Source organism: Acidimicrobiales bacterium (genome assembly GCA_016794585.1).
Taxonomy (GTDB): Bacteria; Actinomycetota; Acidimicrobiia; order Acidimicrobiales; family DATDAH01; genus JAEUJM01.
The window spans coordinates 112,460-170,130 of record JAEUJM010000018.1 but is presented as its reverse complement, the minus strand read 5'-3'; the positions used below and the strand labels follow the sequence as shown (position 1 = coordinate 170,130).

The 57,671-nt window shown below is 73.2% G+C and carries 51 protein-coding genes (2 of these 51 running past the window's edge); 29 read left to right on the top strand and 22 right to left on the bottom strand.

What is annotated here, in order from left to right; genetic code table 11:
- Positions 1–824 carry the 3' portion of a hypothetical protein gene (locus JNK12_10840; protein MBL8776423.1) on the top strand. The gene continues 274 nt to the left of window position 1, outside the view, so only the last 824 of its 1,098 coding nucleotides appear in the window; its start codon lies beyond the left edge, outside the window; the stop codon is at positions 822–824.
- A 7-nt stretch (positions 825–831) separates the two neighbouring features.
- On the opposite strand, the gene JNK12_10835 is transcribed toward JNK12_10840, so the two are convergent.
- From JNK12_10835 to JNK12_10825, 3 genes are read right to left on the bottom strand one after another with little or no spacing between them, the layout of a single operon-like run.
- Entirely contained in the window at positions 832–1,650 is an 819-nt protein-coding gene (locus JNK12_10835; GenBank protein MBL8776422.1) for an ABC transporter permease subunit, read from the bottom strand.
- Positions 1,647–2,570, bottom strand: a complete 924-nt coding sequence (locus JNK12_10830) for an ABC transporter ATP-binding protein (GenBank protein MBL8776421.1) — start codon at positions 2,568–2,570, stop codon at positions 1,647–1,649. The genes JNK12_10835 and JNK12_10830 overlap by 4 nt, the downstream gene beginning before the upstream one ends.
- A 41-nt stretch (positions 2,571–2,611) precedes the next feature.
- Positions 2,612–3,910, bottom strand: a complete 1,299-nt coding sequence (locus JNK12_10825; protein ID MBL8776420.1) for a 4-hydroxybutyrate CoA-transferase — start codon at positions 3,908–3,910, stop codon at positions 2,612–2,614.
- Positions 3,911–4,100: 190 nt separating this feature from the next.
- Between JNK12_10825 and JNK12_10820 the strand changes: the two genes are divergently transcribed.
- Positions 4,101–5,735, top strand: a complete 1,635-nt coding sequence (locus tag JNK12_10820) for a right-handed parallel beta-helix repeat-containing protein (GenBank protein ID MBL8776419.1) — start codon at positions 4,101–4,103, stop codon at positions 5,733–5,735.
- 107 nt (positions 5,736–5,842) lie between these two features.
- Here JNK12_10820 and JNK12_10815 read toward each other — a convergent pair whose 3' ends face one another.
- A complete protein-coding gene (locus tag JNK12_10815; protein MBL8776418.1) occupies positions 5,843–6,970 on the bottom strand; it encodes a cytochrome P450 in 1,128 nt (375 codons plus the stop codon).
- Positions 6,971–7,287: 317 nt separating this feature from the next.
- Here JNK12_10815 and JNK12_10810 point away from each other — a divergent pair, with 317 nt between their 5' ends.
- Both JNK12_10810 and JNK12_10805 read left to right on the top strand, forming a co-directional pair.
- Positions 7,288–9,528, top strand: coding sequence for an S-layer homology domain-containing protein (locus JNK12_10810; protein MBL8776417.1), 2,241 nt, complete (start codon positions 7,288–7,290; stop codon positions 9,526–9,528).
- A 105-nt stretch (positions 9,529–9,633) separates the two neighbouring features.
- A complete protein-coding gene (locus JNK12_10805) occupies positions 9,634–10,344 on the top strand; it encodes a maleylpyruvate isomerase family mycothiol-dependent enzyme (protein MBL8776416.1) in 711 nt (236 codons plus the stop codon).
- Positions 10,345–10,410: 66 nt separating this feature from the next.
- Here JNK12_10805 and JNK12_10800 read toward each other — a convergent pair whose 3' ends face one another.
- Genes JNK12_10800 through JNK12_10790 form a run of 3 tightly spaced genes read right to left on the bottom strand, consistent with a single transcriptional unit; the run spans position 10,411 to position 14,490 of the window.
- Positions 10,411–11,304, bottom strand: a complete 894-nt coding sequence (locus tag JNK12_10800) for an LLM class flavin-dependent oxidoreductase (protein ID MBL8776415.1) — start codon at positions 11,302–11,304, stop codon at positions 10,411–10,413.
- Positions 11,305–11,328: 24 nt separating this feature from the next.
- The gene (locus JNK12_10795) at positions 11,329–13,599 is read right to left on the bottom strand and encodes an arylsulfatase (protein ID MBL8776414.1); all 2,271 of its coding nucleotides are present in this window, start codon (positions 13,597–13,599) and stop codon (positions 11,329–11,331) included.
- Positions 13,600–13,635: 36 nt separating this feature from the next.
- Positions 13,636–14,490, bottom strand: coding sequence for a 5'/3'-nucleotidase SurE (locus JNK12_10790; GenBank protein ID MBL8776413.1), 855 nt, complete (start codon positions 14,488–14,490; stop codon positions 13,636–13,638).
- A 52-nt stretch (positions 14,491–14,542) separates the two neighbouring features.
- Here JNK12_10790 and JNK12_10785 point away from each other — a divergent pair, with 52 nt between their 5' ends.
- On the top strand, positions 14,543–15,877 hold the full coding sequence (locus JNK12_10785) for an AMP-binding protein (protein ID MBL8776412.1): 1,335 nt from the start codon (positions 14,543–14,545) through the stop codon (positions 15,875–15,877).
- A gap of 21 nt (positions 15,878–15,898) precedes the next feature.
- Here JNK12_10785 and JNK12_10780 read toward each other — a convergent pair whose 3' ends face one another.
- On the bottom strand, positions 15,899–17,935 hold the full coding sequence (locus tag JNK12_10780; protein ID MBL8776411.1) for an acyltransferase: 2,037 nt from the start codon (positions 17,933–17,935) through the stop codon (positions 15,899–15,901).
- Positions 17,936–17,990: 55 nt separating this feature from the next.
- Positions 17,991–19,544, bottom strand: coding sequence for an S-layer homology domain-containing protein (locus JNK12_10775; GenBank protein MBL8776410.1), 1,554 nt, complete (start codon positions 19,542–19,544; stop codon positions 17,991–17,993).
- Between the two features lie 108 nt (positions 19,545–19,652).
- On the opposite strand from JNK12_10775, the gene JNK12_10770 reads away from it, so the two are divergent.
- The 7 genes from JNK12_10770 to JNK12_10740 all read left to right on the top strand — a co-directional run bounded on the left by JNK12_10770 (position 19,653) and on the right by JNK12_10740 (position 28,278).
- The gene (locus tag JNK12_10770; GenBank protein ID MBL8776409.1) at positions 19,653–21,659 is read left to right on the top strand and encodes a glutaminyl-peptide cyclotransferase; all 2,007 of its coding nucleotides are present in this window, start codon (positions 19,653–19,655) and stop codon (positions 21,657–21,659) included.
- A 76-nt stretch (positions 21,660–21,735) separates the two neighbouring features.
- Positions 21,736–22,977 carry a cytochrome P450 gene (locus JNK12_10765; GenBank protein ID MBL8776408.1) on the top strand — a complete coding sequence of 414 codons (1,242 nt, stop codon included), beginning with the start codon at positions 21,736–21,738 and terminating at the stop codon, positions 22,975–22,977.
- Entirely contained in the window at positions 22,974–23,552 is a 579-nt protein-coding gene (locus tag JNK12_10760; GenBank protein ID MBL8776407.1) for a TetR/AcrR family transcriptional regulator, read from the top strand. The genes JNK12_10765 and JNK12_10760 overlap by 4 nt, the downstream gene beginning before the upstream one ends.
- Before the next feature lie 95 nt (positions 23,553–23,647).
- On the top strand, positions 23,648–25,225 hold the full coding sequence (locus tag JNK12_10755) for a hypothetical protein (GenBank protein MBL8776406.1): 1,578 nt from the start codon (positions 23,648–23,650) through the stop codon (positions 25,223–25,225).
- Positions 25,226–25,244: 19 nt separating this feature from the next.
- Complete coding sequence (locus JNK12_10750; GenBank protein MBL8776405.1) at positions 25,245–25,907, top strand: hypothetical protein; 663 nt, start codon at positions 25,245–25,247, stop codon at positions 25,905–25,907.
- Positions 25,908–26,057: 150 nt separating this feature from the next.
- Positions 26,058–27,080, top strand: a complete 1,023-nt coding sequence (locus JNK12_10745; protein ID MBL8776404.1) for a hypothetical protein — start codon at positions 26,058–26,060, stop codon at positions 27,078–27,080.
- A 190-nt stretch (positions 27,081–27,270) separates the two neighbouring features.
- On the top strand, positions 27,271–28,278 hold the full coding sequence (locus JNK12_10740) for a hypothetical protein (GenBank protein MBL8776403.1): 1,008 nt from the start codon (positions 27,271–27,273) through the stop codon (positions 28,276–28,278).
- A 52-nt stretch (positions 28,279–28,330) separates the two neighbouring features.
- On the opposite strand, the gene JNK12_10735 is transcribed toward JNK12_10740, so the two are convergent.
- Positions 28,331–30,016, bottom strand: coding sequence for a GMC family oxidoreductase (locus tag JNK12_10735; protein MBL8776402.1), 1,686 nt, complete (start codon positions 30,014–30,016; stop codon positions 28,331–28,333).
- Between the two features lie 141 nt (positions 30,017–30,157).
- Between JNK12_10735 and JNK12_10730 the strand changes: the two genes are divergently transcribed.
- Positions 30,158–30,970 carry a DUF1295 domain-containing protein gene (locus JNK12_10730; GenBank protein ID MBL8776401.1) on the top strand — a complete coding sequence of 271 codons (813 nt, stop codon included), beginning with the start codon at positions 30,158–30,160 and terminating at the stop codon, positions 30,968–30,970.
- A 4-nt stretch (positions 30,971–30,974) separates the two neighbouring features.
- Positions 30,975–31,883 carry an LLM class F420-dependent oxidoreductase gene (locus JNK12_10725; protein ID MBL8776400.1) on the top strand — a complete coding sequence of 303 codons (909 nt, stop codon included), beginning with the start codon at positions 30,975–30,977 and terminating at the stop codon, positions 31,881–31,883.
- A gap of 24 nt (positions 31,884–31,907) precedes the next feature.
- Here JNK12_10725 and JNK12_10720 read toward each other — a convergent pair whose 3' ends face one another.
- Positions 31,908–32,390, bottom strand: coding sequence for a hypothetical protein (locus JNK12_10720; protein ID MBL8776399.1), 483 nt, complete (start codon positions 32,388–32,390; stop codon positions 31,908–31,910).
- Positions 32,391–32,490: 100 nt separating this feature from the next.
- On the opposite strand from JNK12_10720, the gene JNK12_10715 reads away from it, so the two are divergent.
- A complete protein-coding gene (locus JNK12_10715) occupies positions 32,491–33,261 on the top strand; it encodes an SDR family oxidoreductase (protein ID MBL8776398.1) in 771 nt (256 codons plus the stop codon).
- Between the two features lie 68 nt (positions 33,262–33,329).
- Here the strand turns inward: JNK12_10715 and JNK12_10710 are convergent, their stop codons facing one another.
- The 4 genes from JNK12_10710 to JNK12_10695 form a co-directional block, all read right to left on the bottom strand.
- A complete protein-coding gene (locus JNK12_10710; GenBank protein ID MBL8776397.1) occupies positions 33,330–34,568 on the bottom strand; it encodes a cytochrome P450 in 1,239 nt (412 codons plus the stop codon).
- 87 nt (positions 34,569–34,655) lie between these two features.
- On the bottom strand, positions 34,656–35,630 hold the full coding sequence (locus JNK12_10705; GenBank protein MBL8776396.1) for a nitronate monooxygenase: 975 nt from the start codon (positions 35,628–35,630) through the stop codon (positions 34,656–34,658).
- A gap of 40 nt (positions 35,631–35,670) precedes the next feature.
- Positions 35,671–36,006, bottom strand: a complete 336-nt coding sequence (locus tag JNK12_10700) for a type II toxin-antitoxin system RelE/ParE family toxin (protein ID MBL8776395.1) — start codon at positions 36,004–36,006, stop codon at positions 35,671–35,673.
- 8 nt (positions 36,007–36,014) lie between these two features.
- Positions 36,015–36,248 (bottom strand): type II toxin-antitoxin system ParD family antitoxin, encoded by a 234-nt coding sequence (locus JNK12_10695; GenBank protein ID MBL8776394.1) that lies wholly within the window; start codon positions 36,246–36,248, stop codon positions 36,015–36,017.
- Between the two features lie 178 nt (positions 36,249–36,426).
- Between JNK12_10695 and JNK12_10690 the strand changes: the two genes are divergently transcribed.
- Positions 36,427–39,045, top strand: coding sequence for an EAL domain-containing protein (locus JNK12_10690; GenBank protein ID MBL8776393.1), 2,619 nt, complete (start codon positions 36,427–36,429; stop codon positions 39,043–39,045).
- Here the strand turns inward: JNK12_10690 and JNK12_10685 are convergent.
- Positions 39,023–40,228 carry an amidohydrolase family protein gene (locus tag JNK12_10685; GenBank protein MBL8776392.1) on the bottom strand — a complete coding sequence of 402 codons (1,206 nt, stop codon included), beginning with the start codon at positions 40,226–40,228 and terminating at the stop codon, positions 39,023–39,025. The genes JNK12_10690 and JNK12_10685 overlap by 23 nt on opposite strands.
- Positions 40,229–40,424: 196 nt before the next feature.
- On the opposite strand from JNK12_10685, the gene JNK12_10680 reads away from it, so the two are divergent.
- The 5 genes from JNK12_10680 (at position 40,425) to soxR (ending at position 45,209) form a co-directional block, all read left to right on the top strand.
- Entirely contained in the window at positions 40,425–41,861 is a 1,437-nt protein-coding gene (locus JNK12_10680) for a diguanylate cyclase (protein MBL8776391.1), read from the top strand.
- Between the two features lie 71 nt (positions 41,862–41,932).
- Positions 41,933–42,865 (top strand): isopenicillin N synthase family oxygenase, encoded by a 933-nt coding sequence (locus tag JNK12_10675; protein MBL8776390.1) that lies wholly within the window; start codon positions 41,933–41,935, stop codon positions 42,863–42,865.
- A 103-nt stretch (positions 42,866–42,968) separates the two neighbouring features.
- Complete coding sequence (locus JNK12_10670; GenBank protein ID MBL8776389.1) at positions 42,969–43,904, top strand: ParA family protein; 936 nt, start codon at positions 42,969–42,971, stop codon at positions 43,902–43,904.
- Positions 43,897–44,688: a DUF3566 domain-containing protein gene (locus JNK12_10665; protein ID MBL8776388.1), complete on the top strand. Its 792-nt coding sequence runs from the start codon at positions 43,897–43,899 to the stop codon at positions 44,686–44,688. The genes JNK12_10670 and JNK12_10665 overlap by 8 nt, the downstream gene beginning before the upstream one ends.
- 44 nt (positions 44,689–44,732) lie before the next feature.
- Entirely contained in the window at positions 44,733–45,209 is a 477-nt protein-coding gene (gene soxR / locus JNK12_10660; protein MBL8776387.1) for a redox-sensitive transcriptional activator SoxR, read from the top strand.
- Positions 45,210–45,239: 30 nt separating this feature from the next.
- Here soxR and JNK12_10655 read toward each other — a convergent pair whose 3' ends face one another.
- Complete coding sequence (locus JNK12_10655; GenBank protein ID MBL8776386.1) at positions 45,240–45,758, bottom strand: DinB family protein; 519 nt, start codon at positions 45,756–45,758, stop codon at positions 45,240–45,242.
- Positions 45,759–45,884: 126 nt separating this feature from the next.
- Between JNK12_10655 and JNK12_10650 the strand changes: the two genes are divergently transcribed.
- The 3 genes from JNK12_10650 to JNK12_10640 all read left to right on the top strand — a co-directional run bounded on the left by JNK12_10650 (position 45,885) and on the right by JNK12_10640 (position 49,172).
- Positions 45,885–47,285 carry a multicopper oxidase domain-containing protein gene (locus tag JNK12_10650; protein MBL8776385.1) on the top strand — a complete coding sequence of 467 codons (1,401 nt, stop codon included), beginning with the start codon at positions 45,885–45,887 and terminating at the stop codon, positions 47,283–47,285.
- A 115-nt stretch (positions 47,286–47,400) separates the two neighbouring features.
- Positions 47,401–48,123: a PIG-L family deacetylase gene (locus tag JNK12_10645; GenBank protein ID MBL8776384.1), complete on the top strand. Its 723-nt coding sequence runs from the start codon at positions 47,401–47,403 to the stop codon at positions 48,121–48,123.
- Between the two features lie 23 nt (positions 48,124–48,146).
- Entirely contained in the window at positions 48,147–49,172 is a 1,026-nt protein-coding gene (locus JNK12_10640; protein MBL8776383.1) for an NADP-dependent oxidoreductase, read from the top strand.
- 46 nt (positions 49,173–49,218) lie between these two features.
- Here the strand turns inward: JNK12_10640 and mmuM are convergent, their stop codons facing one another.
- From mmuM to JNK12_10625, 3 genes are read right to left on the bottom strand one after another with little or no spacing between them, the layout of a single operon-like run.
- Positions 49,219–50,118 carry a homocysteine S-methyltransferase gene (mmuM, locus tag JNK12_10635; protein ID MBL8776382.1) on the bottom strand — a complete coding sequence of 300 codons (900 nt, stop codon included), beginning with the start codon at positions 50,116–50,118 and terminating at the stop codon, positions 49,219–49,221.
- Positions 50,119–50,122: 4 nt separating this feature from the next.
- A complete protein-coding gene (locus tag JNK12_10630) occupies positions 50,123–50,935 on the bottom strand; it encodes a ferric reductase-like transmembrane domain-containing protein (protein ID MBL8776381.1) in 813 nt (270 codons plus the stop codon).
- Positions 50,935–51,414, bottom strand: coding sequence for a hypothetical protein (locus tag JNK12_10625; GenBank protein MBL8776380.1), 480 nt, complete (start codon positions 51,412–51,414; stop codon positions 50,935–50,937). Before JNK12_10625 ends, JNK12_10630 begins: the two co-directional genes overlap by 1 nt.
- A gap of 70 nt (positions 51,415–51,484) precedes the next feature.
- Here JNK12_10625 and JNK12_10620 point away from each other — a divergent pair, with 70 nt between their 5' ends.
- The 3 genes from JNK12_10620 to JNK12_10610 all read left to right on the top strand — a co-directional run bounded on the left by JNK12_10620 (position 51,485) and on the right by JNK12_10610 (position 53,822).
- A complete protein-coding gene (locus tag JNK12_10620; GenBank protein MBL8776379.1) occupies positions 51,485–52,309 on the top strand; it encodes a methyltransferase domain-containing protein in 825 nt (274 codons plus the stop codon).
- Between the two features lie 173 nt (positions 52,310–52,482).
- Entirely contained in the window at positions 52,483–53,259 is a 777-nt protein-coding gene (locus JNK12_10615) for a phytanoyl-CoA dioxygenase family protein (GenBank protein ID MBL8776378.1), read from the top strand.
- Positions 53,256–53,822 (top strand): hypothetical protein, encoded by a 567-nt coding sequence (locus JNK12_10610; GenBank protein ID MBL8776377.1) that lies wholly within the window; start codon positions 53,256–53,258, stop codon positions 53,820–53,822. Before JNK12_10615 ends, JNK12_10610 begins: the two co-directional genes overlap by 4 nt.
- 31 nt (positions 53,823–53,853) lie before the next feature.
- Here the strand turns inward: JNK12_10610 and JNK12_10605 are convergent, their stop codons facing one another.
- Positions 53,854–54,972, bottom strand: coding sequence for an acyl-CoA dehydrogenase family protein (locus tag JNK12_10605; GenBank protein MBL8776376.1), 1,119 nt, complete (start codon positions 54,970–54,972; stop codon positions 53,854–53,856).
- A gap of 203 nt (positions 54,973–55,175) precedes the next feature.
- Here JNK12_10605 and JNK12_10600 point away from each other — a divergent pair, with 203 nt between their 5' ends.
- Both JNK12_10600 and JNK12_10595 read left to right on the top strand, forming a co-directional pair.
- Positions 55,176–55,964 (top strand): hypothetical protein, encoded by a 789-nt coding sequence (locus JNK12_10600; GenBank protein ID MBL8776375.1) that lies wholly within the window; start codon positions 55,176–55,178, stop codon positions 55,962–55,964.
- A 25-nt stretch (positions 55,965–55,989) separates the two neighbouring features.
- Entirely contained in the window at positions 55,990–56,769 is a 780-nt protein-coding gene (locus JNK12_10595; GenBank protein ID MBL8776374.1) for an SDR family oxidoreductase, read from the top strand.
- A gap of 159 nt (positions 56,770–56,928) precedes the next feature.
- Here JNK12_10595 and JNK12_10590 read toward each other — a convergent pair whose 3' ends face one another.
- Positions 56,929–57,671, bottom strand: partial view of a hypothetical protein gene (locus tag JNK12_10590; GenBank protein ID MBL8776373.1) — the 3' portion only. 283 nt of this gene lie beyond the right edge of the window; only the last 743 of its 1,026 coding nucleotides appear in the window; its start codon lies off the right edge, out of view; it ends in the stop codon at positions 56,929–56,931.

The window sequence follows — 57,671 nt, the reverse complement described above, 5'->3', positions numbered from 1 at the left end:
CCGCCACCATGGGCCACTTCGAGGCGTACTCCGTGCGCGACGACTGCGAGCTCGCGCCCGACGGGTCCCTCATCCGCTTCGGCGACCACCTCACGCTGTCGGGCACGTACCCGGACTTCCGCGTCGAGGCCGACTACCCGGGGACGGGGTTCACCGCCGAGCTCGCCGTCACCGCCACGCCGACGGTCACCTGGTTCGTGCGCAGCCGGTTCTACGACCACTACAGCCTCCTTTGTCGCTACGAGGGCTGGGTGGCGACCGCCGGCGAGCGAACCCCGGTGGCGGGCATGTGCACCTACGAGTACGGCGGCTCGGGCTCCATCTACAACCTGGCCGACTCACCGTGGCTGGCCCGCCTCAAGGTCCCGATCGACCAGTTCACCTACCAGATCGCCAACCTGGACGACACCAGCCAGCTGCTGCTCGGTCGCAACCGCCTGCGCCGCCTCGACCTCGGCGCGTTCGCCGCCGTGCGCTCGACCGACCGTCCCGGCAGCCGCCGGTACGAGGCGGCGCTGACCATTACGCCGGCGGCCGAGCCCCTCGCCACCCCGGACGGTCGGCGCATGGTCGTCCCCGACGGGGTGCGCTGGACCATCAGCGACGGCGGCCGCCCCATCGGCCGCTTCGAAGCCACCGTGGACACCCCTTGGGTGTACGGCCTCGGGGCCGGGTACGTCGCCGGCTACGAGATCACCGGCGAGCTCACCGAGCCGGACGGACAGGGCTCGTACGCGCTCGACCGCACCCGCGGCTACATCGAGTGGGCCGATGCCCGTCCCCTCGACCGCCAGCGCTCCCAGCCGGCGTCCGACGCCCGCTGAGCCCGGGTCAGCGCAGGTCGCGACGGTCGAAGCGCCAGAGGCCGACGGCGACGAGCACCACGATCAGGACGAGCGCCGGCACGGTCCCCTCGAGGGTGAACCCGTTGACCAGGGGGTCGCTCCCGGCGAACCAGTGCCAGGGCGAGAGGAAGCGCACCTTCTCCACTGCGGACACGAGGTCGCCGAACCCGTTGACGAGGAACGCCACCGTGGCCAGGGCGCTGGCCACCGCCAGCGACTCGCCCTTCTGGCCCGTGGCCGCACCCACCGCGAAGCCGGCTGCGGTGAAGACGAGGGCGAGCAGCAGGCTCTGGATGCACGCCGCCAACAGGTTGACGAAGGGGATGCCCTCGTCGAGCCCGACGATCGGATTGGTGATGGCGAGGGAGGCGAGCCCAGCCAGCATCAGCACCGTCATCAGCACGACGATGGCGAACCACCGACCGAGCGCGACCTCCAGCCGGGTGACGGGCTGCGCGAGCAGATACTCCAGCCGACCCTCGCGCTCGGCGCCGGCGATGGCGTTGGCGGCGAGGCCGACACCGAAGATGAGGAGGAGCAGGGCGAAGAACATCGCGAACAGCTGGCTCTGGAGGTAGCCGACGGGGCTGGTGATGGACAGGTCGCCGGTGACCCCGGTGAGCACCCGCAGGCTGTCGGGCAGCTCCTCCATCATCTGGTCGAACTCGGACTGGTCCTTCACGCTCGGGTAGAAGACGACGTTCACCTCGATGAAGGCCACGAAGGCGACGCACCACCACAGCAGCGCCCGGCGGCGATCGGCGAGCAGCCGCCCACCGACGGCGAGCGCACGGGAGACGCTCACGGCGCCGCCTCGTCGCCCCGAGCCCCGTCTTCTTCCGCGGCGTGCCGGTAGCGGGCGAGGAACACGTCCTCGAGGTCGGGTTGGTGGCTGGTGATGCGCTCGGCGCGGAGCTCGGCCGCCCGGGCGAGCACCGGGTGCACCGCGCCCTCGACCTCGAGCGCCACCACGGTGCCGTTGACCTCGACGCCGGCCACCCCGGGCACGCCGTCGAACGCGTCGGGCCCCACCGGCTCGGGGAGCTCGAGCTCGAGGTGCTGGAGGCGCTGGTGCAGGAGGTCGGCGACGGTGTCGACGTCGAGCAGGCGCCCCTCACGGATGAGCCCGACCCGGTCGGCCATCTCCTGGACCTCGGGGAGCAGGTGCGAGCTGAGGAACACGGTGGCGCCGTCCGCATGGCGCTCCCGCACCAGGTCGTGGAAGGCCTCCTGCATCAGCGGGTCGAGGCCGCTCGTGGGCTCGTCGAGGATCAGCAGCTCGGGGCGGTGGGCGAAGGCGGCGACGATGCCGACCTTGCGGCGGTTGCCGGTGCTCAGCTCGTCGATGCGCCGGCCGGGATCCAGGGAGAACCGCTCGCACAAGGCCGCGACCTCGGCACCCGCGCCGCCGTCGGCGCCCCGCAGCCGACCGAGGTAGGCGAACAGCTCGTGGCCGGTGAGGCGGGGATCGAAGTGGAGGTCGGCGGGCAGGACGCCGATGCGGTCCCGCACGGCCGGATCGCGTCCGGTGCCGCCCAGCACCCGCACCGAGCCCGACGTGGGTCGCAGCGCGTCGAGCAGCAGCCGGGTGGTGGTCGTCTTGCCGGCGCCGTTCGGCCCGAGGAAGCCGAACACCTCGCCCTGCTCGACGGTCAGGTCGAGGTCGGCCACGGCCACGAGCGCGCCGAAGCGCTTCGTCAGGGCCTCGGTCTCGATGACGGCCATGGCGCGAACCTACGTCGCCGGGCGGTCGCTCGCTGCCGGGATCAACCGAGGGTCATGGCGTGGGCGCGCAGCTCGTCGCGGTCGTCCGGGTGGGCGACGTCGACGAGCGCGAGGGCGCGCTCGCGCACGGTCCGCCCTCGCAGCGAGGCGGCGCCGTACTCGGTGACCACGATGTCGAGCTGGTGGCGCGGGGTGGTGACCACGGTGCCCTCGGGCAGGGCCGCGAGGATGCGCGAGACGGGCTGGCCGTTGACCTGGGCCCGCGACGGAAGGCAGATCAGGCTGCGATCCTCCAGCTCGAGGCCGGCGACCGACACGAAGTCCTCGTGGCCGCCGATGCCGGAGAACTGGCGGCTGCCCAGCGTGTCGGCGACGGCCTGACCCCAAAGGTCCACCATGAGGGCCCCGTTGATGGTGACCACCTTGCGGTTGCGGGCGATCACCTCGGGCGAGTTCACCACGTCGACGGGCAGGAAGCGCACGTCCTCGTTCCCGTCGAGCCACTCGTAGAGGTCGGTGGTGCCGGCGGCGAAGGTCGAGATGGACATGCCCTCGAACTGACCCTTGTGGGCGTTCGTCACCTTGCCCGCCTTGTGGAGCTCCATGAGGCCCGTGGTGAACATCTCGGAGTGCACGCCGTAGTCGCCGCCGTTGTCGTTGGCGAGGAGCCGGGCGATGGTCGAGGGGATGCCGCCGATGCCGGTCTGGAGGGTGCAGCCGTCGGTGATGAACGGTCGCACGTGGCGGGCGATCTCCTCGTCGACCTCGGTGGGCACGGCGTCGGGCAGGACGAACAGCGGACGGTCGCCTTCGATGACCAGGTCGGCGTCGTCGTAGTGGAGGCGGTGGGGGTGCTCGGGCATGAGCCCGAAGGTGCGAGGGGCATCGGCCACGACCTCGGCGATGACCACCCGCTCGGGGTCGGCGATGGCCCGGTTGAGCTCTGCGATCGACGCGCCGGCGTGCACGGAGAGGCTCATCCACCCGTCCTCGTCCGGCGCGGACACCGCGGTGGCGACGACCCGGGGGGCGATGCGCTCGAGGATGGGAGTGAAGCGGCGGAAGTCCGAAGGCACGAACTGGATGTCGGCGCCCGAGTCGAGCAGGAACCGCTCGGCCGGCCCGTAGAAGCCGCTGAGCAGGTGGACGCCGGGCCGGGTGAAGAGCTCGTAGAGATCGACGAGCAGGGCACCGAAGACGACGAGGTCGTCGAAGCGCTCGCGCTTGCCCAGGGCGTGGAGCAGGCCCACGGGTTGGCCGGGGCCGAGGGGCACGCCGAGGCGGTCGGTGTCGCGGATGAGGGCGGCGCCCTCCTCGGGCGAGTGCAGGGTGAAGGCCATGCCCGCAGTGTGGCCGACGGGTGGCACCCGGCACAGGGCCGGAGGTCCGTTCCCGTCACGGCCAGGCCACGGCAAGGTGGAGGCGAGCGCGTCCGGATTCCGGACGCTGTCGCCTCCACCTTCGGACGAGGTCGGGCCGGGGCGCGACGGCGGGGTAAGGGTGGCCCGCCTCGCTGCCGATCCTCCCGGGATGGCCCGGCCCGCCGCTCGACCCCGCCGCACCCTTCGTCGCTCCGCGCTCGCCCCCGCGGCGATCGGGGCGAGCGCGCTCGTCGTGCTCGTCGCCGCCATCGGCCTGAGCCCGGCGTCGGCGCTCCCCACACCGCTCCCCACACCGCTGGCCGCCCCGTCTGCGGCCGACCCGCCCTCGGTCGAGGGCGCGCCGCCTGCGGTGCTCTGGGTCGACCCGGTGCGGGGGCGCAACGCCAACAGTGGAGCGGATCGGGTCCACGCCCTGCGCACCCTCGGGGCCGCGTGGTCCCGGGTGCCCGGCCGCTTGGCGCCCGCCGGCGTGCGCATCCGCATCACGCCGGGCGTGGTGCCCTTCGGCTCGATCCGCAACGGCTGGCTCGAGGGCAACCACGGCACCGCCGACGCCCCCATCACCATCGAGGCCGCCGACGGTCCGGGGACCGTCACCATCGACGGCGGCCTCAACATGTACGACGTCGCCCACCTCACCTTCGACGGCCTCCGCTTCCGGGCCGGCGGCGGGCACCCGGCGGCGAGCGACAGCGCCGTGCACCTCGAGCGGGGCGACCACGTCCGCTTCCTGCGGGTGCGCATCGAGGCGGGCGCCAACATGCACGAGGCGCTGAAGGTCAACCAGTCGCAGCACATCGAGGTGGAGGACAGCAACATCTCGGGGTCGTACGAGAACCCGGTCGACTTCGTCGCCGTCCAGCACGGGCACGTGCTGCGCTCGAACATCCACCACGGCGAGGACTGGTGCATGTACGCCAAGGGCGGCTCGGCCCACCTCGTCATCGCCGGCAACCGCTTCCACCACTGCGGCACCGGCGGGTTCTCGGCCGGTCAGGGCACCGGCTTCGAGTTCATGACCTCGCCCTGGCTCCACTACGAGGCCTACGGCATCGAGGTGGTCAACAACATCGTCCACGACACCGACGGCGCCGGGCGGGGGGTGAACGGCGGCTTCGACATCCTCCTGGCCCACAACACCATGTTCCGGGTGGGGGCCCGCTCCCACGTGATCGAGGTGGTCCACGGGGGGCGCAGCTGCGACGGCGACACCACCACCTGCTCGGCGCTCAACGCCGCCGGCGGCTGGGGACCGTCCAGCGGCGATGCCGGCCAGGTGATCCCGAACCGCCACGTCTACGTCCTGAACAACCTCGTCGAGAACCGCGCGCCGTTCCGGAGCCAGTGGCAGCAGTTCGACCTGCGCGGCCCGGTCGACCCGCCGGCGGGGACGAACGTGCCCGATCCGGCGTTCGGCGACGACGACCTCCGCATCGCCGGCAACGTCATCTGGAACGGGCCCGTCGATCACCCACTGGGCGTCGAGGGGTCGACGGCGTGCACCGACGCCAACCAGACGTGCAACGAGGCGCAGCTGCGGCGGGACAACCTGATCAACGACGTGGAGCCCCGCCTCATCCGTCCCGGGCGGGCGCCGCGCGACTTCCGCCTCCGCGGCGGCGCGGTGTCCGGCGCCACCCTCGCCGCCATCCCGCCGGCGGTCTGGTCCGACGCACCGAGCCAACCCGACATCCGCTCCCTGGGCGGCCCGTGGAGCGCCGCCGTCCGCTTCACCCGCACAGGCGCACCACGGACCGGGTCCAGCCCGCCCGGCGCCTACTGACGCACCGCGGACAACGACCCGTCGGTTCGCCGGGCCGGTCTCCGCCGGCGACGCCACGACCGCCCCCTCGCCAGCCGACCTCGGCCGCTGCCGGTCCCGCCGGCGGGTCAGCGCCGCTGGTAGCCGAGGGTGAAGCTGCGCACCGCGCGGGCGAAGAGGTTTGGCTCGACGTCGGGCTCGGTGACCACCCGGAGGTCGGTGATGCGCTGCGGGAGCTCCTCGAAGAGGATGCGCAGGGTCTGGCGGGCCAGGTTGGCGCCGAGGCAGAAGTGGGTCCCGTAGCCGAAGGCCACGTGGTGGTTGGGGTTGCGGGTCACGTCGAAGCGGAAGGGCTCGTCGAACACGGCCTCGTCCCGGTTGGCCGACGGGTAGAGGAGGATCACCCGGTCGCCGGCGGCGATGGCCTGGCCACCCACCTCGGTGTCGACCGCCGCGGTGCGGAAGAAGTTGTTGAGCGGCGTGACCCAGCGGATCAGCTCCTCCACGGCCGTGGGCACCAGGTCGGGCCGCTCGGCCAGCAGCTCCCACTGGTCGGGGTGGTCGCACAGCACCCGCAGGCCGTGGGCGATCACGGTGCGGGTGGTCTCGGACCCGCCCGAGATGAACAGGCCCGTCTCGTGGAACACCGAGATCCGGTCGAGGGGCTCGCCGTCGATCTCGGCGTTGGCCCAGGTGGACAGCAGGTCGTCCATGGGACACCCGGTGCGCTCGGCCAGCAGGTCGTCGAGCTGGGTGTTGAACTCGAAGCAGGCGGTGATGACCCCCATGGCGACGTCGGGGTCCTTCTCCATCGAGTCGAGGCGCATCAGGCGCTCGGACCAGCTCTTCAGGTCGCGCCACTGCTCCTCGGGGAACCCGAGCAGCCGTGAGGTCAGGCGGGCCGGCAGCTGGGCGGCGAGCTGGTCGATCACCTCGATCTCGCCGGCGCCCGTCTCCCCGTCCCCGCCGAGAGCCTCGTCCAGGAGGCTCGTGACGAGGCCGCGGATCTCGTCGGCGCGGGTGCGCACCGCCGCGGGCGTGAACTCGCGGGAGACGAGGCGGCGCTGCTGCTGGTGGCGGGGATCGTCCTGGGCGATCATGTTCGTCTCGTCGGGCGAGGGCAGGGCGCGATAGGCGGGACCGCTCAGGAAGACGTCCGAGCGCCGCTCCACGTCGAGCAGGTCGGCGTGGAGGGTGATCCCCCACAGCCCGTTGGCGGCGTCCCGGTACACCGGCTCGTTGGCCCGCATCCACATGTAGGCGTCGTGGGGATCGGACCGGTAGAACTCGGGGTCGAGCAGGTCGAACGCCGGCCGGGTGCCGGCGCCGGGCAGGGTGGGTGCGCTCACGGCGCCATTGAAACACCGGCCGGGCCGTCCTGGGCCGCCCGGACCCGGACGCCACTGCGGGCCGTGCCCCAGCGCTGACCGTCAGGGATCGAAAAGATCCCGGCAACACGTGCTCTCATTCCCATCTTTCGTAGTAGACACAACTGTCTAGATACTCCCAAACAAGGCCAAGCTACCGTCGCGCTCAAGGTCCAATGAGGGCGGGAAGGCGAGCCGACGCAGGCATGGGTGGAACCGGAAGCTTCCCGATGCGGCCGTGCCGCCTGTCCCCCACGGCCGTCCTCTTCATCGTGCTCTCGTGCGCGCTGTGGTATCCATCGATGGAGGACGCCTCCGCCGCTCTCCGTCCCGAGACCGTGTCCTGCGACGACCCCCCGCCCTCCGGATACCCGGACGTGGGCGCCGACACCCCAATGGCGGCGGCCATCGACTGGGCCACCTGTCACCGCGTGATCGGAGCCGCGCCGGGCCGTGCCGGAGGGGCCTTCGCTCCGACCGAGCGCGTCCAACGGGGCACCCTGCTCAGAGCGCTCTGGGTGCTGTCGGGACGGCCCGCCCCCTTCGGTCCGGGCGAGGCCTTCGACGACGTCCCGGCGTCCTCACTCCTACGTCGCCCACTCGACTGGGCGACCTCGATCGGCATCGTGCACGGAGGACCTGGGCGCACCTTCCGGCCCCGCGACGGGGCGACCCGTTCGTCGTTGGTCACCTGGGCGTTCCGCGCGCTCTCGGGCGGCGACGTGCCGTCGTCGGCGACGACGCTCCCGGTCACCGACGTTCGCGCCGGCAGCGCGCGCCACACGGCCGTGGCCTGGGCCCACGCCGCCGGGCTCGTACACCTCACCAGCGACGGTCGCTTCCGGAGCACGGCCCCCGCCTCGCGCGCCGCCGCGGCGAAGTTCCTCTGGCGAGCAGCAGGCACCCCGGCGGCGTGGGAGCAGACCTTCGCCGGGGCCGCCCTCCTCGCGACCGCGGACGGGTGGTGGGACACCGCGGCCTGGGACGGCACCGGCGGCGTCGTTCCCGACCTCTCCGGCGGCGACCACCCGCTCTCCCTGGCTGCGGGCAAGGTCGGGCCCCCGGTGGTGCTGGGCCTGGAGGCCGACCGGCGACCGTTCCTCTTCCACCCGGGCTGGGACGACATGATCCTCGACACGCCGGACAACGATCGCCTCCCGACCGGCGACTTCGAGTTCCGCCTCGACGCCGACCTCACCCCCGAGCTCCAGACGAGCCCCTCGCCGGACAACGTCGTGTTCCACCAGGGAGGCACCGGGAACGATGCGTCGCTGGCCGTGTCCTATCACCGGGAGACCGGCGCCCCGACGGTCTGGTGGTCCAGCGACGGGGTCGCCTGGCACAGCGAGACCGGACCGCCGCCGAGCGTGGGCGTCGGCGCCGGTCGGCGCGGCGTCCGGTTCGTGGCCGACGACGGGGCCGGTGGCCACCGCATCGAGTTCTACGAGCAGGATGGCGGGCGGGCCACCGAGGACCTGCTGCTCGCCTTCGACGACCCCGCGTGGCAGCCGGCCGGGTCGGTGACGCAGCCGGGCCTCGTCACCATCCACGACTCGACCCGTGAGGTCGCCATGTCCTCCGGTGACGACCAGGTGGGCGGTCGTCTGGCCTGGGGCTGGGGCCGGATCCGGCGGATGGCGCTCACCACCCCGGCCGGCCGTGCGTTCGACCTCGACCCTTCGACGATCGACCTGCCGCTCACCTGGTCGCGCTCCGGGCCCATCCCGGGGACGCAGCACTGCTGGTGCATGCCCGATGACACCGGCGGTCCCGCAAAGGACGGCTCGTTCACCGATGCCACCGGCGCGACGTGGACCATCCACAACTGGCAGACGGGCTCCGCGCCCATCGCCCTGGTCGACCGACCGTCGATCCTGCTCGGCAACGGCGCCCGGCTCACCTCCGAGCCCACGGACGCCTTCGCCCCCGGACCGGACGGGCTCACCGTCGTCCTCGGGTTCCGATGGACCCGCTCGGGCATCTCGGGCGCCTTCCTCGCCTCGCAGCGCCCGGGCACGCTGAACCACGACCTCCCGGGGTGGAGCATGCTGGTCACGGGCTTCCTCTGCTGCGGCCCGGCCTTCGTCGTGAGCGACGAGGCGGAGACGACCGCCGCCCGTTCGCCGGCCGAGCCCGACGGCGACGCGACCACGGCCATCGGCGTGCTCGACCGGGTCGCGGGCACGGTGCGCTCCTTCAGCGCCGGGATCCCCGGGACCGCGGAGACGGCCACGCCCGATGCCGCTCGGACGATCACCGCGGAGGCCTTCACCGTCGGCGGCGATCTCGACGCCTCCCTGCACTCCTACGGCGGGTTCGAGTTCTTCGGCGCCGCGGTGTTCCGGCGTCCCCTGTCCGACGCCGAGGTCGCCGCCGTCGACGCCTACCTCACGGACGCCGACCGTCGTGCCGAGGTCACGGTGCCGGCGCCCGTTCGCTTCGCGTGAGCCGGGCCGGCGCTCGAACGATTGCTCGGTCGGTCGGTCGAGCCGGCTGACCGGTCGACCACCTTCGTCATCCCGAGGCGGGCGGGGCACGAATAGCCTCCGATGATGCTCGCCGAGCCCGATGCCATCGCCGCCGCCTACGCCGGGACCCGCGCCCGCAGCACCGAGCTGCTGCGCGCCGCCGGGCCCGACGCCGTGGCCGAGCAGCCCGTGCCCGCCTGCCCGCAGTGGACCGTCCGCCAGCTCGCCTCCCACATGTGCGGGGTGTGCGACGACGTGCTCGGGGGCAACGTCGACGGGGCCGGCACCGATCCGTGGACCGACGTTCAGGTGGCCCGCTACGCCGACACCCCGCTCGGCGAGATCCTCGACCACTGGGACGACGTCGGCCCCCAGCTCGAGGCCGTCATCCCGGCGGTGCCGCCGGCGCCGGCGTCGCAGATGGTGTTCGACGTCACCACCCACGAGCACGACCTGCGGGGGGCGCTGGCGCAGCCCGGCGCCCGCGACTCGGACAGCATCGTCGTGGGCTTCGGCTTCCTGGCCAAGAGCCTCGACCGCCTCATCAAGGCGCAGGGTCTCCCCACCCTCCAGATCACCGCCGCCAACCGGGTCCTCACCCTCGGCGGGGTGCCGATCGGCTCGGAGGCCGAGGTCCACCTCGCCGGCTACTCGTTCGAGCTGTTCCGGGCCTTCGGCGGCCGCCGCACCCTCGCCCAGGTGCGCGCCCTCGACTGGTCGGCGGACCCGACGCCCTACCTCGACGCCTTCTTCGGCGGCATCCTCAAGCCCCCGACCGAGCCCCTCGACGAATGACGCCGTTCTGCCATCACCAGCCTGTTCTGCAGAACAGGCTGGTGCTGGCAGAACGGGGGGACTGGCTCAGGCGCGGGAGGCGAGCGCCGCCGCAGTGCGCTCGAGGCAGTCGGTGTCGACCGTGCCGGGCACCAGGATGAGCTCGTCGCACCCCGCCGCCTCGGCCCCGTCCAGCAACTGGTGGAGCGCCGCCTCGTTCCAGACGCGGGTCTCGGCGGCCATGGCGTCGGCGAACTCCGGCCCGAACACGGCGAGGTAGCGGGCCGCGAACCGCCGCAGCTCGTCACGGGCAGCCTCGTCGTCCTCGCCCAGCAGGTAGAAGCAGCCGTTGACCTTGCGAGGGCCGGTGTCGCGCCCCGCGTCGGCCCAGGCCCGGTCGGCGAGGGCGAACGTGCCCGCCATCTCGTCGGCCACGCCGGCGACGCTGAAGCCCGTGACCCCGTCGGCCCACCGGGCGGCCCGGGCCATGCTCTTCGGGCCGAGCGAACCGGCCAGCAGCGGCGGCCCGCCCGCCTGCACGGGCGGCGGGCCGATGGGATCGGCGCCGTCGAAGGGCGGCTCGCCCGCCCACAGACGCCGAAGCTCGGCCACCTGCTCGTCGAGGTGGGCGTGGCGGCGGGAGAAGGGCGCCCCGAGGCTGCGGTAGTCGTGCTCGCGGCCGCCGACGCCGACGCCGAGGGTGAAGCGACCGTTGGAGACCTGGTCGAGCGCGACCGCCTGCTTGGCGACCTCGGCGGCGGGGTGCAGCGGCAGGACCACGACGTTGGCGATCACCCGCACCCGCTCGGTCACCGCCGCCGCGGCGGCGAGGGCGACCGTCCAGTCCTGGTTGTCGAACGAGATGCGCTCGCCCGTGCTCACGCTCGAGAACGGGCCGGCGTCGATGCCCCGAGCCCAGTCGACCGTGGTGGTCGGCCCGTACCCCGGCGCCATGGTGGGCAGTGCGATCCCGATGTCCATCGCCGGAACCTACCTGGCCCCCTCCTACTGCTTGCGCAGGGCGTCGCGGGCGTCGGACTCGGGGTCGGTGAAGGGCTCACCGCTCACGTCCACCAGCACGCGGTGCAGGGGGCCGGTGAAGCGGAAGGGCATGCGGTAGTCGGCGCACACGGGGACACCCCAGTGCTCGCCGCAGTGCAGGCCGTCGCCGGTGATGGCGAAGCGCACGGGGGTGAACTTCGGGATTTCCCCGGCGCCGACCTCGACCCCGTCGGCCAGCAGGTGGGCGACGCCGCGGTGCTCGTCGGTACGCTCGAAGTGCAGGGCCAGCGTCCGGGCGGCCGGGTCGAGGGGCGTCGAAACCGCCCGCTGTTGCTCGAGGCCGACGTAGTTGTGCACGTAGTGCAGTCGCCCGTCGGCCACGAAGAGCACCCAGCCGCCGAGCACCGAGCCCTGCACGAGCAGGATCCCCTCGGCGTCGCCGAGCGTGCCGGACAGCTCGGCGGTGACAGTGTGGGAGCGGTTGCGGACGTTGACGGTGCACGTCTCGGGGACGGGCGCCCCACCCGGGCGGAACTCGTAGTGCTCGCGGTCGGGGACACCCGGGCGCTCGAGGCCGAGGATGGCGGTGAGGAGGTCGGTGTCGACGGGCAGGACCTGGTTCGCCTCGGCCTCGACCCACCACCGGTCGATGAGGGCCTGGAGGCGTTCGGGCTCCTCGGCGGCGAGGTCGTGGCACTCCGACGGGTCGACGGCCACGTGGTACAGCTCCCACGGGTCGTCGTCGATGTGGATGCTGGTGTCGGCGATGGGGTGGTAGGTGACGGCCTTCCAGCCGTCCTGGTAGAGCGCCCGGCTGCCGAGCATCTCGAAGTACTGGACCGTGTGGCGGTCGGCGGCGTCGGGGTCGTCGAAGCTGTAGGCCAGGCTCGTCCCCGCCACGGGCTGCTGCTCGACGCCGTCGATGACCGCCGGCATCTCGACGCCGATGGCCTCGAGGATGGTGGGCAGCAGGTCGACGGCGTGGCTGTACTGGCGCCGGCGCTCGCCCCGGGCCGCCATGCCCGCGGGCCAGTGCACGATCAGGGGGTCGCAGACCCCGCCCTCGTGGGTCTCGCGCTTCCACCGCTTGAACGGCGTGTTGCCGGCGACGGTCCAGCCCCAGGGGTAGTTGTTGTGGATCGTCGGGCCGCCGATCTCGTCGATGCGCTCGACCGCCTCGGCGACGCTCATCTCGGCCACGTTCCAGTTGCGGGCGTCGTTCACCGAGCCGTTGGGGCCGCCCTCCGAGCTGGCTCCGTTGTCGGACAGCACCATCACCAGCGTGTTGTCGAGCTCGCCGGTCTCTCGCAGGCGGTCGAGCAGGCGCCCGAGGTGGTGGTCGAAGTGCGAGAGGTAGGCGGCGAAACACTCCATGTAGCGAGCCGACACCCGCTGCTGGTCCTCGGGCAGGTCGTCCCAGGACGGCACCCACGGCGGGCGGGGCGACAGGTCGGTGCCCTCGGGGAGGACACCCGTGGCGATCTGGCGGGCGAAGGTCTCCTCGCGCCAGGCGTCCCACCCCTGGTCGAAGTGACCGCGGTAGCGCTCGATCCACTCGGCGGGCGCCTGGTGCGGTGAGTGGCAGGCACCGGGGCAGAGGTAGAGCAGCCACGGCTTGTCGGGCTGGACGGCCCGGAGGTCGCCGAGGAAGGCCAGGCCGTGGTCGACGAGATCCTCGGTGAGGTGGTAGCCGTCCTCGTGATCGCCCGGCGGCGGGACGGCGTGGTTGTCGGACACCAGGGTGGGCCCGAACTGGCTGGTCTCGCCGTCGAAGTAGCCGTACCACCGCTCGAAGCCCCGGCCCAGGGGCCACCGCGCCCGCGTCGCCCCGACGTGGTGCTCGTGCTCGGGGGTGAGGTGCCACTTGCCCACGGCGTAGGCGGCGTAGCCGTGGGGGGTGAGCACCTCGGGGAGCATCCCGCAGCTCTTGGGGATGACCGCGTCGTAGCCGGGGAAGCCGGTGGCGAGATCGACGACCCGACCCACGCCCGCGGCGTGGTGGTTCCGCCCGGTCAGCACGCACGCCCGGGTGGGCGAGCACAGGGCGGTGGTGTGGAAGTTCGTGTACTGGAGCCCGCCGGCGGCGAGGCCGTCGAGGGTGGGGGTGGCGATGTCCGAGCCGTAGCAGCCGAGCTGGGCGAAGCCGACGTCGTCGAGGACGACGACGAGGACGTTGGGCGCGCCCTCGGGTGGCCGGGGCTCCGGGGGCCACCAGGGGGTCGACTCGGCCCGGGTGCGGCCGATGACCCCCTGGAACTCGCTGCGCTCTCCCACGGTGCGGTGCCGCTCCCGAGCCGACCGGCGCCGCCGTTAGCCGGCGGCCGGCTCGAGCGGGATGACCCCGATGCTGGCCAGGCCCACGTTGAAGGCGCCGACGTCGTCGGCCGGCGCTTCCTCGGTGGAGGTGCAGTCGGCGGCGTTGTAGTCGCGGTCCCCCATGTCGGCGGCCGGCGGAACCTCGACGACGCCCCGGGCCTCACCGGTGGCGCACGAAGGGACGTTCAGGTTGGTCACCTCGACGGCGGCGTCACCGGCCACGAGGGCGTCGCGGTTCTCCTCGACCCACTCGAGCATGAACGTGACCCCGGTCTCGTAGTCGAACGGCTCGGAGTCGATGCCCTGGCTCGTGGCGAGGGCGGGGATGCCCTGTGCCGCCGCCGCCCGAGCCGCACCGACGGTCCCGGAGGCGTCGATGATCGGGCCCATGTTCTGGCCCTCGTTCAGGCCGGTGATGACCACGTCCGGCGGCTCCTCCACCACGTTCTCGAGCCCGTAGTTGACGGCGTCGGCGGGGAAGCCCTGCACAGCGGTGACCGGGTAGCCGCTGAGGGTCTCCTCCTCGGTGGCGGTCAGCTCGCCTGGCGTGGTGTTCCCCCCGCTGCCGCTCTGGTTCTCGGCCGGCGCCACCACGGTCACGTTGGTGTCGGGCAGGGCGATCAGCGCCTCGACCACCGCATCGATGCCCTCGGCGTCGAAGCCGTCGTCGTTGGACACGAGGATGTCGAGCGTCTCGGCCGGCGCCGCCGTCGTCGTGGTCTCGGCCGCGGCCTCGGTGGTGTCCGAGGCGGCGTCGTCCGAGCCGCCGTCGTCGCTGCTGCTGCACCCCACGGCCAGCGCGGCCACGCACACCGTCGCCGCCAACGTCCACCCGATCCGTCCGCGCATGTCGCCCCCCTGGGCTCGTCCTGTAGAGGGGCGAATCCTAGGCTCACCCGCCGTGACCCGTGGGACCGCCGTCGTGACGGCCGCCGAGAGCGAGCGCGACCAGCACCACACCGCGGCGGCGCTCGCCGCCAGTGGCCTCGCGCCGGGCGACCGCGTCGCCCTCGCCGCCGACGGCAGCCCCGCCTACGTGGCCGTCGCGCTCGGGGCCCTGCGCACCGGCATCATCCCCGTGCTGATCAACACCCACCTGCTCCCGGCCGAGCAGGACGCGTTGCTGGCCGACGCCCGACCCTCGCTCGTCCTACGAGACGGCGAGCTCGACGCGCTCGTGGCCGACGGCGCCTCCCACCCCGAGGTGGCAATGGCGCCGGCGCCGCTCGGGCGCCCGATGATCTACACCTCGGGCACCACAGGCCAGCCGAAGGGGGTGTGGTCCGGTGTGCTCGACGACCAGGACGCCGCCGCGCTGCTGGCCGAGGAGCGCGACCAGTGGGGCTTCCGCGCCGACGACGTGCACCTGGTGGCGTCGCCGCTGCACCACTCGGCGCCCCTTCGCTTCGCCGCCGGCACCCTCCTGGCCGGAGGGACCGTCGTGCTCCCGGGCCACTTCACCGCCGAGGGTTTCCGTGCGGCGGTCACCGCCCACCGCCCGACCTCGGCGTTCCTGGTGCCGGCCCACCTCCAGCGCCTCTTCGCCCCCGACGCCCCGCCGCTCCCCGACCTGTCGTCGTTCCGCCTCGTGGCGCACGCCGGCGCCCCCTGCCCCACCCGCTTGAAGGAGCGGGCCCTCGAGGCCTTCCCCGAGGGCTCGCTGTGGGAGTTCTACGGCTCCACCGAGGCGCAGTTCACGGTGTGCTCCTCCGACGACTGGCGATCGCATCCGGGCACCGTCGGGCGGGCGCGGGCAGGGCGCCGCCTCTCCGTCGATGACGACGGCACCATCTGGTGCGACTCCCCACGCCACGCCCGCTTCGTCTACTGGAACGACCCAGCGAAGACCGCGGCGGCGTGGCGCGGTGACGCCTGCACGGTCGGCGACCTCGGTCGCCTCGACGACGAGGGCTACCTGTACCTCGAGGGGCGGCGCAGCGACCTCGTGATCACCGGCGGCGTGAACGTCTACCCGCTCGAGGTCGAGCGCGCCCTGCTCGAGCATCCGCAGGTGCACGAGGCCGCCGTGTTCGGCGTGCCCGACGAACGCTGGGGCCAGCGGGTGTGCGCCGCGGTGGTGGGCGAGCTCAGCCCCGCCGAGGTCGACGCGTGGCTGGGCGAGCGGGTGGCGCCCTTCAAGCGGCCCAAGACCGTCGTCGTCGTCGACGCCCTCCCCCGCAACTCGATGGGCAAGGTCCGGCGCAACCGCCTGGGCGCCGAGCTCGGGCTCGAGTAGCCCGAGCCGGTCGGCCGGCGCTCACGAGCCGAATGGGCTCCCGTCGGGCACTGCCGCGGCCAGCACGGCCGCGAGCGGGTCGGCCAGGCGGCGGACGTACCCGGTGGTGAGGTGGCTGTCGTCGCGGTACACGAGCTGGTTGCCGACGATCACCGGGCACCACGTGGCGCCACAGGCGAGATCGGTGGTCGGCGCGTAGACGGCGCCGGCATCGTCGGCCGCCGATCGGGCCACGGCGCCGAAGCCGCCGTCGTCGAGGTCCGCTCGGGCGCGGACGCAGTCGGTGGCGCGGTCGAGGTGCTCGGCGAGGCAGTCCGGCACCCAGCCCTCGGGGTACGGCGTGTCGCCCAGCACCACCGTCGGTGCCGCGGCCGCGAGCGTGTCCAGGGTCGCCGAGAAACCGTCACGCCACTCGTCGGCGGCCGGCGCTCGCCCCTGGGCGTCGACCGCGTAGCGCGAGGTGTTGGTCACCAGCACGAGGTCGGGGGCGAGGTCGGCCGCGAGGTCGAGAGCTGCGGCCCGCCACTCGTCGCACTCGCGGAAGGCGCGACCGAGCGCGCCGTCGTGGACGGTGACGGCCGCCGCCGGGCAACCCGCCTTGGTGAGGGGCACCACCGTCACCCCCTCGCGCCGACCGAGGGCGTCGAGCGCCGGCACCCACTGCGCGGCGTGCGAGTCGCCCAGCACCACGACCGTGCGATCGCCCTCGGGGTCCCCGTACCGGCAGCGCCGGGGCGTGGTCTCCAGAGCGGTGAGGTGGCAGCCGTCCTCGTACACGGGCGGGAAGTCCTGGTCGGCGCCGGCGAGCCCGGGAGTCAGGTTGGCGGGCACCTCGTCCACGAGCGCGGCGCGGTCGAGGGCCTGGGCATCGACCGACCGCCGAGCGACGTCGGCGGCGGCCTGCCCCGGCCCGACGATCTCGCCCTGCGCCGCCACCAGGCCGACGAACACCGCGATCAGCACGCCGGTCACGCCCAGCCCGAGGGCCAGGCTCAGACGGGGCGCGGCCACGAGTCGAGGGTCTCGCCGGACCGGTTGCTCCACCCAGCGGTAGGTGGCCGCCGCCAGCACGAAGGCCACCCCCGCCGCCGCGACCGCCGGCGGCCCCCCGACCTCCCGATCGAGGGCGATGGCGACGAACACCATCGCCGGCCAGTGCCAGAGGTACCAGGAGTAGGACCGCACGCCCACGGCCCGCAGCGGGCGAGCCGCGAGCAGGGCGCTGACGCCGCCGTCGGCCGCCGGGGGTGCCAGCAGCACGAGGACGGTGGCGAGCGTCGGCACGACGGCCCACGCGCCGGGCCACGGCGTCGACCCGCCGGCGCGAACCACCGTGGCGGCGATGGCCACGAGCCCGGCGACCGCCGCCGCGGCGCGCACCCGGTGCGACAGGCGGGCGCTGAGCGGGCGCCAGGCCAGCGCCACCAACGCGCCGGCGCAGAGCTGCCAGGCCCGGGTGGGGAGCGAGAAGAACGCCCAGGAGGGGGCGGTGACGACCCAGCGCTGGGCCAGCAGGAACGACGCACCCGCGAGGCCGGCGACCGCCAGCGCGGCCCGGCGCCTGGGTCGAGCGCCCCGGAAGACCAGCCACAGCACGAGCGGCCAGAAGAGGTAGAACTGCTCCTCGACGGCCAGCGACCAGAACTGCTGGAAGGGCGATGGCGCCAGGTGGGCCCGCAGGTAGTCGAGCTGCTGGGCGGCGAGGCGCAGGTTGATGGTGTACGAAGACGTGGCGAGGGCATCAGCGGCGAGGTCGCGGTGCCGGAGGGGCGACACCACGAACCACCCGACCGCGACCGTGGCCACGGTGACCAGCGCCGCCACCGGCAGGAGCCGACGGAACCGGCGCCCGTAGAAGCCGCTGACCGACAGTCGGCCGCGGCCCTCCACCTCGCGGGCCAGCAACCCGGTGATGAGGAAGCCGGAGAGGACGAAGAACACGTCGACCCCGGCGAAGCCGCCCGAGAAGCCGGGCAGGTCGGCGTGGTACGCCACGACCGCGAGGACCGCGAGCGCACGCAGCCCGTCGATCTCGGGACGGTACGAGGGGTCGGTCACCGGATCGGCGCGCCGATCGGCCCGTGCCGCCGCGGCAGCACGGGTGGCGGTCAGCTCAGCCGACAGGGGGCGGCGCCGGGGGCGTGGACGACGGCACCGTGGTGGCGGGCGGCAGCGTCGTGGGAGGCACCGCGGTCGTGGGCGGCGCCGGAGTGGACGGGGGCACGGTGGTGGGCGGAGCGGCGCCCGGGGCCGGGCCCACTGCGCCGGGCACCGGGGTCGTGGTAGTGGTGGTGGTGGGTGCGGTCGCCTCGGCGAGCAGGGAGGCGATGTACAGGGCCAGCGCGTGCAGCGTCCGGGCCGCCAGCGCCCGCATCACCGGGACGCCCGAACCGAAACTGCCGTTCCCGTACGGAGCGAGGATCCCGTTGGTCACGGCCCAGTCGACCGCGGCGGCGTACGCCGGCGCCACGTCGGGCCACGAGCGGGGGACGACCCCCTCCGTCGGGCGCTGCATGGCCCGCCACAGGTACACGGCCAACGCCTCGCGGGTGACGAGGTCGCCGCCGCGGAAGGTCCCGTCGGGGTAGCCCCGCATGATGCCCTCGGCCTGCACCCAGCCCACGGGCCGGCGCAGGCCGGTGGGCACGTCGCTCCAGGTCGACCGGGGCCGGTCGGTGGGCGACCCCGCGAGCCGCCACAGCATCTGGGCGAACTGGCTCCGGTCGAGCGGCACCCCGAAGCTGCCCAGCTGCGCCCGGTAGGTGCCGTTGCGGTAGGGATCGGCGATGCCGTTGGTGCCGGCCCACGCGACGGCCTCGGCCGACCGCGATCGGTCGGGCACGTCCCAGAACGGCCCCGACGTGAAGGAGGGGTCGCAACCCTCGGCCGCCTGACCGGCGAGCAGGCCCAGCTCCCGCCGGCCCGCCTCGGTGTGGTGGAGGCGGTCGGCCAGGAAGAACCCGCGGTCGCCCGACAGCCAGTACCAGGCTGCGTAGGGCACCAGCGCGACGTTGCGGCTCGCGTAGCGGTGCTCGGCCAGCACCCGACCGAGGATCCGGTTGAACGCCGTCCGGTGCTCGTTCACGTAGGGGTACGCGATGTTGGCCGTCGGCTTCTGGTCGAACCAGCGCACGCACGTGACGTCGGGCGGAGCGAGGGGCGTGCCGTCGGGCGCGAGGTTGAGCACGGTGTCGAGGAACCGACGCACGTCCCTTTCGAACTTGGCCGGGCTGTGGTCCCAGAAGGCGTCGCCCGTGCCCAATTCCACGAGGAGGATGTCGGGCCCACCGGGGGCCTCGACCACCGGGCGCAGCCGGGGCAGGTGGTACCCGATGTAGCCGGCCGCCACCGAGTGGTAGTAGGCGACCGGGTGGGTGCGCTGGACCTGGCGGCGCACGTAGTACCCGGCGTCGCGGCCGATCGAGTCGCCCACGAAGGCCACGCTGGGCACCTGGGGGGTCGGCAGCGGGCGGGGCAGCCATCCTTCGGGCGCGGTGAGCTCGAGGGGCGGACCGTCGGGCGCCGGCGGGTCCGACTCGGCCACCGCCGCCTCGGGCGGGGCGGAGGCGTCGGGCGCGCCCTGCGCGCCGGCCGGACCGGCGACGGCGCCGGCGGCGAGCGCGACCGCCAGCACGAGGGTCGTCGACGTCTTCCACCCGGCGCGCATGACCGCACCACGGTACCGGTCACGTCCGGTGCCGGTCATTCGGCCGCTGCACGGAAGTAGGGTCGGGCGGCCGGCGAGAACCGAGTCGGCGGGGTGCGGGAGGCGTTGGTGGCCGGACTGCCGGAGATCGAGGGCTACACGGACCTGGAGCGGCTCGCCCGTGGCGGGTTCGGCACGGTGTACCGCGCCTGGCAGGTGCGCTTCGGGCGCGTCGTCGCCCTCAAGGTGCTCGACGTGGAAGCCCTCGACGAGGACGCCCGCCGCCGCTTCGAGCGCGAGTGCCTCGCCATGGGCAGCCTGTCGTGGCACCCGAACGTGGTGGCCCTGCACGACTCCGGCATCACCGCGGACGGCCGGCCCTACCTGGTGATGGAGTACCTCGAGGCGGGGTCGCTCGGTGATCGGCTCGACCAGGGGCCGCTGGCGTGGCCGCACGCCGTGCGCGCCGGGGTGGAGGTGTCGGGGGCGCTCGGTGCCGCGCACGCCGCGGGCACGCTGCACCGCGACCTCAAGCCCGAGAACCTGCTCGTCGGCCCCTTCGGCGAGACCAAGCTCGGTGACTTCGGCATCGCCGCCGTCGAGGGCTCCGCCCGCACCGTGGGCGGCGCCGTGTCGCTGACCATCGCCCACGTGGCCCCCGAGGTGCTCGGCGGCCACGAGCCGGGCGAGCAGTCCGACGTCTACGCCCTCGCGTCGACCCTCCACACCCTGCTCGCGGCCGAGCCTCCGTTCGACCCCACCGGCTCGGTCGGCGACGTGCTCGCCCGCATCGTGCACCTCGACGCGCCCCGCCTCACCAACGTGCCCGGCGAGCTCGCCGACGTCGTCCAGCAGGGGCTGGCCAAGGACCCGGCGGCCAGGCCGGCCGGCGCGGCCGCGTTCGGCCGGGCGCTCCAGTCCGTGCAGGCCACCCATCGCCACCCGGTCACCGCCCTGCGTCTCACGCCGGGTTCCGACGAGCCCCTCGTCCCCCCGCCGGCGCCACCCCCCGAGGCGCCGGCCCCGCCTCCGCCACCACCCGCTCCTCCCGGCGCCCCGCCCCGCACGGTCCCTCCCGTCGGTGCCCCGCCGCCGAGCCCGTCCACCACCTCGCCGCTGGTCAAGGCGCTCATCATCGGCGCCGCCGCGGTCTTCGGGCTCGCCCTGGTGGTGGTGGTCGCCGCGGTCGGCATCGTCGTGCTGACCCGTGACGACGGCTCGGGAGGCACCACCTCCACCACCGCGACCGACACCACCACGGCGACCGGGACGGCCACCGACCCGCCGGTGGTGGTGGCCACCGTCGGGGTCGGTGCCGGCCCCGAGCAGGTGGCCATGACCGACGACGCGGTGTGGGTGGTCGACAGCGAGGACGCCACCGTCAGCCGCATCGACCCGGCCACCGACGACGTCGTCGCCACCATCCCCGTCGGCGCCAGCCCCTTCGGCATCGCCGCGACCGAGGACGCGGTGTGGGTCGCCAACAGCGAGGGCAGCAGCGTGAGCCGCATCGACCCCGCCACCGAGGAGGTGGTCGCCACGGTCGACCTGCGGTCGTTCCCCGCCGGCATCGCCGCCGACGAGGACGAGGTGTGGGTGGCCGGCTTCGACGACGGAACCGTGTCGCGGATCGACCCGGCCACCGACCGAGTCGCCGGCATCGTCGAGGTGGGGTCCCCCCTCAACGGCATCGCGCTCACGGAGGACGCGGTATGGGTGACCAGCCCCGGGGCAGGCACGGTCACCCGCATCGACCGGTCCAGCCGCAGGGTGGCGGCGACCATCGATCTCGGCGTCGACGTGCAGCCCAACGGCATCGGTGCCACCGACGGCGCGGTGTGGGTGGGCGGCTTCGCCAACGACTCCGTCACCCGCATCGACCCCGCGACCGACGAGGTGCTGGCCACGGTCGAGGTCGGCAACCAGGTGAACGGCGTGGCCGCCACGGACACCTTCGTCTGGGCGGTCAACCAGGCCGACGGCACCATCAGCCAGATCGACATCGCCACCGATCGGGTGCTCGCCACCATCGAGGTCGGGGCCACCCCGAACGGCGTGGCCGCCACCGACGAGGCGGTCTGGACCACGAACTTCACCCCGGGCACCGCCACCCGGCTCGACCCCACCCCGGACTGAGTGGAGGGGGGCGGGCGCGCGGCATCGTTCGACGCGGCCCTTGCTCCCAAACGAACGTTTGATTGATACTGGCGCCATGACCGCTGTGGACACGCCGCTCATCGACGTCAACGACCCGCGCTTCTACGACGACCCGTGGGACGCCTACCGGTGGATGCGCGACCACAGCCGGGTGCACTGGGACGCCAAGAACGAGCTGTGGGTGGTGAGCCGCCACGAGGACGTGTCGATCGTGTCGCGCAACAACGCCCGCTACTCCGCCGCCGGCGGCGTGCGCCCGGCGGTCGCCGCGCCGATGTCGATCATCTCGATGGACGACCCCGAGCACACCCAGCAGCGCCGCATCGTCTCCAAGGGCTTCACCCCGAAGAAGGTCGCCGACCTGGCCGACCACATCCGCGAGGTGAGCCGCGAGATCGTCGGTGAGATCGCCGGCCGTGGCGAGGTGGACTTCGTCCCCGAGTTCGCCATCCACGTGCCCCTCATCGTGATCGCCGAGATGATGGGCCTCGACCCCGAGGTCCGGGAGCGCCTGTACGCCTGGTCCGACGCCATGATGGACGGCGACGGCCACACCGACCCCGACGCCCCGCAGCTGCACGCCGCCGCGGAGGCCTTCGGGGAGTACACCACCATGTGCCAGGAGCTCATCAACGAGCGCCGCCAAGTGCCCAAGGACGACCTCATCAGCACCCTCACGGCCACCTTCGACGCCGGCGAGCTGTTGAAGCTCGATCCCTCGGCCGCCACCGCGAAGATCGAGCAGGAGCAGCTGACGCTCGACGACTACGAGCTGCTCATGTTCCTCGTGCTGTTGATCGTGGCCGGCAACGAGACCACCCGCAACGCCCTGTCCGGCGGCCTCATCGCCTTCAGCCGGTTCCCCGGCGAGCGCGACCGCCTCATCGCCGACCCGTCGCTGATGGAGACCGCGGTGGACGAGATCGTCCGCTACGTGAGCCCGGTGCTCAGCTTCTGCCGCACGGCCACCGAGGACCACGAGCTCCACGGCGAGACCATCCTCGAAGGCCAGAAGGTGCTCATGCTGTACCAGTCGGCCAACCGCGACGAGCGGGTCTTCGACGATCCCGACACCTTCCGGATCGACCGGAGCCCCAACCCGCACCTCGGCTTCGGCATCGGCACGCACTACTGCATGGGGGCCAACCTCGCGAAGGCCGAGATCCGGGTGGTGTTCGAGGAGCTGTTCTCCCGCCTCCCCGACATCCGCGTGCCCGACGGCGTCACCCCCGAGCGTGGTGACTCCGCGCTCGTCCTCGCCATCAACAGCCTCCCCGCCATCTTCACCCCGGCGTGACCGCCACCACGGTCGCGGACCAGCGGGGCCACATCCTCGCCACCGCGCTCGGCCTGATGAGCGAACGGGGCGCACCCGACACCTCGATGCGCCACCTCGCCGACGCCTGCGGCCTGAACGTCGCCACCCTCTACCATTACTTCCCGTCCAAGGCCGCGCTGGTCCACGCGGTGATCGAGGACCGGCGCTACCTCGACCGCCTGGCCGAGGACGTGCCACCGGTCGATCTCACCCTCCCACCGCGGGAACGCCTCGAGGCGGTGCTCCAGTGGCTGTGGCGCGCCACCCTCGACGAGGAGGCGCTCGTCCGACTGATCCTCGGCGAGAGCCTGCGCGCCGAGCCGGCCGCCCAGGTCGTCGTCCGCCAGCTGCTCGCAGCCATGGACGCCGGCTTCGAGGCCTGGCTCGCCGACCTGCTGCCCGAGCTCGAGGGTGACAAGGCGGCGATGGCCCGCATCCTGCGGGGCCAGCTCATCGCGTGGCTCATCGAAGGGGTCCTGGTCGCGGCGCCCGACCGGGAGGCGTCGTTCGACCGCCACGCGTCCGAGCTCGCCGCCGTCCTCGCCCCTGAGTAGCGGGCGGGCAGCCGCGGGCGGGTGACTCGGCCCGAGGCGGCACCACCGGACGGTCCCCGAGCAGGGCCGGGCTGCCGGTGCTTCACTGTTACGCCATGGGTCTCCGTGACACGCTGCGCCAGGCGAAGGAGGCCATGAGCCCCGACGCCATCAAGCAGGGGCTGGCGTCGTTCAACCAGCCTCCCACCGAGGAGGAGATGGAGGCGGCGCTGGCGTCGTTGACCCCGGAGCAGCGCGCCGCGTACGACGCGCAGATGGCCCAGGCGACCCTGGCCCAGCAGCAGGGCACGGCCGCCGCCGACGCCCACCGGGTGCTCGACGGGCCGGCCGGCGACTTCCTCTACGGGCCCTCCGCGGCCGACCAGATGGCCACCCTCCAGAGCGGCGGCATCGGCGGCATGCTCAAGATGACCGCCGGGCAGTTCGGCAAGGAGCTGAAGAACGCCTACACCAGCCCGCCGAAGCACGAGAAGGACCGGGGCCTCGCCGGCCAGATCGGCGCCCAGGAGCGCTCCCAGCGAGACGCCGCCCGTGCCCCCTACCTCGCCCCCGACCGTTGGCCCGTGTTCACGAGCCGCATCGCCACGCGAGGGCACACCCAGGTCGCCGAGGTCATCTCCTACCTGCGCAGCAGCGGCCTCGGCGCCCGCCCCGATCTCGTCTACGGCGTCTACCGGGTGCCCGACCGCATCAGCCCGGCCGTCACCTCCCACTCGGAGTCCGGGCGGGTCGTGGAGTGGGACATCGTCCACTCGGCCCTCCCCGACGCGCCCGTCGACGCCCCCGTCGGCGCCGCCTGGTTCCCGGGCGGGCTGCCCTGGGTGGCCCGGCGCAAGGGGGAGGCCTCCGTCCTCGACGAGGACCTCGGCACCGCGTACCTCGGACGCGCCGGGATCCTGCCCGAGGCCACCCTGGGGATCGCCCGCCTGTGCACGTTCGCCGAGCCGAGGGACCGGTGGTACGCGCTCGACGGGAGCAGCTCGGGGGAGACCGGCGACAGCTACCCGATCGTCCCCATCGTGGAGGGCGTGCTCGTGTTCCACGCCGGCGCCGACCCCGACCCCGTGGTCTCCCAGATGCGGACCGAGGCGCCGCTCCCCCTGGGCCCCGAGAGCCTCGCCGGCACCCACATCGAGGTCCTGAACTGGACCGCCATCGCCAACGCGGTCCACCCACGGGTGCAGCACCCGCCGCCGACCCCGTCGCCGTTCCCCTATCTGCCATCGACCCCCCAGGAGCTGCTCCGGGCCTACCTCGAGGTCGTCGGCGTGCGCTCGTTCGACTGCACCTCGGCCCAGGTCACCATCGACCGCCCCTTCCCCCTCGTGGGTCGGATCCACATGGGGACGTCCAACATCGGGTCGGCCCAACCGTGCGCCGACGGCAAGGAGCGGCGTCGCCTCCAGGGCGCCCGACGGATCGTCATCGCCTACCGGGACCGACCCGAGTACGCCGCCGGACGCGAGCGCTGGGCCCGGTACCAGCACGAGGTGCTGCTGGCCCACCTCGAGCGGGGCAACGAGCTGCGCCCACCCGTGGTCCCCGACGAGCTGCCGGACAACCCCGTGCTCCGCGCCGGCGCCAAGATCCTGAACCTGGCCGAGCGGGTCTCCACGGTGGGCGAGTGGGAGCCCCCGCCCCCCTACCGCTATTGCTGGCCGGTCGTCGGTTGAGGGAAGACGCCGGTCCGCCGTGACCTGGACCAACCCCGATGTCACGCCGGTCGGCGTGGCGCGCGACCACACGGGCCAACCGGTCAGCCGGCACCGACGGGGATGGGTCCGCATCGTCATCGGAGCTCTGATGCTGATCGGCGGCGTCGCCCTGGCCGTCGGGGGCATCCGGGCGTCGATCGAGTTCCGCTCCGACGCCTTCGACGACGCCGTGGGCGAGGGACGCCTCGAGGGGGTCGGGCCCACCGACCCGGTGCGGTTCGTCGTCGACGAGGCCACCGGCGAGGACTTCACGATCTTCCTCGACACGCCGGACACCGGGAACAGCACCCGCCTCGACCGCGAGGTGCAGTCGACCGAGTGCACCGTGGTGCGCTCGGACGGGACCGAGCAGGAGGTCCTCGGCCGTCTCCAGGGTGTGGCCTCCGACATCGGGGGCCTGCGCTCGGTCGGCGGGTTCTCCGCGACGCCCGGAGAGACCACCGTGACCTGCGGCTGGCGGGCGCCGAACCGCCGCCTCGACCGCGGTCGGGCCGACTCGCGCCCCTTCCTGGTCAGCCCCGGGGCGCCCTCCCTGGCCGCCGACGGGGTCCTCGCCGTCCTGGCCGGCGTGGGTGTCGCCCTCGCGGGCGGCGCCCTCCTCGCCTGGGGCCTCCACGGCCGACACGCGCTCGCCGACTGAGGAGCGGCGCCCGCACCGCCGTTGCACACGACGCTCCACCACGCGTAGCGTTTGCCCACCCACGCTTCGCGATGGAGCGGGGTCGAGAGCGAGGTACGCAACATGGGCGGCAGCCGCACCCCGAGTTCCATCCGTCGAATCGTTTCCAGCGTGGTGTTGCTGGTCGCCCTCGGCGCCACGGTGATCGGCGCCGGCCCCGCCGGCGCCCGCACGAACCAGGCGGGGCCGCCCGAGCTCGACCCGCTCAGCCCCCTGACGCTGGTCAACGACTGGACGACGACCGTGTACGGCACCGCGCCGCCGGCGGCCGGCGTGGTCGACGGCGCGGTCGTGTTCCGCGGTGCGGTGATGAGCGGGACCTCCGGACAGATCACCACCCTGCCCGTGGGCATGCGCCCGACCACCACGGTGTACCTGCCGGCCGACCTCTGCGGCGGGGTGCGCGGACGTCTCATCGTCAACAACCTCGGCCAGGTGTTCGTCTCCGCCGACGACTTCGGCGACGCCCAGTGCTTCACCTCCCTCGACGGCCGCTCGTTCACCCTCGGCGCTGCGACGAGGCTGACGCTGCGCAACGGCTGGGTCAACGGGGAGTACGGGACCCGCCCCGCGAAGGCGCGGGTCCTGAGCGGCACGGTGCGCCTCAGCGGCGCGATCTCCCTCGGCACGCGGGCCACCGCCTTCCAGCTCCCCGTCGGGATGCGCCCCAACCGCCCCACCTACGTCGCCATCGACCTGTGCAACGGCGCCGTGGGTCGCCTGCTCGTCCTGCCCACGGGCAAGGTCAAGGTCCAGTCCGCGACCGACTTCGCCGCGGCGTCGTGCTTCGCCTCGCTCGAGGGTGCGACGTTCCGCCTGTCGGCGCCCAACCCTCTCGCCACGCTGAACGGCTGGAGCAGCGCGGCCTTCGGCACGCGCGCCGCGAAGGCGGCCGTCTCGGGCCCGACCGTGCACCTCGTCGGCGGGCTCAACGGCGGCAGCGATTCACTCGTGACCGTCCTGCCCGAGGGCCTGCGCCCGAGCTCGACGGTGTACGTCGTCACCAACCTGTGCGGTGCGGCCCCGGGCCGCCTCATCATCGACCCCAACGGCGAGGTGCGCACGGCCTCCCCGGTGACCTTCACCGACGCCCAGTGCTTCACGTCACTCGACGGCGTCAGCTTCACCCCCTGACGCCTCGATCGCCGGGGCCGGGGCGCGTTGAGTCGCGCCGAGGCCCCGTCTAGCCTCACGCCCTCGGTCGGCGGGAGGCTCGCCGACGATCCGACGACAGGAAGAGACACCTCTGATGGGCGGTCCTGCACCCCGTTCCCTCGCGCGACGCGCTGGCGCGCTCGTGCTCGCGCTGGCGAGCCTCCTCACCGTGGCCGTCGCCACGCCGGCCGGCGCCGCCCCCGAGCGGGCCCGCCAGGAGGCGGCGCCCGGCGAAGGGGGCACCAACCTCCCCCTGCAGAACGGGTGGATCGGTGCACCGGACGGCACCGCCACCCCCTTGGCCGCGCTCGTCGACGGAGCCGTGGTGCTCAGCGGTGGGCTGTCCAGCGGCAGCGCGTCCTACGCCTTCACCCTGCCCGAGGGCCTGCGACCGGCCGCCGACGTCTACCTGCCGGTGACCGTCTGCGGCGGGCGGGCCGGTCGCCTCGTCGTCGAACCGAACGGCGACGCGTTCATCTACGCCGGCTTCGGCGCCACGTTCGCCGACGCCCAGTGCTTCACCAGCCTCGACGGCGCGTCGTTCACGCTGGGCCCGGCTTCACCGGTCACCCTCGCCAACACCTGGACCACCACCCAGTATTCGACCCGGGCGCCGAAGGTGAGCGTGAGCAACGGCACCGTGCGGTTCCGGGGGGCGGTGCAGGACGGCTCGAGGGGCCGGCTGTTCGTCCTGCCGGTGGGCATGCGCCCTCGCGCGGACGTGTACGTGGCCGTCGACCTGTGCGCCGGCGTGCCCGGCCGGCTCTACATCCGGCCGAACGGCGTGGTGAAGGTCTTCTCGTCCGCGGACTTCAGCGACGCGCAGTGCTTCACCTCGCTCGAAGGCGCCTCGTTCCGCCTGAACGCGCCGACCAAGCTGACGTTGGCGGGCACCTGGACCGGAGCCGCCTACGGCACCCGCAAGGCAAAGGCCGCGCTCGTCGGTGGCGTCGTCCGCTTCGTCGGCGGCGTCCAGGACGGCGAGGCCTCGCAGGTCACGTTCCTCCCCGTGGAGCTGCGGCCTTCGCACACCGTCCACGTGCGCGTCGACCTCTGCGACGCCAAGCCCGGGCGCCTGGTCATCGACCCGACGGGTTTCGTCTCCGTCAGCGCAGTCGGCGGCCTCGAGGACGCCTCGTGCTTCATCTCGCTCGACGGCGTGTCCTTCGTTCGCTGAGACTCCCACCTCGCCGGCCGCGGCGGTGCCCTGAGCGGGGCGCCGCCGCCGGTCAGCGGCTGATGATGGTCAGCGCCGCCGGTGCCCCGACGGGGACGGCGGGACTCGCCGGGGCGACGGGCGCCACCGCCTCGTAGTCCTCGCCCAGGGGCGGGCGGGGGTCGGCCTCGCCCTTGTTGGGCCAGCGGGCCATGGCCCGCTCGGTCATGGCCGTGATGGTCAGCGACGGGTTCACCCCGAGGTTGGCGCTGATGGCCGACGCGTCGGCCACGTGCAGGCCGGGGTGGCCGTAGATGCGGTGGTACGGGTCGATCACGCCGGTCTCGGCGGAGTCGCCGATGCAGGCGCCGCCGAGGATGTGCGCGGTGGTGGGCACGTCGAGCAACGCCTCGTTCCAGGCGCCCCTCGGCTCGCCGCCGATGATCTCGGCGGTCGCCCGGGCGGCCTCGTTGGCCACCGGGATGTAGGTGGGGTTCGGCTCGCCGTGGCCCTGGGCGGTCCACAGCACGTTGCCCTTGCGGAAGACCCGGAGGCTGTTGTCCAGGGTCTGCATCACGAGCAGGATCACGCCCCGCTCGGACCACCGCCGGACCGACATCGAGCGCAGGAACGCCCCCGGGTGGCGCAGCACCTGGTAGGCGAAGCGCACCTGGCGCGGCACCCGGCCTCCGCCGTCGACCAGGATCGTGGTGAGGGTGCCCATGGCGTTGCTGCCCGGCGAGTAGCGGACCGGCTCGATGTGGGTCTGGTCGTCGACGTGGATGGACGAGGTGATGGCCACGCCCTGCGAGTAGTCGACCTCGGTGTCGTTGGCGACCGCCACGAGGATGGCCTCGGAGTTGGTGCGCACCACGTCGCCGAGGCGGTCCGAGAGGCGGGGCAGGCTGCCCTGCTCCTTGAGCTTGAGGAGCAGCTTGAGGGTGCCGAGCACGCCGGCGGAGAACACGACCTGGTCCGCGGTGAAGGTCTTCTGGCGCTTGCGGGCCCAGGCACCGGGGCGGACGGTGCGCACCCGGTAGCCGCCGCCGGGCTTCGGGGTGACGTCGACGGCGAGACGGTCGGGGTGGACCTCGGCGCCGTTCTTCTCGGCCAGATACAGGTAGTTGCGGTCGAGGCTGTTCTTCGCGCCGAAGCGGCAGCCGACCATGCAGCCGCCGCAGTGGTTGCACCCGGTGCGCTCGGGGCCCTCGCCGCCGAAGTACGGGTCGGGAACGGTCTCCCCCGGCTCACCGAAGAACACGCCCACCGGGGTGCGGTGATAGGTGTCGGCCACGTCGAAGCGCTCGGCCAGCTCGTGCATGACCTCGTCGGCGGGCGTGTCGAACGGCACCTCGTTGACCCCGAGCATGCGCTTGGCCTGGTCGTAGTGGGGAGCGAGCTCGTCTCTCCAGTCGGTGATGTGGCCCCACTGGCGATCGGTGTAGAAGGGCGGGAGCGGCTCGTAGAGCGTGTTGGCGTAGACCAGCGACCCGCCGCCCACGCCGGCGCCGGACAGCACCATGACGTCGCGGAGCATCGAGATGCGCTGGATGCCCCGGAGACCGAGCTTGGGCATCCAGAGGAACTTGCGCAGGTTCCAGTTGGTCTTCGGGAAGTCGCCCTTGCCGAGGCGCTTGCCGCACTCGAGCACGCCGACCTTGTAGCCCTTCTCGGTGAGGCGGAGGGCGGTGACGCTGCCGCCGAAGCCGCTGCCGATCACCAGCACGTCGTAGTGGGTGTGCGTGCCGAGTGGGTCCATGAGGCTCGTCTCCTTCGTCGGCGCCCCGACCGGGGTTCGCGGCGCGCCCTCGCTGCGGGCCGCTGACCGGTGCCGCCGCCCCGGGAAAGTTACCGTCCCGACGACCACGACCCCGGCGCCGTGCCCGCCTACGGTGCCGGTGTGGACTACGTGAGCGTCTTCGCCGCCAGTGCCGGCGCCATCGCCGCGCTGATGGTGGGCACCTGGCTGGTGTCGCTGCCCCTCCGCAACGCCAGCATCGTGGACATCGTGTGGGGTCTCGGCTTCGTGGTCGTGGCCTGGGTCTCCTATCTCGTCGGCGACGGGGTCGAGACCCGCCGTCTGCTCCTGGCCGCGATGGTCTCGGTCTGGGGCCTCCGCCTCGCCGGCTACCTGCTCTGGCGCAACGCCGGCAAGGGCGAGGACTTCCGCTATCAGGCCATGCGCCGCAAGGCCGGCAGCAGCTTCGCACTGAAGAGCCTCGTCACCGTGTTCGCGTTGCAGGGCGTGATCATGTGGGTGGTGAGCCTGCCGGTGCAGGTCGCCTCGGTGCCGGACTCACCCGAGTCCATCGGCGTCCTCGGCGTCGCCGGCGTCGTGGTGTGGGCCGTCGGGCTCTTCTTCGAGGCCACCGGCGACTGGCAGCTCGCCCGCTTCAAGGCGGACCCCGCCAACGCCGGCCAGGTGATGGACCGGGGGCTGTGGCGCTACACGCGCCACCCCAACTACTTCGGCGACTTCTGCGTCTGGTGGGGCATCTGGCTGGTGGCCGCGGCGACCGGTGTCGGCGCGCTCGCCGTCGTCGGTCCGCTCGTCATGTCGGTGTTCCTGATGCGGGTGTCGGGCGTGCCCATGCTCGAGCGGACCATCGGGAAGCGCCGACCGGGCTACGAGGACTACGTCCGGCGCACCAACAGCTTCTTCCCCGGGCCACCGAAGCCCGCCGCGCCCAGCGGAGGCGATGGGGCAAGCTGACCCGATGCACCACTGGGTCACCTACCCCCTGATCCGCCACCCTCACAACCCCGCCTTCGTGGCCGGGGAGGGCCTGACCCGCTTCGCACGGGCCGCCGAGGCGGCGGGCTTCTCGGGCATCGCCTTCACCGACCACCCCGCCCCGTCGGACAAGTGGCTCAACGCCGGCGGCCACGACGCCCTCGACCCCTTCGCGGCCCTGTCCTTCGTGGCGGGGGTGACGAGCACCCTCCGACTGATCCCCAACATCGTGGTGCTGCCCTACCGCAACCCGTTCCTGGTGGCGAAGGCGGCCGCCACCATCGACGCCCTGAGCGGCGGTCGCTTCACCCTCTCGGTGGCCACCGGCTACCTGCGCAGCGAGTACCGCGCCCTCGGCGTGGACTTCGAGCGCCGCAACGAACTCTTCGACGAGGCCCTCGAGGTGCTGAAGGGCGTGTGGACCACCGACGCCTTCGCCTACGAGGGCAGCGGCTTCACCGCCGGCGGCGTGAGCGCCAACCCGAAGCCGGCCCACGTCCCGATCTGGATCGGGGGCAACAGCGCCCTGACCCGGCGGCGGGTGGCCCGGTCGGCCGACGGCTGGAACCCCTTCCCGGCGCCGGCGGCGCTGGCCCGCACCGCCCGCACCACCCCGCTCCAGACCCTCGACGACCTCGCCCCGATGCTCGACCACCTGCGTCGGGAGACCGAGGCGAACGGACGCGACCCCGCCACCATCGACGTGTCGTTCACCACGGGCCTCCCGGGCGCGGGCAGCCCCGACTTCTCCGCCGACGCCCAGCTCACCGCGCTGGCCGAGCTCGCCGCCGTCGGCGTGACGTGGTGCTCGACCGGCGTGCCCGACGACTCGATGGACGCCGCCGTCGAGGCCCTCGAGCGCTACGGCGCCGAGGTCATCGCCCGCCAGTAGCCGGGCGGACGCCGGCGCCGTGCGTCAGATGGCGTTGACGATGTTCAAGACGTCGAAGACAGCCGACACCGCGAGCACGACGAGGATGATCGCCCCGATGACGGCGTGGACCCACCGCCACGGGTGGTCGGAGCCGAAGAAGCGGCGGGCCGAGATCGTGATGAAGACCACCGACACGACGCTCAAGGCGATGCTGAGGAACGGCCCGAACGCTCCGGAGAGGCCGATCAGCGGCAGCACGAAGGGCAGCAGCAGGTAGGTGGTGATGCAGCGGAGGGCGGAGACCGTCACCGAGCGCTCGAACGCCCGGTTGGCCTGGATCAGGCTCATCTTGGGGGCGTGGGGGTCGATGCGCAGCAGGCGCCGCATGCGCATGTCGGCCGCCGACCTCGGCGTCTCCTGGCGCTCGCGCTCGGCGGCGATGGCGGCGTGGTCGATGGGGCACCGCCCTGCGTCCTCGCCGACGGGGGTGAGCTCGCTGGCGTCGAGGGTGGCGGCGTCGTCCATCGGCCCCCACGCTAGGGGGCGCGCGCCCGATCTGTCACGGCAAGCGGGGGTGCGATCGGATCCGTCCGATCGACGCCCCGCGGCCTGCTAGGACGAGGGCATGGACCGGGCGCAACTCGACCAGCTCTTCGACCTTTCCGGCCGGGTGGCCATCGTCACCGGGGGCACCCGGGGTATCGGGCGCGCCATCGCCGAAGGCTTCGCCGCCGCCGGCGCCGACGTGGTGGTGGCGAGCCGCAAGGCCGACGCCTGCGCGGAGACCCAGGCGGCGCTGGAGGCCATGGGCGGGCGGGCGTTGGGCGTCCCCACCCACCTCGGTGAGCCCGACGACCTGCGGGCCCTCGTCGACGCGACCGTCGACCGGTTCGGCGGCGTCGACATCGTGGTCAACAACGCCGCCACCGCCCTCGCCCAGATGATCGAGGACATCACCCCCGAAGCGTGGGAGAAGGTCTTCGACGTGAACCTGCGCGGACCGGTGCTGCTCGTCCAGGCGGCCATCCCCCACCTGCGCGCCAGCGAGCACGGATCGGTGATCAACGTCGTCTCCGTCGGCGCCTTCCTCTTCTCCACCTACACGTCGATGTACGCCAGCGCGAAGGCGGGGCTCCTGCAGTACACCCGCTCGATGGCCGCCGAGCTCGCCCCCGACGGCATCCGGGTCAACGCGCTCGCCCCCGGCACGGTCGACACCGACATGGTGCGGGCCAACCCGCCCGAGGCCCAGGAGCGCATGGCCAACGCCGCCCTGCTGCGGCGCGCCGCCCAACCCGACGAGCTCGTGGGCCCGGCCCTGCTACTGGCCTCCGACGCCGGGAGCTTCGTCACCGGCCAGTGCCTGGTGGTCGACGGCGGCCTCGCCCCACGCTGACAACGACGAGCCGAACTCGAGGCAGTAGCCCCCGGATTCCGGGGGGCTTTGCCTCGAGAACGCGGTGATCAGGCGGGGGTGAGGCGGACGGGGAGGCGCTTGAGGGCGTTGTTGAGGTTGGAGCGGACGCGCACGGCGTCGCCCGTCTGCTCGATGGCCGGAAACGCAGCCAGCAGCTCCTCGAAGAACACCCGCCCCTCGAGCCGGGCCAGGTGGGCGCCGAGGCAGAAGTGCTCGCCGATCCCGAACGACAGGTGCGGGTTGGGGCTGCGGCGGATGTCGAAGGCCTGGGCGTCGGCGAACACGGCCTCGTCCCGGTTGGCCGACGTGTAGTACATCGCCACCTTCTCCCCCTCGGCGATGGGCACGCCCGAGAGCTCGGTGTCGGCGCTGGCGGTGCGACGGAAGTAGTGGAGGGGGTTGGCCCACCGCAGGATCTCCTCGACCGCGCCGGGGATGAGCGACGGGTCGGCCCGCAACGCGGCCAGTTGGTCGGGGTGCTGGAGCAGTGCCTCGAGCCCCGACGAGAGCATCGTCTTGGTGGTGTCGTTGCCGGCGGTGACGAGCTGCACGCAGAAGCTGCCGAAGTCGATGTCGTTCATCGGCTCGGGGGCCCGGTCGTCGCGCCCGAACTCGGTGGCGAGGATCAGCGAGGTCAGGTCCTCACGGATGGGCTCGGTCCGCCGGCGGGCGCCGAACTCGATGAAGTACATCGCCATCGCGACCATGGCGTTCTCGTCCTCGTCCTCGCCGACCGCGGCGAGCTCGGGGTCCTGACCACTGGTCTGGCGCTCGGCCCAGCGTTGGATGCGGGCCCAGTCCTCCTCGGGCAGGCCCATGATTTCGCCCACCACCTGCGAAGGAAGGGCGCCGCAGACGTCGTGCACGAACTCGACGTCCCCCCGCTCCGCGGCCTCGGCCATGATCCGCTTGCAGATGGCGCGGATCTGACCTTCGAGCTGTCCGATGACCCGGGCGCCGAAGTGCGGCGAGAGCGGCGCCCGGTAGTCCGCGTGGGGCGGCGGGTCCATGGCCAGCAGCATGTGCCGCATCATGGCGAGGGCCTCGGGGTCGAGGTCCTCGATGACCACGCCACCGAGCGACGCCGAGAACACCAGCGGCTCACGGGCGACGTGGACGAGGTCGGCGTGGCGCAGCACCACCCAGGCGTCGTCGCCCTCGGCCATGGCCTGGCGGAACACCGGCTGGGTGGCCCGCAGGTGGGTCAGGTACTCGTGGGGTGGGCCGTCGACGAAGGTGTCGGGGTCGAAGAGGTCGACGGCGGTGGGCTCGGCGAGGTCGGTCACGGGTCGGTCCTCCGGCGGTTGGTCAGGCAGGGCGGGACGATGGGGGAACGGGCGACAGGGGCCCACACGCGCGGTTCGACACGGGTGTCATCCGCTGCCGGCCGGCTCGTCAGAGACGGCGTCGGGCGGGGCGGGATAGCGAGCGGCGAGGTCGGCGAGCACGGTGAGGCAGTCGTCGGCGCACTCCCGGATGACCTCGGCCACGGGGCGCACGGCGTCGATGCGACCGGCGACCTCTCCCGACAGGGCGATGCCCTTGTCGAGCTCGCCCCGGAAATAGACGCCGGGCTGGTCGCCGAAGGCGGCGAAGGCGTTGGTGGTGGTGTCGAACTCGAGCGCCGACGAGTAGTCGGTGCGCAGCGCCCGCAGGGCAGGGCTGGCGTGGCGGTTGAGAAAGACCGTGTCGGTCTCGGCGGCGTCGACGATGGCCTGCTTCCAGTTCGCGTGGATGGGCGACTCCACCGTCGCGACCATGCGCGTCCCGAGCTGGATGCCTTCGGCGCCGAGGGCGAGGGCGGCGGCCATCGTCGGCCCGTCCAGGAAGCCCCCGGCGGCGATCACCGGAACGTCGAGCGACTGGCACACGAGCGGCAGCAGCACCATCGTCGACGCCGGCTGGGGTGCCTTGAAGCCCCCGCCTTCGCCGCCTTCCACCACGAGGCCGTCGACGCCGGCGTCCACGGCCTTGCGCGCCGCAGCGAGCGTGGGCACCACGTGGAAGACCGTGAGCCCGGCCTCCTTGAGCTGCGCGGTGTAGCGGGTCGGGCTGCCGGCCGAGGTGGTCACGAAGCGCACGCCCTGATCGGCCACGAAGTCGACGATCGCGGGATCGCGCACGAAGGCCTGGGCGATGTTCACGCCGAAGGGTTTGTCGGTGAGGTCGCGCATCTTGGCGATCTCGATCCGGATCTGGTCGAGCTCGCCCGACGAGGTCTCGATGATGCCCATGGCGCCGGCGTTGGACACCGCCGAGGCCAGGTCGGCCCGGGCGATCCACCCCATGGGCGCCTGCACGATCGGGATCTCGACCCCGAGCAGCCGGGTCACGCGGTTGTCGAACACCGCGCCGGACGTTACCGGGCGTGGGTGCCGGAGGAGTCGGTCAGCCCGGCGTCACTCCCAGCCCGTCGTCGTCGACCAGCACCGAGGGGATGTCTCGCTTCGCGTGGAGGACCCGCCACACATCGACGTGCTCAACACCAGGCACGTAGAAGACGAGGTACGGGAACTGCTCGAGCGCCCAAGTACGGAGGTCGGGGATCTCGAGCTCGTAGGCGAACCGGAGCGATCCGATCAAAGGCTGATCGCGCAGCGTCGAGATCGCCGACTCGAGCGCGTCCACGAAGTCGAGCGCGACCTGCTCACCCGCCTCGTCTCGGTAGTACGCCACCGCAGCCTCGATGTCGGCCGCGGCGAGGGCGCGGAGCGTCGCCTCCACTGGCGTGCTCAGCCGTGCGAGCGGGCCTGGGTGCGGAGCGACGAGAAGTACGCCGCGTCCGCGGTGGCCGCGACCGGGGCGCTCGCGCCGGCGAGGAGCGCGGCCCGGAGCCGGCGGCGCTCGTGGTCGCGCCGGATGAGCTCACGGACGTACTCGCTCGTCGAGCCGTAGTTGCCGTCGCTGACCTGGGTGTCGACGAAGGCGCGCAGCTCCTCGGGGAGCGAGACATTCATCGTGGGCACGGCCAGATCGTACGCCTGATGGCAAGGCTTGCCAAGAATGCGACGGCAAGGGCAGACCGGTCCACTCCAGGACCCTTCACAACCCGAGCCACCCGCCGACAGGGGAGGGATGACCCCGGCCGCGCTCGACGCGGCCCGACGGAGCGGCCGTGCCGGGCGAGCGGCGACCGCCGGTGCCGTGGGAGCTCTCCTCCTGTGGCTGTCCGTCCCCGCCTTCGGTGGCGCGGGCGTGGTGCAGGGCGCGTACCTGGTGGGTTCCGTGCTCGCCGCCGTGGCCATGTGGATCGGGTTGTGGTGGCGCCGGCCGGCCACACCGGCCCCGTGGCGTTGGCTGGCCGCCGGCCTGACCGCGTGGGCGGTGGCCGATGTGGTGTACGCCGCCTACGGCTGGTTCGGGCACCCGGACCCGAGCGTGTCGGTGGCTGACGCCCTCTACTTCTCCGGGTACGGGGCGGTGGCGATCGGTCTCGTGCTCGTGATCCGGGCCCGCAAGCCGGGCGGCGACCTCGATGCACTCCTCGACGCCGCCGCCGTGGGCGTGGCCGCCCTCGTGATGGCCTGGGACCTGCTCATCCAACCGGCCATCGATCCCAGCGCGAGCACCGGGGCGACCGTGCTGTTCGCGCTGTACCCGGTCTCGGACGTCATCCTGCTCGCCCTGTTGGTGCGACTGCTCCTCGACACCCGCCTCCGCAGCACGCCCGTGGTGCTGCTCGTGGCCGCGCTGTGCACGTGGCTCGTCGGCGACGCTGCCTACTCCGTGCTGGCGGCCACCGGCAGCTACGAGTTCGGCGGCACCGTCTGGCTCGACGAGGTGTTCCTCGCCGGGATGTTCCTCATGGCCGGCGCTGCGCTGCACCCCGACATGGCGGCGATGACCGACGAGCGGGCCGAGCCCCGGGCGGAGCGGCCGTACCGTCTCGCCCTCGGCGTGGTGTGCGTCGCGGTGCCGGGCATCGCCGCCGCCGCCGCCGACCTGGCCGAGGACCCCGCCACCGCGGTCGCCTTCATCGTGGCGATCGTCCTGCTCGCCGCCCTCGTGCTGGCCCGGTCGATCCGCCTGCTCCGCCAGAAGGACACCGCCGAGCAGGCGCTGCGCCGCAGCGGCCACTACCACCAGGCCCTTGCTGCGAACTCCGCCGACGCGGTGCTCGTCGTCGACGCCCACGGCACCCTCACCGCGGAGGCTCCGGCGCTCAGCGGGTTGCTCGGCCTGTCGTCGGTGCCAGGCGTGGGCGCCAGCGTGTTCGACCTCGTCGAGACCGACGACCGGCCCACCGCACTGGCCCTGCTCGATCGCGCGCTCTCACGCCCCCGCCAGGTGCTGACCGGCGAGCTGCGCGTCCGCCACCGGGACGGCGGCCCGCGCTGGGTGGAGGCGAGGGTGGTTTCCCTGGTGGACGACCGCGACGTCGCCGGCGTCGTCGTCAACGTGCACGACATCACGCTGCGCAAGCTCATGGAGCAGGAGCTCAGCCACCAGGCCTTCCACGACGTCCTCACCGGCCTCGCCAACCGGGCGCTCTTCCGCGACCGGGTCGACCATGCCGTCTCCCGCACGGTGCGGACCGCCGAGGACGTCGCCGTCCTGTACATCGACCTCGACGGCTTCAAGACCATCAACGACAGCCTCGGCCACGACACCGGCGACGCCGTGCTCGTCGACATCGCCCGCCGCCTGGAGCAGGCCGTGCGCGGCGGCGACACCGTGGCACGGCTCGGCGGCGACGAGTTCGGCGTCCTCGTGGAGCCGGGGGCGGACGCCCGGCGTGACGCCGAGCTGGTCGCCCGGCGCGTGCTCGCCGCGCTGGCCGATCCGATCCAGGTGCAGGGGACGCCCTTGGCCGTCGGCGCCAGCATCGGCATCGCCGTCGGTCACGCCGGCGGCGACGTGCTGCTGCGCAACGCCGACGTCGCGATGTACCAGGCCAAGGCGACCGGCAAACGGCGTTGGGTGCTGTTCGACGACGACATGCGCGCCGCCGCGGTCGAACGACTGCGGCTCGACGCCGACCTGCACCGCGCCCTCGATCGCGGCGAGATGGCCCTGCACTACCAGCCCATCGTCGAGCTCGAGTCGGGGGAGCTCACCGGGTTCGAGGCGCTCCTGCGTTGGCACCACCCCGAGCTGGGCCTGATCGCCCCCGACCGGTTCATCCCCGTGGCCGAGGAGAACGGGACCATCGTGCCCATCGGCGCCTGGGTGCTCGCGACCGCGTGTCGGACCGCGGCGGCGTGGCGGGCCGCCCGACCCGACGGCCGGACGCTCACGATCTCGGTGAACGTCTCGAGCCGCCAGCTGGCCGGCGACGGCTTCGTGACCGTGGTCGAGGACGCGCTCGCCGACACCGGCCTGGACCCTTCCACCCTCGTGCTGGAGCTCACCGAGAGCTACCTCATGCTCGACCCCGAGCGCGCCGCGGCCCGCCTACGGAGCCTGAGCGCCCTGGGCGTGCGCCTCGCGGTCGACGACTTCGGCACGGGCTACTCCTCGCTCAGCTACCTGCGCGAGTTCCCGGTCGACATCTTGAAGATCGACCGGTCGTTCGTGGCCACCATCTCGGAGGACGAGGAGGTGCCCAGCCTCATCCGGGCCGTCCTCGACCTCTGTCGCACCATGGGCCTCGACGCGGTGGCCGAGGGCATCGAGGAGCCCCACCAGCTCGACCAGCTGCTCGTGGAGCGCTGTCCGCTCGGTCAGGGGTTCCTGTTCGACCGCCCCCTGACCGAGGAGGCCGCCCGAGCGCTCGTCGAGGGCCTCGGGACCGCCCCGGTCAGCCCGGGCGCGGGCCGCTGATCGACGGGGTGTTCAGCTCGCGTGCGTTGTCGCGCAGGATCAGCCGGCGCTCGTCGTCGGTGAAGGCCTTCAGCTCGACGGCGTAGTCCAGCGGTCGGGGCATGCCCTCGATGTGGGGCCAGTCCGAGCCGAAGATCACGCGGTCGGCGCCCATGAGCTCGACCACCTCGTGCACGTCGTCCTCCCAGAACGGGTTGATCCAGACGTGGCGCCGGAAGGTGTCGACCGGGTCCTCCGGGAAGTAGCCCGGGGTCTTCTTCGCGGTCGAACGCAGCTTGTTGAACAGGTCGCCCAGGAACTCCGAACCGTTCTCCACCGAGGCGATGCGCACGTTGGGGAAGCGGTCGAAGAGCTTGTCGAAGGCGATGGTGATGAGGAACTCGAAGGCGGCGCGCTCGATGTTGAAGGACTTGATGGTGGGGCGGAACTGGCCGGTCGACGTGGTGCTGAACGAGGCGCTGAAGCCCTCCTCGGCGTAGCCGTTGGCGCTGTTGCCGCTGTCGCCTGCGTGGACCACGACGGGGATGCCGGCCTCGTCGACCCGCGCCCAGAAGGGGTCGAACACCGGGTCGGCGGGCGAGAGCGGCCCGGTCGGGGTGTAGACCGCGGCGGGCCTGATGCAGATGACGTGGGCGCCGCGCTCGAGCGCCCATTCCAGCTCGGCCACGGCTTCATCGACGACGGCGAGCGAGAGGTAGGGGGCGGCGAAGATGCGCTCCTGGTAGTGGAAGCCCCAGTCCTCGTCGAGCCAACGGTTGAAGGCCTGGGCCATCTTCATGACCGCGGCGGGGTCGTGCTTGAGGGGCTCCTCGTAGAGCACGCCGAGCGTCGGGAAGAGCCAGATGGCCTCGAGGCCGTGCTCGTCCATGACCGCGAGGCGGGCGTCGCGGTCCCGATACTCGGGGAGGATCGGGCCGCGCTCGCGGAGGAAGTCCATGGGCGTCTTCCCGTCGGGGTTGCCCCGGAAGTAGTCGTGCAGGGCGCCGGCGGGGGCGACGGGGTCGAAGGTCGGGTTGGTGACCGCACGGCTGACCTTGCCGCCGACGACGTGGTACTTGCGCCCGTCGATCTCGCACCACTGCACCACCCGCGGGCCCCACTTGGGGTCGAGGTGGCGGGTGAAGGCGTCCAGCGCCTCGTAGTAGTGGTTGTCCGCGTCGAAGGCCTCGTAGTCGATCTCCACGAACCCAAGGGTACGCCCCGGCGCCAGCGGCGTCCCCCTCCCACCTCCGAGTCCCGCTCCCCGCGCATCTGCGGCAAACAGCGATCTGAACTTCGCCGATCTCCAGAACGTGCATAGGGTGCCGATGGGGACGGGGTCGCGTGGCGCGGCCTCTCGTCGGGAAGGGACCGAGGTCGTGGGGAGTGCAAGCGATCGTGTGAGCGGAACGGCGACGAGCGCCGACGGCCGACTCGCCGCGCTCGTCGCGCTCGGCGACCGCCTCGCCCGGGCCCACCTCGACGAGCGCGAGATCGTGCAGGCCACCGCCCGCTCCATCAGCGAGACCCTCGCGTGCGCCGCCGTCGTGTTCCTGGTGCGTGACGGGCTGCTGGTCCCCGAGGGCGTCCACCACCGCACCGACGAGGGTGCGAGGCTCATCCGCGCGATCTTCGAGTCCGTCCCCCACCCGCTCGAGGGAGGGCTGTTGGGCCCGGTCCTCTCGTCCGGCGAGGCACTGGTGGTGCCGGTCGTGCCCGATGAGCTCCTGCGCTCCGCGTACCCGCGGCCCGAGCACGCCGAGTACTTCGACCGCTTCGGTGTGAGCTCGCTCGTGCTGAGCCCGATGCGATCGGGGGACGTCGTGCTGGGCGTCGTCGCCGCCGCGGCCGAGCACGGTCGGCCCCCGTTCACCGAGGCCGACGTGCTCGTCGCGACCGACCTGTGCCAGCGGGTCACCATGGCGCTCGACAACGCCCGGCTCCACGAAGGCGCGTCCGCCGCCGCCACCCGCCTCCAAGCCATCGTGGACGCCAGCGCCGACGCGGTCGTCACCATCGACGTCACCGGTCGGGTCCTGAGCGCGAACGCCGCCACCGAGGCCATCTTCCTCTGGCCTCCGCACGAGCTCATCGGAGAGTCGATCGAGGTCGTGATGCCGGCGGCCATCGCCGCAGCCCACCGGGGCTTCCTCGACCGCTACCTCGCCGGTGGGGAGGCCCAGGTGATCGGCCGGCGGCGCATCCTCGAGGCCCGGCGACGCGACGGCTCCCACTTCTGGGCCGAGCTGTCGGTCGCCGAGATCGACGACGGCGGCTCGCGCATGTTCACCGGGTTCGTGCGGGACGTGTCGGACCGCGTCGAGCACCAGGCCGAGCTCACCCGGCTCGCCGACCTCGACGCGCTGACCGGGACGCTCAACCGCAGAGCGATGACGACGAGGCTCACGCGGCTGTTCGAGACCGCCGTCGGCACCGGCGATTCGGTGGTGATCGCGTTCGCCGACCTCGACGGCTTCAAGGCCGTCAACGACCGGCTCGGGCACGCCGCCGGCGACGCGATCCTGCGCATCGCCGCCGACCGCGTCCGCGCCCACATCCGCGACGACGACCTGCTCGGCCGCTGGGGAGGGGACGAGCTGCTCGTCGCCGGCCTGCGCCGGCGTGACGACGCCACCGAGGGGCGCGAGCTGGCCCGGCGCATCCGGGACGCGGTCCGAGGCCCGGTCCGGCTCGCCGACACCGACGCAGACGTGGTCCTCTCGGCGTCGGTCGGCTGGTCGTGCTTCCCCGACGACTCCGACGACGTCGACGCCCTCGTGCGTCTGGCCGACGCCGCCATGTTCGAGGACAAGCGGCGGGACCTCGACGGCCACTGACGCCGGAGGCACCGTCGGGTGGCTCGCCCAGCGGGTACGGAGCGGCCCGGACGGACGGGCAGACTGACGAGATGGCTGGAGTCCCCCGCATCGACATCGGGGCACTGGTGGCGCCGGAGGGCGGCGAGGGTGAGCGCCGCCGGGTGGCCCACCAGATCGACGCCGCCTGCGCCGAGCACGGCTTCTTCACCATCGTGGGTCATGGCATCGAGGCGGCCCACCTCGCCACGCTCGACCGGGAGGCGCGGGCCTTCTTCGCCCTGCCCCGCGAGGAGAAGGCCCGGATCGCCATGGTCCACGGGGGGCGTGCCTGGCGGGGGTGGTTCGGGGTCGGCGACGAGCTCACCGACGGTGTCCCCGACCGCAAGGAGGGCCTGTACTTCGGGGCCGAGCTCGGTCCCGACGATCCCCGGGTGGCCGCCGGCACCCCGCTGCACGGGGCCAACCTGTTCCCCCGCCGCCCCGCCGGGCTGCGGTCGGCGGTGCTCGCCCACCTCGACCAGGGCACCCGGGTCGCACAGGCGGTGCTGCGGGCGATGGCCGTCGGCCTCGGGCACCCCGAGCGCTGGTTCGACGAGACCATCTGCGCCGACCCGGTCGTGCTCTTCCGCATCTTCCACTACCCCGGGCCCGACGCCGACGAGCCCGAGACCGGGCCCTGGGGCGTGGCCGAGCACACCGACTACGGCCTGCTCACCCTGCTGCACCAGGACAGCAACGGAGGCCTCGAGGTGCACGGGCCCGAGGGTTGGGTCGAGGTTCCCCCCGAGCCCGGTGCGCTGGTGTGCAACCTCGGCGACATGCTCGCCTCCCTCAGCGGCGGCCGCTACCGCTCGACTCCGCACCGCGTGCACCCTCCGACCGGCGCCGGCCGCATCTCCGCCCCGCTGTTCCTCGATCCGAGCTGGGACGCACGGGTCCCCGGCATCGACGGCAGCTACGGCGACCACCTCGTGGGCAAGGTGTCCCGGGTGTTCCCCGCCCTTCGAGCCGCCACGCTCTGAGGTCGATCGGAAACTGCTCAAGTCACCACGTTGAGTGGTCGAAAATGCTACGCTCCGTCTGCGCCCGGATCACGGGTGGGCGAAACGGCGAAGGAGCAAGGCGATGCTCGAGCAGTGCCTCGTCATCTGCAACGGCAAGGGCGGCGTCGGCAAGTCGTCGATCGCCTCGGCCCTCGCCGCCAACGCGGCAGCCACCGGACGGCGGACCCTGCTCGTCGACCTCGACCCGCTCGGCTCGCTCGACCAGGACCTCGGCTACCGCCAGACGGGCGAGACCGACGATGGCCGGGCACTGTGCCGCGCCGTCGTGGAGGGCGAGCGGCTCACCCCGATCGCCGACGTCCGCACCGGCCTCGACGTGGTCGCCGCGGGTGACTTCACCCAGGCCCTGTACTGCCGGATCGCCAACCGCGAACGCCAGGTGGCCGACGTCGTCGCCCCGCTGGAGGCCCTCGGCGCCGAGTACGACCTCGTCGTCATCGACACCCCGCCGGCCCACCGCGTCGCCATCGACATCGCCTTCTGCGTGGCCCGCTCCATGGTCATGCCCGTCGGCGTGGACACCGGCAGCCTCGACGGCCTCGAGCTGGTGTCCGACCGCTACCACGTGACCCGCAGCCGCGGGCTCAACCCGGCCCTCGAGCCCCTCGGGGTCGTCCTCTTCGCGATGGACCCGGCGCAGCCGAGGCTGCACCGCGAGGTACGGGCCGACGTCGAGTGGGAGCTCGACGGGGCCGCGCCGGTGCTCGACACCTTCATCCGGTACCGGCCACGCGCCGCCCGGGACCTGCGCCGCCACGGCCTCGTGGCCGGCGAGTACCTGCGGGCGGCCCGGGACGCCCGGGACGACCTCGGACGGGTCCCCGGGGCCGACTCGTTCGACGAGGACGCCGCCGGGCTGGCCCAGGACTACTGGGACCTCACCGACGACGTCTTGGCGCGCCTGGCCGCCCGATCCGCGCTCCCCGAAGGCACGGCGCGCACCGCGTGTGCCGCGGCCGGGGCGGACCAGCACGGAGCGGGGGTCGGCAGTGGCTGAGCCACCCCCGGCCCCGCACCGACCGCCCCGTCCGCCGCTCCGTCCGCTCTCGGCGACGCTCGACCTGCGGGAGGAGGCACCCGCGCGTCACCGCCAGAGCCGCGGGGTGCCCCGCGAGCCCGATGCACTGCTGGCCGCCTACCGCGATCGGCCGCTCCCCCCGACCCGCCACCACGACGGGCGCCCGCGCCTCATCGACGTCACGGCCGTCGACCCCGACGACCCGGTCGACCCGGTCGGCCCGGTCGGCCCGGACGCGAGGGAGGACCGCAGTGCCACCCAGGGCGCGACCCCAGCGGAGCCGCTGGCCGAGGAGACGACGCCCACGACCGCGACCACGACCACCACCACGACCACCACCACCGCAACTGCCGCCGACACGGCCGCACGGGTGGAGCGCCGCCGCTTCTACGTCGGCGACCTCGTCGTCCGCCGGTTCCGGCTGTGGTCCGTGCTGAAGGTGGCCCTCGCCTCGTTCGTCTGCCTGTTCGCGGTGCTGCTCCTGGCCGGGGTCATCCTCTGGCACCTCGCCAACCGCGAAGGCTGGGTCACCGGCTGGACCGGCTTCCTCGTGGACATCGGCTTCACCGACGCCGCGGTCGACGGCACCACCCTGTTCCGGGCGTCGGTCACCGCGGCCGGCATCCTCGTGGCCACCGCGACCTTCCTCGCCGTGGCCTCGGCCTGCATCTACAACCAGATCAGCGGCCTGGTCGGCGGCATCGAGATGACCTTCGGGCCCCGGCGCCGGCGGGGGCGGGAGCGGCGACACCCGCTCCGCTAGGCGGGGTAGCGGCAACCTCACCCAGTACCCGGCGACCTGAAGTAATATCGAGGTTCGTGGGTGCCACCGAGGAGTTGACCATCGGCGCCGTGGCCGAGCGCAGCGGCCTCGCCGTCTCGGCGCTGCGCTTCTACGAGGACAAAGGCCTCATCACCGCGGAGCGCACCGAAGGGGGCCAGCGCCGCTACCACCGGGACGTGCTGCGACGCCTCGCTTTCATCGGCGTGGCCCAGCGGGTGGGCCTGCGCCTCGAGGAGATCGGCGCGGCCCTGGCCGAGCTACCCGAGAACGCCAGCCCGATGGGCGAGGAGTGGGCCCGGCTCTCCGCGTCGTGGCGGCCGATGCTCGACGAGCGCATCCGCCTGCTCGAAGGCCTGCGCGACGACCTCGACTCCTGCATCGGCTGCGGGTGCCTCTCCCTCGACCGCTGTGCGCTCTACAACCCCGACGACCGCGCCCGAGCCTTCGGCGCCGGCCCCCGCTACCTCCTGGGTGATCCGTCCCTCGACCCGGATTCCTGACGGATCGGGCCCCGGCCGCGAGCGGCGACGTCAGTCGCCGACGGTGCCGTCGGCGGCCTGGCGCAGGAAGTCCGCGTGGCCGGCATGGCGGGCCGTCTCCTCGATCATGTGGAGCATGATCCAGCGCAGGGAGTAGTGCTCGCCCGGTCGCCGCCGGCTGGCGCGCACCGACCGCGCCTCGAGGTCACCCACCTCTGCGACGGCCGCCCGGCTCCGCTCGCACGCGTCCTCGTAGAGGGCGAGGAGATCGGCCGGGTCGTCGTCGACCGCGGTGTGGAACTCCCAGTCCCGGTCCTCGTCCCACGGTGCGCTGGCGAAGGGCTCCGGCAGGCCGCGCCCGAGCAGATCCTCCTGGAACCATCCGTACTCCACGAGCGCAAGGTGCTTCACCAGTCCGGCCAAGGTGAGGTCGGAGGGTGCCAACGTGACCGCCAGCTGGGCACGATCGAGACCCCGGACCTTCTCCACGATCGTGGCGCGGTAGTAGTCGAGGAACTGCGACAGCAGCGTCAGCTCGTCGCCGGTGAGATCGGGGTCGGTACGCTCCACACCGGGAAGTCTGTCGCAACGCCGGGGGGCGGCGATGCCGGATTTCGTTGGGACCAACGGCCCTAGGTGCCCGTCCGAAGGTTCTTTAGTCTCTGACTATAGGACTTGGTGAATGAGGAGATCCCAATGACATCCACGAACGACCGTCCACCCCCTCGATCCAACGCCGCCGCCATCGCGGTGCTGACCGTCGTGGCCGCCCTCGCCCTGGCGGTGGGCCTCATCGCCGTCGTGGCCGCCGACGGCGGTGGTGGCACCGCCGCAGCGGGCGGCGACACGGTGACCGTCGACGTCACCCTCACCGAGTTCGCGGTCGATCCCGCGAGCATCGACGTCGCACCCGGCACCGAGGTGATCGTCAACGTCACCAACGCCGGCGAGATGGAGCACGACCTGAAGGCCGACGGCACCACCGGCACCGAGATGCTCGCGCCCGGCGAGTCGGTCGAGGGCGTCAGCCTCGGCACCTTCGACGAGTCGAGCGTGGCCTGGTGCACCGTCCCCGGCCACCGCGAGTCCGGCATGGAGATGGCGGTGAACGTCACCGGCGAGGCCCACAGCGACGCGGAGCACGCCGCCGCGGCCGAGTCGGCGACGCCGACGGGGGCCACCATCGACCCCGCCGCCGCCCCGGAGGCGGACTGGGAGCCCTTCGACCCCAGCCTCGAGCCCGCGCCCGGCGCCACCGAGCACGAGATCACCCTGCACGCCGTCGAGGCCGAGGTCGAGGTCGCCCCGGGCGTCACGCAGCAGGCCTGGACGTTCGTCGACGACGACGGCGGTGAGCCCCGCATGGGTGGCCCGGTGCTCCGCGGCCACGTCGGCGACCTCTTCACCGTCACCCTGGTCAACGACGGCGAGGTGGACCACTCGATCGACTTCCACGCCAGCCGCGTCGCCTGGGACGACGAGATGCGCTCCATCGGCCCCGGTGAGTCGCTCGTCTACCAGTTCCGCGCCGAGCACGCCGGCGCCTTCATGTACCACTGCGGCACCGCGCCGGCCCTGCACCACATCGGCAACGGCATGTACGGCGCCATCATCATCGACCCGCCCGAGCTCGCTCCGGTCGACCGGGAGTTCGTGGTGGTCCAGTCCGAGCTGTACCTGGGCGAGCAGGGCCAGCCCGGCAGCCTCGACAAGATGGTCGAGGCGGACTGGGACGCCGTGGTCTTCAACGGCTACTACGACCAGTACAAGCACGCCCCCATCCGGGTCGAGGCCGACGAGCGCATCCGGGTCTGGGTGATCGACGACGGCCCGTCCGAGAACTCGGCGTTCCACATCGTCGGCACCGTCTTCGACACGGTGTGGAAGGAGGGCAGCTACCTCCTCCAGCCCGACGAGCGCCAGGGTGGCTCGCAGGTGCTCGACCTCCAGCCCGCACAGGGCGGGTTCGTCGAGTTCAGCTTCGCCGAGGAGGGCTTCTACCCGATGGTCACCCACAAGTTCGCCAACGTGGGACGCGGCGCCCTCGGCCTCTTCCAGGCCGGCGACGTCGAGATGCCGGGCGGCGCCGGCCACTGACCCACGGGCCTGACGGCCCACACCCGCCAGGGGGCGATCGGGCCGGCCACCACGGTGGCCGGCCCGATTCGCATGCCCGGTCCATAGCCTGCTGGCCATGATCACCATCACGGGCATGGACGTCAGCGCGACACCGACGGTGCCGAAGCGGGCGCTCGTGGTCTCGGCCCACCCCGACGACGTGGACTTCGGCGCGGCCGGGACGGTCGCCCGCCTCACCCGGGCCGGCACCGAGGTGCACTACTGCATGGTGACCGACGGCGACGCCGGCGAGGCCCCCGAGGGCGTGGCCCGTGCCGACGTCGGCGCGCTGCGCCAGGCCGAGCAGCGGGCGGCCGCCGCCGCGGTCGGCGTCGACGAGGTGCGCTTCCTCGGGTACCCCGACGGCCGCCTCGTGGTGTCCCTCGACCTGCGGCGCGACCTCTCCCAGGTGATCCGCGAGGTCGAGCCCGAGGTCGTGATCTGCCAGTCCCCCGAGCGGCGCTGGGACCGCGTCTTCGCCAGCCACCCCGACCACCTCGCCGCCGGCGAGGCCACCCTCCAGGCCGTCTACCCGGACGCCCGCAACCCCTACGCGCACCCCGAGCTCGCGGGCCGCGGCCTCGGCCCGCACGCGGTCAAGGAGGTGTGGGTCATGGCCCACCCGCAGGCCAACCGATACGTCGACGTCACCGACACCTACGACGCCAAGCTCGCCGCACTGCGCGCCCACGCCAGCCAGACCAGCCACGTCGACCTCGACGCGCTCATCGTCGGCTGGACGGAGGCGACGGCCAAGGAGGGCGGCCTGCCGGACGGATCACGGGCCGAGGCCTTCTACACCTGTCTCACCGGATAGCGCGTCGGCGCGATGCTGGCGCCATGGGGGACGTGAACCGACAGCTGACACTCGCGCGCCGGCCCGACGGCCTGGTGCGCCCCGAGGACTTCGCGATGGTGGAGGGCCCCGTGCCCGAGCCGGCCGAAGGCGAGGCCGTGGTCCGCACCGAGCTCCTGTCCATCGACCCGACCGTGCGCACCTGGATCTCCGACGCCCGCAGCTACTTCCCGCCCGTCGCCATCGGTGAGCCGGTCCGGTGCCCGGGCGCCGGCCACGTGGTGGCCTCGGCGTGCGACGCCTTCGCCGTGGGCGACCCCGTCTACACCCTCACCGGCTGGCAGGACTACGCCGTGATCCGCGACGACGGCTTCGCCACCCGGCTCCCCGACGGCATGTCCCTCGCCGCCGCGCTCGGCGCACTGGGCAACAACGGCATCACCGCCTACATCGGCATGCTGGACATCGGCCGACCTCAGGAGGGCGAGACCGTCGTGGTGTCGGCCGCCGCGGGCGCCACGGGCTCGATCGCAGGGCAGCTCGCGAAGCTGCACGGCGCCCGGGTGGTCGGCATCGCCGGGCGAGCCGACAAATGCGCCTGGGTGGTCGACGAGCTCGGCTTCGACGCCTGCCTCGACCACCGGGCCCCGGACTTCTACGAGCAGCTCAAGGCGGCCACCCCACAGCGCGTCGACGTGTACTTCGACAACGTCGGCGGCGCCGTGCTCGACGCCGTACTCAAGCGCCTGGCCGGCCACGCCCGGGTGGTGCTGTGCGGCGCCATCGCGGTCTACAACGCCGAGGAGAAGCAGCCGGGTCCGGCCAACTACCTCGAGCTCATCACCCAACGGGCCACGATGACCGGGTTCAACACCTTCGACCACTGGGACCGCTTCGGTGCCATCACCGACGAGCTGGCCGGGTGGATCGCCGACGGGCGCATCCGCCACCGCGAGCACGTGCTCGAGGGCCTCGAGCGCGCCCCCGAGGCGCTGAACATGCTCTTCACCGGCGAGAACCTCGGCAAGCTCCTGGTGCGGGTCTTCGACCCGGAGGCGAGCCCCGGCTGACCCCCGCCGCGACCGTTCTGGGGTCGATGGACCGAGGCATCGGGAGTCAGATGAGAGAGCGGCGGAGGGCGGCGATGTCGTCGGGTCCCACGCCGCAGCACCCGCCGACCAGGCGGGCGCCCTGCGCCACCCAGCCCGCGACCCGCACGGGGTCGAGCGCACCGGTGCCGGCGTAGCGCCACACCCGGGCCTCGGCGTCCCACGAGCCGCCGGCGTTGGGGCAGGCCACGAGGGGCAGGCCGGTGTCGGCCAGGGCCACCAGCGCGTCGGCGACGTCGTCCGCGGCGGTGCAGTTCACGCCGACGGCCGCGACCCGGGGGTGTGACGCCACCCGCCCACCGGCCTCGACGAGGTCGTCGCCGCCGGCCGTGCGGGCGCCAGCGACACAGGTGAAGGTGAGCCACAGCGGCGGGCCCTGATGGTCGAGGGCCTCGAGCACGGCCTCGGCCTCGGCGAGGGTCGGCTGGGTCTCGATGGCGAGCAGGTCGGGGCCGGACGCCTCCAGGACGGTGAGGCGCCGGCGGTGGAAGGCGGTGAGTTCGGCGGCGCTGAGGCCGTAGCGGCCGTGGTACTCCGACCCGTCGGCCAGCACCGCGCCGTAGGGGCCGACCGAGGCCGCCACGAGACGGTCGCCGCCGGTGGCTTCGGCGGCGGCTCGGGCCACCTCGACCGAACGGGCGAGGGCCCGGCGGGCGTCGGCCCCGTCCCGCCCGGCGGCCTCGAAGCCCTCCTCGCTGACCTGGTAGGAGGCGGTGACGGCCACGTCGGCGCCGGCACGGAAGAAGGACTCGTGCACCTGCTGCACGAGTCCGGGCTGCTCGACGAGCGCCTTGGCCGACCAGAGAGGAGCGGCGAGGTCGGCGCCGGCGGCCTCGAGGGTGGAGCCGAGGCCGCCGTCCACCACCCGCACCCGGTCGCCGAGGGGGGCTCGGGGACCGGGTGCCATCCCGTCAGTAAACCGTGCGGCCGGCGGTCACGGGTGCGGGGGCCGTGACCGGAGGCGACGCCGGGACCGGGGCGGGGGCGGCCGGTCGACGGGCGGGTGGTGGCGGAGAAGCCGGCGCCGCGGGGCGGGGAGCCGCGGCGCCGGCGGGGGGTCGGTAGGCGGGAGGGGCCACCGGAGCCGTTGCGGGAGCGGCCACAGGAGCGGCCTCGGGAGCGGCCGAGACCGGCGCCGCCGGGCGAGGCGAGCGGGGAGCCGGCCGGACCGACGGGCCGGCCTCGGCGTTCAGCTTGGCCTGGCGGGCGGCCTGGTCGAGGCGGACGAACGACAGCAGGGACACCAGGGCGACCACGACCACCACCAGGGCGATCGCCATCGTCGTGGTGGCGTCGGTGCCGGCGGCGACGCCGTGGACCGTGGCCAGCACGAACACCGGGAAGCTCAGGTAGTGCACGCTGCGCCACACCTTCTTCGGCATCCAGCGCCGCCCCAGGGCGGTCAGCTCGACGGCCAGCAGCAGGTAGAAGGCCACGATGCCCCAGGCCACGGCGGACGGGTCCCAGTCCGAGGCGAAGGGCACGAGGACGTCGGTGAGACCGAAGTCGACGTAGCTGTCGAACATCAGGGCGACGACGTGCACCCCGAGGAAGATCATGGTGAGAGCGCCCAACCACTGGTGCATGTCGAGCAGCCAGTTGGGACGGGGCCGCTTGCCGAAGACCTTCGTCGAGAGGGCGAGGCCCCACAGCACGCTGGCCGAGAGCAGGGCCCACGAGACGATGCCGCCGGCGCGGGCGGTGTACCACCAGAGCTGTTCCATCACGATCCTCCGCTGTTCGTGTCGGGTGCGGTCTGGCCGCCGAAGGGCGACGGCGTGGCCCCGGCGTCGCTGTCCGGGGTGGAGAACTGGTCGCTCGGCGGGGTGAACTCCTCGCCGCCGCCGAACTGGTCCCCAGGCGGGGTGAACTGCTCGCTTCCGCCGAACTGGTCGCCCGGGTCGCCCAGGCGGCCGTCGCCGTCGGCGTCGCCGAAGGGGTCGCTCTGGCCGTTCGAGCCGAACGGCTGCTGGGTGCCGCCGTCGGCGCTGACGGGCGCGGGGTCGGCGGTGTCGCCCTGGTTGGTGGCCACCAGGCCGATGCCGATCCCGACGAAGGCGCCGGCGCTCACGGCAGCGGCGATCATGCGACCACGGTGGGCGGGGGTCCGGGCGGGACCGTCCTCGGCACCAGGAGCCGGGGCGGGCATGGCCCCGGGGGCGGGGTACGGATCGGGGGCGGGGGCGGGGGTGAGGTCGGTCACGGGTCCAGGGTGGGCGTCACCCCTCAAAGGAGGGGTAAAGGACCCTGGGAATTCCCTGGGAGCTGCGACCATGACCCTCGTGCCCGAGCAGCCTCCCGACCCGTACACCCACGGCCACCACGAGAGCGTCCTGCGCAGCCACCGGTGGCGCACCGCCGAGAACTCCGCCGCCTACCTCCTCCCCCACCTCCGGCCCGGCCTCGATCTGCTCGACGTCGGATGCGGTCCGGGCAACCTCACCCGGGACCTGGCCCGGCGCGTCGCACCCGGTCGCGTGCTCGGCCTCGACGCTGCGTCCGACGCTGTCGACGCGGCCCGCGCCGATGGGTCGGCCGAGGGCGGGGACCCGCCGGTCGAGTTCGCCGTCGGCGACGTCTACGCCCTCGACGTCGAGGACGCCTCGTTCGACGTGGTCCACGCCCATCAGGTGCTGCAGCACCTCGCGGATCCGGTCGCCGCCCTGCGGGAGCTACGCCGGGTGGTGCGCCCCGACGGACTCGTGGCCATCCGCGACAGCGACTACGCCGCCATGATCTGGGCACCGCTCGATCCCCGCCTCGACCGGTGGCTGGCGATCTACCACGACCTCACCCGCCGCAACGGGGCCGAGGCCGACGCCGGACGGTTCCTCCTGGGATGGGCCCAGGCCGCCGGCTTCCGCGAGGTGACGGCCACCACGTCCACCTGGACCTTCGCCGACCCCGAGACCCGGTCGTGGTGGGGCTCGCTCTGGGCCGACCGCGTCACCGAGTCCTCCTACGCGACGCAGGCCCTCGAGCACGGCCTCGCCGACGAGGCCGAGCTCACCGATCTCGCCGACGCGTTCCGGGCCTGGGCGGCTGCGCCCGACGGCTTCTTCGCCGTCCTCCACGGCGAGGTGCTGGCCCGGCCCTGAGTGGCGGGGACGGCCTGCAGCCACCCCGCGAACCGAGCCACCGGCGAACCGGCGGCGACGCGCTGGCGAACGGACGGAGAACCCTCCGTGCCACCCGGGACGGCCTTGGAAGGCCCCGGGGGGTGCTCGGTAGGGTGGCCGGGCGAGCGTGCGAACGGTGAGGAGGCACGACGATGCAGTTGGACGACGAGCAGCGTGAGGCCTGGCGGCGGGACGGCTACCTCGTCCTGCGAGGAGCGCTCGACGAGGCCCGCGTGGCGGAGATCGCCGCCTGGGTCGACGAGGTGGAGGGCTGGGCGACCGGCGGCGGCCCCGGCCTGCACCACTTCGAGCAGACCGACGGTGGGCCGACCATCGCCCGCAGCGAGGACCTCATCGGCCACCACGCCGGGCTGCGGGCACTGTTGACCGAGGGTCTCCTGGTCGAGGTCACCGGGCAGCTCTTCGGCGAGCCCGCCCTGCTGTACAAGGAGAAGGTCAACTACAAGCAGCCCGGCGGCGGCGGCTTCGCCCCCCACCAGGACGCTCCGGCCTATCGCTTCGTGGACCACCACATCAGCGTGATGGTGCCGCTCGACCCGGCCACGGTCGCCAGCGGGTGCCTGTGGGTGGCCCAGGGACACGAGCGCGGCCTGCTGCCCATGGAAGGCCTCCGCGGCCTGCGGGACGACGTGGTGGCCGAGCTGGACTGGCAGCCCGTCGAGCTGGAGCCCGGCGACCTGCTCTGGTTCGACTCGTACGCCCCCCACCGCAGCGACACCAACACCACCGACCGGGCCCGGCGGGCCCTGTACCTCACCTACAACGCGGCGTCGGCGGGCGACTTCCGCACCACCTACTACGAGGACAAGGTGGCCGAGTTCGACGCGCTCGACGGCGATGCCGACCGGGTGCGCCTCAGCATCACCGACGACTTCCTCGGCCGGCCGGTCGAGGCCCCGGCGTCGTGAGCGAGGCCCGCGGCTCCCTGGACGGGCTCGACGAGCTCGTCGAGCTCTACCGCAGCGACAAGGCCACGGCCATGTACGACGAGGTGGTCACCGAGCGCGAGCACGCCCTCCAGGCGGCGGCGCTGGCCGAGGCCGCCGGCGCGCCGCCCGCCACCGTGGCCGCCGCCCTCCTCCACGACGTCGGGCGCCTCACCATCGCCTGGGACTCCGCCGAGGGCGCCTTCGTGGCCGCAGACCGCGCCCACGACGCCGTGGGTGAGCGCCTGCTCGGCCGGTGGTTCGGCCCCGAGGTCAGCGCGCCGGTCGGCATGCACGTCGACGCCAAGCGCTACCTCTGTGCGGTCGAGCCCGCCTACGCCGAGACCCTCTCACCGGTCTCGGTTCGCAGCCTGGCCATCCAGGGCGGACCCATGAGCGCCGACGAGGTGGCCGAGTTCGAGTCCCGTCCAGGCTGGGAGGCCGCCGTGCAGCTGCGGCGCTGGGACGACGGGGCCAAGAGCACCGAGCCGGCGGCGAAGACCATCGAGGACTACGTCCCGCTGCTCGTCTCGCTGGCGCGCTGACCTTTCGGCGCGCCGCCGGCCAACCGGCGCCTCAGCCGGCGTCGAGCAACGAGCGGGTGAGGTCGACCGCCGCCGAGGGGCTGGCGAAGAAGTGCTGGGCGCCGGCGTGCAGGTCGCGGAAGCCTCGCTCGATGGGGCCGGCGCGGAGGCCCTTGGTGCCCGCCAGCAGGTAGGCCTGACGGGCGATCTCGGCGCCGCCCTGGTTCACCTGGCGGCAGGCCTCGCGGACCAGGTTGGCGGTGAGCGCGGACACCGCTCCGCCGCGGGCCGACTCGGCTTCGGCCTCCTCGCACACCTCGCGCACCCAGGCCCGCCCCGCCCGGTAGCGGCCCTCGAGGCCGGCGTACTCGAAGAGGAACCGCTCGGAGTCCGCCAGGGAGGTCGCCGCCCCCATGCGGGTGGTGTCCTTGGCCTTGGCCAGCACCTCGTCGAGCACCCGGCGGGTGACCCCGAGGGCCCAGCCGGCGTGGCCGGCGGCGGTGAGGGGCAGCACCCCGAGGGCGTGCATCGCCGAGCCGCGGTGCACGACGGGAGCGAAGAAGTCGAAGGTGCGGTGGCGGGGTAGGCGCTGCTCACGGACGGTGTAGTCGTAGCTGGCGGTGGCCTGGAGGCCGAGGACGTCCCAGTTGCCCTTCAGCTCGATGGCCTCGACGGGCAGGCACCCCATCAGGTAGCTGCTGTCGCCGCCGTCCGCCTCCACCGTGAGCATGCCGGCGCCGGCCCACGCGGCGTGGGCGATGCCGCTGCCGAACTGGTAGTCGCCGCTGAGCACGAGCTCGTCGCCCTCGACCACGGCGGTGCCGTTGGGGGCGAACTGGCCGGCCACGACGGGCACCCCGTCGGCGAAGACCTCGTCGGCGCCGGCGTCGGGCAGGTAGGCGCCGAAGAACGCTGCGGCGACGTCGGCCGCGAAGTAGCACCAGCCCGTCGAGCCGTCGGCACGCGAGATCTCCTCGTAGACGTCCACCACGTCGGCGAGCGGCAGCTCGAGGCCGCCGACGGCCTTCGGGACCATGGGCCCGTAGAGCCCGGCGGCTTCGATGGCGTCGAGCGACGCCTTCGCCATGGGCTCGCCGGGCGGCGTGGTGGCGGCGTTGGTGTCGAGGACCTCGAACAGCTCGCGGGCGGCGTCGAGGGGTGTGGTCGTCATGGCGACAGGCAAGCAGGCGCGGTCGGGCCGGCGCCAGAGCCGGAGGTCCCCTCGTCGAACCCCTTGGCTCCCGCGCTCAGCGGTCCGGCGGCGCCCGCCGATCCGCGCTCGTCGGGGAACGTCGCTCGCCGCGCCGGCCGGAGCGCCCCGACCCGGCGATGCGCCACCCCGAGGGGCCCCTGGCGAGGCACTAGGTTGCCGGCATGCGTTCTCGCCATCGCCTTCTCCTGGCCCTCGCCGCGCTCGCCGCCGCTTCGCTCTCGGCGACCGGCGCCGCGCTGGCGGCGCCCTCGCAGGCCACCGACGAAGGCGCCGACGCCCTGGCGGTCACCGCCGACGCGTCCGGCAACCCGGATCAGGCCGTGTTCGACTACTCGATCAACAATTTCACCTGCACCGACGCCACGGTCACCGTCGACGGCGTCGACGCCACCATCACCCAGAACGACCCGAACACGGGCAGCATCGCCTTCCCCGTGGGCACGCCCGGCGGCGTGTACACCGCCACCTTCGACTGCGACACCGGCAAGGGTGTGGTCAGCGGCTCGTTGACCCTCAGCATCGCCGCCGTCACCGTCACCAAGGTGGTCGAGGGCGACGCCCCCGCCGATGCGACCTTCCCCGTCACCGTCACCTGTAACAGGGCAGCGGGGGGCGGCGTGTCGAGCGAGTTCTCCGAGGGCAGCGGGGGCTTCCTCCTCGACACCGCGTTCAGCTTCGGTGCCGACGGCGGCAGCAAGTACCTCGTCGCCTACACCCCGCAGAGCTGCTCGATCAGCGAGGTCGATGACGCCGGCGCCCAGAGCGCGACGATCGACCTCGCCGACTGCGACGACGACGGGCCCACCGTGCGGTCGGCCGAGGCGGCAGGGCCGGACGGCGGCTTCGCGATCATCGATCCCACCGACTGCACCCAGACCATCACCAACGTTTTCGCGGCGGCCGCCCAGCCCGCCGTGGCGGTCCAGCAGCAGCCCGGCTTCACCGGCTGACGCCGCGCTCGATCGAGCCGTTGACATGAGCCACCCGATCGTCGTCACCGGCAGCGCGTCCGGCCTCGGCGCCGCGGTCGTCCGCCGCCTCCGCGCCGCGGGCCGGACGACCATCGGCATCGACGTCCAAGGGGGTGAGCTGGTCGACCTGCTCGCCGACCTCGGCACCGCCGAGGGTCGGGCGACCGCACTGGCGGCCGTCGCCGAGGCGACCGACGCCCTCGACGGCCTCGTGTCGTGCGCCGCGGTCTCCCCCATCCACCCGGACCCGGCGACGGTGGTCAGCGTCAACGCCTTCGGTGCCTTGGCCGTGCTCGACGGGCTCCTGCCCCTGCTCGCCCGCGGCGCCGACCCGGCCGCGGTCGCGATCTCGAGCATCGGCGCGGTCGACGGCTCCGCCGACGAGGCGCTCGTCGCGGTCCTCCGCGCCGGCGACGAGGAAGCGGCGCGGGCGGCGGCCGTCGACGGCACCGCCTACCGGTCCGCCATCGCGTATTCGAGCGCCAAACGCGTGGTGGCCCAGGGGGTGCGCGAGCGGGCCCGGGCGTGGGGCGACGCCGGTGTGCGGCTCAACGCCGTCGCCCCCGGCCGCATGGAGACCCCGATGCTCGACGGGCTGCTCGCCGACCCGCTCATCGCCGCCGGCATCGACACCCTGCCCTCCGGGGTGCGGGCCAGCGGCTCGGCCGACGACGTGGCCGGCGCGGTGTGCTTCCTGCTGGGACCCGACGCCACCTTCGTGCACGGCCAGGTGCTGTTCGTGGACGGGGGCACCGACGCCCTCCTGCGCCCCGACGCCGTCTGACCCTCCCCGCCGGCCATTCCGGTCGCGGGATCCTGACGTCTGCGTAGGGATCCGGGGGCCGGAGCGGCGGCTGGTTCCGGCCGCAGGATCGTGACGGGGCGAGCCCACCGAGCGCACCCGGAGCGCACCCGGAGCGCCGAGGAGGCGTGACGGACGACCTCAGGCGGGCGTCGGGGCGTGGTCGTCGGAGGGGAACGGGTCCCACGCCGGCGGTGCGGTGCCGAGGTGCTCCTCCGCCAGAGCGCGGAACGCCTGGAGGTCCAGGCTGCTCTCGGCCCCTCCGGCGAGGCGCACGCCGGCGGTGAGGCCACTCGGGGCGTCGGCCTCCCAGGTGGCCCCACGGGCCTCGAGCTCGTCGAGACGCCGCGCCAACGGGGCGAGGTCCACCCGTGGCCGCACCGGGCGCGACCAGACCTGCACCCAGCTCTCGTAGCGGTACACCAGTTCGTAGCGGCGACCCCGGGCGATCAGCAACGCCCCCCGCCGGGTGGCGTTGTGGACGGCCATCGGGTGCAGGCCGGCCGACCACCGGCCGCCGAAACGGTGGCCGCCGGCGTCGGGCGCCCCCTCGGGGACCACGAACACCGCAAGGTCCAGCTCGGGCACCTCCTCGAGGCCCACCTCGTCGACCACGCAGCGCTCGCTGTCGGTGAGGCAAGCGTCCTCCTCGGCCCACAGGTCCTCGTGACGCTCGGGCGCGGCCGCCACCTCGAGCAGCATCGGGAGCATGGTCCGGTAGAGCAGACCGCTCGGATCCGCCGACCCCGCCAGCGCCTCCCGGAGCGGTGAGCGGGCCTCGTCGGCGTATGCGGCGATGATCATCGAGGCACGGGCGGCGTCCCGGAAGCGGTAGGTCCCGAAGTCGCCGGCGGCGGCGACGTCGGTGAGCAGGTCCTCGTGGG

What these genes read in the sequence shown, in the direction of transcription:
- JNK12_10805 (MBL8776416.1), top strand. Translation starts at nt 9,634, where the DNA reads ATGCTCGCCGAGCCCGATGCCATCGCCGCCGCCTACGCCGGGACCCGC.
- JNK12_10670 (MBL8776389.1), top strand. Translation starts at nt 42,969, where the DNA reads ATGCTCGAGCAGTGCCTCGTCATCTGCAACGGCAAGGGCGGCGTCGGC.
- JNK12_10595 (MBL8776374.1), top strand. Translation starts at nt 55,990, where the DNA reads ATGAGCCACCCGATCGTCGTCACCGGCAGCGCGTCCGGCCTCGGCGCC.
- JNK12_10820 (MBL8776419.1), top strand. Translation starts at nt 4,101, where the DNA reads ATGGCCCGGCCCGCCGCTCGACCCCGCCGCACCCTTCGTCGCTCCGCG.
- JNK12_10815 (MBL8776418.1), bottom strand. Translation starts at nt 6,970, where the DNA reads ATGTGGATGCGGGCCAACGAGCCGGTGTACCGGGACGCCGCCAACGGG.
- JNK12_10725 (MBL8776400.1), top strand. Translation starts at nt 30,975, where the DNA reads ATGCACCACTGGGTCACCTACCCCCTGATCCGCCACCCTCACAACCCC.
- JNK12_10640 (MBL8776383.1), top strand. Translation starts at nt 48,147, where the DNA reads ATGGGGGACGTGAACCGACAGCTGACACTCGCGCGCCGGCCCGACGGC.
- JNK12_10615 (MBL8776378.1), top strand. Translation starts at nt 52,483, where the DNA reads ATGCAGTTGGACGACGAGCAGCGTGAGGCCTGGCGGCGGGACGGCTAC.
- JNK12_10735 (MBL8776402.1), bottom strand. Translation starts at nt 30,016, where the DNA reads ATGGACCCACTCGGCACGCACACCCACTACGACGTGCTGGTGATCGGC.
- JNK12_10765 (MBL8776408.1), top strand. Translation starts at nt 21,736, where the DNA reads ATGACCGCTGTGGACACGCCGCTCATCGACGTCAACGACCCGCGCTTC.
- JNK12_10620 (MBL8776379.1), top strand. Translation starts at nt 51,485, where the DNA reads ATGACCCTCGTGCCCGAGCAGCCTCCCGACCCGTACACCCACGGCCAC.
- JNK12_10800 (MBL8776415.1), bottom strand. Translation starts at nt 11,304, where the DNA reads ATGGACATCGGGATCGCACTGCCCACCATGGCGCCGGGGTACGGGCCG.
- JNK12_10715 (MBL8776398.1), top strand. Translation starts at nt 32,491, where the DNA reads ATGGACCGGGCGCAACTCGACCAGCTCTTCGACCTTTCCGGCCGGGTG.
- JNK12_10605 (MBL8776376.1), bottom strand. Translation starts at nt 54,972, where the DNA reads ATGACGACCACACCCCTCGACGCCGCCCGCGAGCTGTTCGAGGTCCTC.
- JNK12_10720 (MBL8776399.1), bottom strand. Translation starts at nt 32,390, where the DNA reads ATGGACGACGCCGCCACCCTCGACGCCAGCGAGCTCACCCCCGTCGGC.
- JNK12_10790 (MBL8776413.1), bottom strand. Translation starts at nt 14,490, where the DNA reads ATGCGCGGACGGATCGGGTGGACGTTGGCGGCGACGGTGTGCGTGGCC.
- JNK12_10630 (MBL8776381.1), bottom strand. Translation starts at nt 50,935, where the DNA reads ATGGAACAGCTCTGGTGGTACACCGCCCGCGCCGGCGGCATCGTCTCG.
- JNK12_10775 (MBL8776410.1), bottom strand. Translation starts at nt 19,544, where the DNA reads ATGCGCGCCGGGTGGAAGACGTCGACGACCCTCGTGCTGGCGGTCGCG.
- JNK12_10645 (MBL8776384.1), top strand. Translation starts at nt 47,401, where the DNA reads ATGGACGTCAGCGCGACACCGACGGTGCCGAAGCGGGCGCTCGTGGTC.
- JNK12_10600 (MBL8776375.1), top strand. Translation starts at nt 55,176, where the DNA reads ATGCGTTCTCGCCATCGCCTTCTCCTGGCCCTCGCCGCGCTCGCCGCC.
- JNK12_10650 (MBL8776385.1), top strand. Translation starts at nt 45,885, where the DNA reads ATGACATCCACGAACGACCGTCCACCCCCTCGATCCAACGCCGCCGCC.
- JNK12_10830 (MBL8776421.1), bottom strand. Translation starts at nt 2,570, where the DNA reads ATGGCCGTCATCGAGACCGAGGCCCTGACGAAGCGCTTCGGCGCGCTC.
- JNK12_10675 (MBL8776390.1), top strand. Translation starts at nt 41,933, where the DNA reads ATGGCTGGAGTCCCCCGCATCGACATCGGGGCACTGGTGGCGCCGGAG.
- mmuM (MBL8776382.1), bottom strand. Translation starts at nt 50,118, where the DNA reads ATGGCACCCGGTCCCCGAGCCCCCCTCGGCGACCGGGTGCGGGTGGTG.
- JNK12_10755 (MBL8776406.1), top strand. Translation starts at nt 23,648, where the DNA reads ATGGGTCTCCGTGACACGCTGCGCCAGGCGAAGGAGGCCATGAGCCCC.
- JNK12_10825 (MBL8776420.1), bottom strand. Translation starts at nt 3,910, where the DNA reads ATGGCCTTCACCCTGCACTCGCCCGAGGAGGGCGCCGCCCTCATCCGC.
- JNK12_10810 (MBL8776417.1), top strand. Translation starts at nt 7,288, where the DNA reads ATGGGTGGAACCGGAAGCTTCCCGATGCGGCCGTGCCGCCTGTCCCCC.